Consider the following 57,671-nt stretch of genomic DNA (forward strand, 5'->3'; position numbering starts at 1 on the left):
GCAATCATCAAAAGTGTCGCTTTAGGTGCTAAGTCTGGGTGGGCGATCAATTCGTTAGGGTGTTCACTACCTCTGATGCAAGCCTCGCTGAATGCTTCTTTAGATGAAGATGGTGTTGTTACCATTACAGTAAGAAATATTGGTGATGCTCACTTGAATGTAGAAAAAGTCATTTTCAATGTTGTGATCAATAGGGGGTATTAGTCGTGGTGAGTTCTTTTTTTATGAACTGAAGACACTTAGCCCATTTTACTTTCGCTTTACTTCTCCTTCTCCTTTGGTGTCTATATTTTCCTACATTCCTTCTGCTTGCATTTCTATCTTTATTTCATAGTAATCACTCTTTGTATTCCATGATCTATTGGAATTTCCCGGTTGATTTTTTATGAGCATATTCAGGGGTGCGCGCATATATATCTTGGTAAACCATACCATGCATATTTAGATGTCTTCCGACATACTTATTATATCCCTTGAGGAGTTCACCATGCTTAATCTTCCGATTCGTCGAACACAAGAGCATCGCCGTTTTTTATTCCATCGGAGCTGGTGTTTCTGCACTCAGTTATTACAAGCTGAAAGTTAAGTTCGGCGGTATCGAGTCCTTTGATATCAAAAATATGAAAGATATCTAGGGCGAAAACCGTCGGTTGAAACAGCTGTTTTCGAGCCTGAGTTTCGAGAACCTCATAATGAAAATGTATTATTTGTTAAAAACGTTGAAATAAGTGATAAAGCGTGGATTTTAAAATTTTTCAGGTGATTAGCATGCCGAGGCGTCCCTGGAACCATAGAAGCGTTCATCATATCTACCATCTACCATCTACCATCTACCATCTACCATCTACCATCTACCATCTACCATCTACCATCTACCATCTACCATCTACCATCTACCATCTACCATCTACCATCTACCATCTACCATCTACCATCTACCATCTACCATCTACCATCTACCATCTACCATCTACCATCTACCATCTACCATCTACCATCTACCATCTACCATCTACCATCTACCATCTACCATCTACCATCTACCATCTACCATCTACCATCTACCATCTACCATCTACCATCTACCATCTACCATCTACCATCTACCATCTACCATCTACCATCTACCATCTACCATCTACCATCTACCATCTACCATCTACCATCTACCATCTACCATCTACCATCTACCATCTACCATCTACCATCTACCATCTACCATCTACCATCTACCATCTACCATCTACCATCTACCATCTACCATCTACCATCTACCATCTACCATCTACCATCTGCCATCTGCCATCTGCCATCTGCCATCTGCCATCTACCATCTACCATCTGCCATCTGCCATCTGCTTAAGCTCTATTTTTGCCTCATTGGTAAACAACATCTACCGGTGCGTAATTCCGTACTGCACGCGACCTTTCATCATCGAACCAGACCTGTCCCATCGATTCTATGTCTGATGTGCTGACCGCGGCAGACGATTCCGGACTTTCGACGCGATGGATAGTTTTAACCGTGAAGTACTGGCAATAGAAATTCTCCTGAATGGTCCGAAAACGAGGTAAGTAGCCGTGAATACTCCATTGATCGCTTTAACCTGAAGTATCGTATAGCGATATTTGTTCATGACTCAGAGTGAAGCACGCTAATCACAACGCACTGGTTTACGAAATAATGCACTGAGCAGCCTCATTAATCCCTAAGTAACCCGGCATAGGAAAAATACTGGCTGATGGTGAAAAGTCCGTAAATTCCCAAAAGTTCGTAAAACTAAACCGGTATGTTTACTTACTTGCTTAATGCATTTAACAATAGTTTCGGGTTTTTGTGGGAGCCAACACCATGTTACGTATTTAAACTAAAATCAACAGTGCAAGTGATATCCGTTCAGGTTTCTTACTCGAGACTCAATGATAGCCTTGGCTTCAGAGTGGGTATGTTATGACTTATTTGTATGATGTTTAAGGGGATTCCTATTTTATTTTTTTTGTATTTAATTATATATTTGTTTTTTATGTGATTTTAATTTGGTTCCGACCTTCCCTTTGATTTTATTGTGTGAGTGGCCTGACTTGGTGATTGTGGGTGGTTTTTAATTTTAATTTTTAAAATCCATTAAAATTCAACCTGCTATGATTTTTTTATATTTAAATAAAAAAAATCCTACTCCTTGACAAGGGGGGGTTTATGGCCTTTCTTTAGTATGTGTCGCTATGGTTCTGTACGGTTAGGGGGTAAAGCAATCTTTAAGTTAGTTAGAGTATTAGTAGTTATGAGGTTCTTATAACTTCCTGTTTCCCTCATCTTCTTGATTAATAAAGGGACAGGTTTTGCTTAATCAAAAATCTACCTCGAAGGAGGTTTTTATGGCTTCTCTGGCGTTTCAAAAAGAGGCGGCTGCAGTTATGTATGCCGTTCTGGGGCAAAGTGCGGCAAGTTCAACTTATGATAGTGTCGGCGCACAGTTAGAAACAGGCAGCCTTTCAGCTGGCAGTTATGTAACAAGTTTGCTGACCTCCTCTGCTGGTGTGGCGTTATATGCGGGCAAAACGGATTTAGATATTCTGCAGGCGGTGTACACTAAAGCGTATGGAAGTGCGGCTCCAGTTGCAACACTTCAGGCTTTGCTGGCATCTTCTACGCTTGCCGACTCGATTTCTACAGTAGTTTTAAATATTATTAATTATCATGGATTTGACTCCGCAACAACGACATCACAGCTTAACTTCGATTCACAAATTAATAAAATTTTATATCCAGCAACCAGTCCGGCAGCGGCTGCTGGTCCGGGTGCATCGGATGTTCAGGCCATATATCATGTATTGGGGCTGATATCTCAATCGAGCAATGTTAATTTATTCGGTTCACTTATCAACTCAGGGACCAAAACGCTTGTTCAGGTTGCTGATAAATTCGTAGCTGATCGCTCCTATTTGACGTCTTTGAATAACAATGACTTCTTGGCTCGCGTCTTCGCAGCTAGTTATGAGCGGGCACCATCGTCGACCGAGCTTTCGCACTATTTAGGGGAACTGACTGGTGGAAGTTCTCGAGGTCAAATTGTTGCGGAAATCATCACTGCGCTTCGTGGGACGGTCGCTCCTACAGATTCTGTTGCGCAGCAGCATTTTAATGATGCGACGGTTATCTATGCGCAAGGTCAAATCGGTGGTCTTGCAGCTCAGGAACAGGCTGCAGCAGTATATTTGGCAGTTCCTGAGCGCGGTATTGATGCCGGTGCGTTGGATAATTGGAGTAAATACCTTTCATTAAGCACGACGACATACAAAGGGTTTATAAGTAATCTACTGACGTCTGATGAGTTCCAACGTAAAGGTGCACAACTGACTGGTGATAACTTTATCCAACATGTTTACACCGCTGTTCACGGTACTGCAGCTACGGCGGCTCAGCTGGCGCTTTACAGTGCTTTGGGGACTGATAAATCGGTTATTACCCAGGCCATCATTAATGACCTGCGGACTTCAACGACTACTGACGCGGTTACTGTCACTCAGCAGCACGCATTTGAGTTTGATATCGGTACCAGCCTGTTGTACAAAGCCGCGGCTAGCCTGACGACTACAGCCGCCGGCGGTAACGCAACCGGTACCGTCAACACCGGCACGTCGCATCAAATCAGCAACGCCGAAACAGCGGTACTGACGAATGTCCAACTGAACGCCAATGCCGCCAGCACCGTGAACCTGAAGTTCGCCGACCATCTGGCGAATCTGACCATTAACGGCACCAGCGCAGCAACGGTCAACCTGTCTGACAACGGCGTTAATCCAGGCGTAGATATCACCGTCAATAACGGCAACGTCATCTTGAATGCCAGTTCGGGTGCGGATGACGTAGTCGTCACATCGGCGGCAAACATTGCGGCCGGCACGGCGCAGTTTAACCTTGGCGCCGGCAACGACAGCCTGCACTGGGCAGGGAACGGGGTTTCGGGCGGTGCGAACAGCGTGGCCAACACGGTTAAGGCTGACGGCGGCGCGGGTACGGACTCCATCTCCGCCAACTTCATTACCAAAACTGTGGTGACCAACCAGAACGCCCTGGGCGTTCGCACCAGCACAGTGACCAGCAACGCCAATAACTTCTCGAATTTCGAGAAGATCGACCTGACCGGCTATATCGGCAAGTCCGTTGGTACGCTGATTACGACACCGCTGATTGGTTCTCCGACCACCACCAGCGTGACCACGCCAACCAACACCTTTGACTTTGGGCTGACCAACGGTACATCTACGGTTGAAGGCACTACCGGCGGCACGGTTACGCAGAACGCGGCGGCCACTAATCTGGGCACGCAAGGATTTGTGATCTCCGGTCTGGCTAACGTCAACGTCATCAACGCCGCCGGCGGCAACGCCGCGCAGCTGGAAGTGAAAGGGGACGCGACCTCCGCCAGTACGCTGAATTTCACCTTCGTGCAGAACGCCACCGATCACTTCAACATCAACTTCGATGCGGTGAGTTCTGCCAATGTGAATGCAGGCGCCATCACCCTGAACAGCAGCAGCAGCGCCCTGTTGGGTACCGCGCTGAGCACGGTGAACGTGGCCTCAGGCGGTACTGGCAGCTTTGATAACATTCTGTCATTGGCCGGCACTAATGCGCAGGTTCAGACCATCAACGTGACCGGTGATCACGCGCTGGATCTGACCCTGGGCAGCGGTTTCAGCAACGTGCGTGATATCAATGCGTCCACCAATACCGCTGGTCTGAATCTCGACTCCAGCCATGGCGGTACCGGTGACGGTATCATCGTTCAGTTGCTGAACATTCTGCCGCTGAGCGTCATTACCACCAACCTGTTGGCGCCAGTGTTGACGGCGTTAGGTCTGAACGGTTACCAAATGACCGTGGAAGGTTCCAGTGCTGCCGATACCCTGGGCGTGATTGGCAACACCACGCTGACCGGTGGCGCAGGTGCCAACATCTATGACATCAAGGCGAGTAACACCCAGGCGGGTGTGACCATCAAGGACTTTAGCAGCCTTAAAGACAAGATTGTCGATGTTAACCATGGCGGCCTGACTATCTCCAATGACGCCACCGGCACGGCGGTCGCGGACTACGGCACACGTTCCGCAGACACACTGGATGCGCTGTTGGGGACGCTGGTGGGCGGTTTGACCAACGGCGTTATCGGCCTGCTGGGCGGCATTCTCGGTCTGGACAGCAGCAACTCGCTGACGTCGAAAGTGGGTGTGGCATCCGTAGTATTCAGCGGTGGCGGTAATACTGCCAGCTCTTATGTGATTATCGACAACAACGATAACCATGCGCTGGATCTCAACGATACCGTGGTATACCTGACCGGGCAGAACCACCAGCAATTGGTGGATACGCTGCACTACGCGTAAGTAGGGGTTCCAGTGGGAAATAATTCCCATTGAAACTGTTAGCCAATAAATAATACGGGGTGTGTGAACACCCCGTATTCTTTGAATTTTGTGAACCACGTCATTATCTCTGGTTTATTCCCTTTCGTACTAAACTCGCTTTGCCCTGCCTACTATTTACCCTGCTGTTTTCATTCGTTTTTTTCTGTGGTTCGTGAGGCGTTTTTTTTTGCTTACGGCCTTGCTGATATCCGCTTTCTCTACCTATAGTTAGAAAAAGTATCTGCAGTCTCGAGCATGTCTGGGGTGGGGGTTCTTTAGGATTTATTTTATTTTTTCCCTTTTTAGGATTTTCCTTATAAGAGTCCAATGCGGATTTTGACTGACAGTGCACATGATGTAAGGGCAGAAAGTGAATCAATTTATACCGCGCAATGAAATTGCGGATGTTATACGGACTCGCAGTAAGGTTTTTTGGACCGTTGGCATATTTACCGCATTTATTAATTTATTAATGCTAGTTCCTTCTATCTATATGCTCCAGGTTTACGACCGGGTGCTTCCTTCGCGTAATGAAATCACGCTGTTGATGCTGACGCTGATCATGTTGGGCATGTTCGGCATGATGTCGCTGTTGGAATACGTGCGCAGCATGGTGGTGATCCGTATCGGCAGTCAGCTGGATATGCGTCTCAACACACGAGTCTACACTGCGGCCTACGAGGCGAATCTGAAAAACGGTTCTTCCGACGCCGGCCAGATGCTGAGTGACTTGACCAATCTGCGCCAATTCCTCACCGGCAGCGCGCTGTTCGCCTTCTTTGATGCGCCGTGGTTTCCGATCTATCTGTTGGTGATATTCCTGTTTAATCCTTGGTTGGGGCTTTTCGCCCTGGTCGGTGCACTGTTGCTGATCGCATTGGCGGTGATCAACGAAATGGTGTCGAAAAAGCCGCTGGCGGAGGCCAGCAAGCTGTCGATTATGTCCGGTACGCTGGCCAGCACCAATCTGCGAAATGCCGAAGTGATCGAGGCTTTGGGGATGTTGCCTAACCTGAAACGCCGGTGGTTCGGTCTCCACCAGCGGTTTTTGAACAGTCAGCGCATCGCCAGCGAACGGGCATCGCGGGTCACATCGATCACCAAGTTTGTGCGCATGTCGCTGCAATCGCTGGTGCTGGGGCTGGGGGGCTGGCTGGCGATCGATGGGCACATCACGCCCGGTATGATGATCGCCGGCTCCATTCTGATGGGGCGAACGCTGGCGCCGATTGAGCAGGTTATTAACGTCTGGAAGAGCTACAGCGCGGCAAAGCTTTCTTATGGCCGGTTGGTCAAGCTGCTGGAAACGCACCCGCAACGTGGCACCGGTATGTCCTTGCCGCGTCCGGAAGGGGTACTCGCTGTAGAAGGCGTCACCGCCACGCCGCCGGGCTCCAAAGGCGATGCGGTATTGCATAACGTGACTTTTGCCATCCAGCCCGGTGACGTGCTGGGGATCATTGGCCCGAGCGCGTCGGGGAAATCGACGCTGGCGCGTTTGCTGGTCGGCATTTGGCCGGTCAGTGAAGGGATTGTTCGGTTGGATAATGCCGACATCTATCAATGGAACAAGGATGAATTGGGGCCGTATATCGGCTATCTGCCGCAGGACATTGAGCTGTTTGCCGGGACTATCGCCGAGAATATCGCTCGCTTTAACGATATCGATTCAGAGAAAGTCATTGAAGCCGCTAAGCTGGCCGGTGTGCACGAACTGATCCTGCGTTTCCCTAACGGCTACGATTCGGTGCTCGGCAACGGTGGCGCTGGGTTGTCCGGTGGACAGAAACAGCGTATCGGCCTGGCGCGCGCATTGTACGGCGACCCTTCGCTGGTGGTATTGGATGAGCCTAACTCCAATCTGGATGATGCGGGCGAGAAAGCGTTGAACCAGGCCATTATGTTCCTCAAGCAACGTAATAAAACGGTGGTTCTGATTACCCATCGCACCAATTTGCTGTCGATGACCAGCAAGTTGTTACTGTTGGTGAATGGCAACGTCAACGCGTTCGGCCCGACTCAACAAGTGCTTCAGGCGTTGGCCAATGCGCAAAAAGCGCAGACGCAACAGCCTCAGCAAGCGGTGAGGGCGGTAAATTCTGAGCCGGATGAAGGCAACATCCCAAAAACGCAAATTAATTAAGCCGTGAATTGCCTGATGGCTTCATTGCCGTCCGCAGTGTAAAGGAGTTGGTATGTCGACGCATATTGGCGAGCCGCAAGACTCGTATATTGAAGAGATCCCGCAGGATGAACGGCGGTTTACCCGGATGGGCTGGCTGGTAGTGGGAATTGGTCTGTTCGGATTTTTGGCCTGGGCAGCGTTCGCGCCTCTGGATAAAGGGGTGGCATCACCGGGATCGGTAACCGTTTCCGGCAACCGCAAAACGGTGCAGGCCCCGGCCAGCGGCATCATCAAGAATATCGCGGTGAAAGACGGCGACAAGGTGAAAGCCGGTGAGGTTCTGGTGCAATTGAGCCAGGTGCAGGCGCAGGCTCAGGTTGATTCGCTGCGCGATCAGTACTACACCACGCTGGCCACCGAAGGGCGTTTACTGGCTGAACGCGATGGTCTGAGCAAGGTCACTTTTTCCCCTGTTTTCACCCAGGTTAAGGATCAGCCGCGCGTGGCCGAAATCATCGCGTTGCAAACGCAGCTGTTCGCCTCTCGCCGCCAGGGGCTGCAAAGTGAAATTGACGGTTATAAGCAGTCGATGGATGGGATCCGCTTCCAGTTGAAAGGCCTGCAGGATTCGCGCGCCAACAAGCAGATCCAACTTTCCAGCCTGCGTGAGCAGATGAACAGCATGAAGCAACTGGCGGCGGACGGTTATTTGCCGCGCAATCGTTATCTGGAAGTCCAGCGCCAGTTCGCTGAGGTGAACAGCAGCATCGATGAAACCATCGGGCGGATTGGTCAATTGCAAAAGCAGCTGCAGGAATCTCAGCAGCGCATCGATCAACGCTTCGCCGACTATCAGCGCGAGGTCAGGACGCAACTGGCGCAAACCCAAATGGACGCCAGCGAGTTCCGCAACAAGCTGCAAATGGCCGACTTCGATCTGGGCAACACCGCCATCATCTCACCGGTGGATGGCACCGTGGTCGGATTGAATATTTTCACTCAGGGGGGCGTCGTGGGAGCGGGTGACCACCTGATGGACGTTGTGCCCAGCCAGGCGACGCTGGTGGTGGATTCTCGCCTGAAAGTCGATTTGATCGACAAGGTGTACAACGGGTTGCCGGTGGATCTGATGTTTACCGCCTTCAACCAAAACAAAACCCCGAAAATTCCGGGGACGGTCACGTTGGTTTCCGCCGACCGCCTGGTCGACAAATCCAATGGAGAACCTTACTACCAGATGCAGGTCACGGTCTCGCCGGAGGGCATGAAGATGCTCAGTGGCGAGGACATCAAGCCGGGGATGCCGGTCGAGGTGTTCGTGAAAACGGGCTCGCGCTCGCTGCTGAGCTATCTGTTTAAACCTATTTTGGATCGCGCTCATACTTCATTAACCGAGGAATAATTTTGATTCAATCAAAACGACAGGCTGCCGGTCTGGTTATCGGCACCCTTTTGTTTGCGATATCTGCGCCGGTTTATTCGATAGGGATTTTAGACGCATATTCGCTGGCATTAGAAAAGGACCCGACCTTCCGGGCGGCTATAAAAGAGAAAGAAGCGGGAGATGAGAACGAAAACATCGGTAGGGCGGGGCTGCTGCCGAAGGTGTCGTTGAACTATCAGAATTCACCGCGCAATTGGCAGACGCAAAAATATCCGCAGAGCGACTTTTTCGGCAATGTTTCGGAGGTCACCCGGCGGCAGCAATATCGCAGTTATTCCAGTTCGATCACGCTGACGCAGCCGCTGTTCGACTATGAAGCGTACGCGCGCTACAAAGCAGGCGTGGCGCAGACGATGATGTCGGACGAGCGCTATCGCGGCAAGTTGCTGGATCTTGCGGTTAGGGTGATTAACGCCTATGTCGAAGTGGCCTATTCCAAGGATCAAATCGCGTTGGCCGAAGCGCAAAAGGCGGCTTACAAGGAACAGTTGACCTTGAACGATCGCCTGATGAGCGCCGGAGAAGGCACCATTACCGACGTATCGGAAACCCAGGCGCGCTACAGCCTGGCCGAAGCGCAGGTAATCGAAGCGCGCGATGCGCTGGACGCCGCCCAGCGCGAATTGGAAGTGATTATCGGCATGCCGCTGAACCAACTGGATGAATTGCAGGTTTTGCGTCCGGGCAAGTTTAAGGTGGCGCCGCTGATCCCGTCCAAGTTCGAAGAGTGGCAAAAGATCGCGCTGGAGAACAACCCGGTGTTGGCCGCGTCACGTCATGGCGTGGACGCCGCCAAGTATGATGTCGAAAGGAATCGTGCGGGCTTTATGCCTCAGGTTCAGCTGTATGCTTCGCATTCGGAAAACGACTCCAGCAGCGATAATACGGTTAACCAGAAATACCGTACCGACAGCATCGGCGTGCAGGTCAGCATGCCTATTTATTCCGGCGGCGGCGTTTCGGCGTCGACCCGGCAGGCGGCGGCGCGCTATGGCCAGGCGATGTATGAAATGGATGCACAGACGGGCACCACGCTCAACGATCTGCGCAAGCAATACAATTTGTGCATCAGCAGCCGCGCCAAGGTGGCGGCCTACGAGTTGGCGGTACAATCGGCTACTACACAGGTGACGGCGACTCGGCAGAGCGTACTGGCCGGGCAACGCGTCAACGTCGATGTGCTCAACGCCGAACAGCAGCTCTATAGCGCCCAGCGCGATCTGGCTTCCGCCAAATACGCCTACATCAAATCATGGATCACCTTGCTGAGCGATTCAGGTACGTTGGATGAAAAAGATGTTATGCGGGTCGCGCAGTATTTTGCCCGCAGTCGCTAGCAACATATTCACTATGAGCATTAATCTGAAAGAGCAGCGCTATGCTGCTCTTTTTTACGTTAATGCGTTATGTTATCGGTTGGTAGTTCCTCCTGTGTTTTTACTCGCCTGGTTTATTTCTAAACATAATTCCTGACAAAGGGCGGTAGGTTAGGGGAATTTATACTTTTAGCAAAATGTAGCGATTGGTCGACGATCGTACGAATTTTAGAATGATGCTGCTGATGAGTGGCGTCGTCCTTATAAGAACGATGACTGAGTAAAGGGTAGATAATGTCCAAACTAATTCCTGTGGTGATGGCCGGCGGTACTGGGAGCCGTCTGTGGCCGATGTCGCGAGAATCGTTCCCTAAACAGTTTCTTTCTATTGATGACAGTGGGATGAGCCTGCTGCAACAGACGTTACAGCGATTGTCGGGGCTGGCTGGTATTGAAATTGCCGCTCCTTTGGTCATTTGCAATGAGGAACACCGTTTTTTGGTTGCTGAGCAATTGCGTGAAATCGGACAATTAGCGACCAATATTATTTTAGAGCCTGTAGGGCGCAATACCGCGCCGGCAGTGGCGTTAGCCGCTCATCTTGCTGCTGAAGAAGACGAAGGCAGCATGCTCTTGGTGCTGGCTGCGGATCATCTGATCACGAAGGTCGATAATTTCCACGCGGCTATCCAGACGGCTATCTCGTTTGCAGGCAATAACCATCTGGTCACATTTGGCATTATTCCGGAACATCCGGAAACCGGGTACGGCTACATCAAACGCGGCAGTCACCTGTCCAATGATTGTTTCAAAGTTGATTCGTTCGTTGAAAAGCCTCGTTTGGAGAAAGCGATCGAATACCTCGCCTGTGGTGATTATAGCTGGAACAGCGGTATGTTCATGTTCAAGACCGCCAAGTTCCTGCAGGAACTGCGGCAGTTTAGTCCTGAAATTTTCAGCGCAACGCAGCAGTCTGTGATTAACAGTCAGCGCGACATGAATTTTATCCGGGTTGAGCAAGACATCTTCAAACACTGTCCAAGTGATTCCATCGACTATGCGGTGATGGAAAAAACGCGTGATGCCGTAGTGATTCCCATTGATGCCGGCTGGAGCGACGTCGGCTCCTGGTCTTCATTGTGGGAGGTTTCCGAAAAAGATCCGTTGGGCAATGTCAATGTGGGCGACATTATCTCGATCGATTCCAATGACAACTACATTTCCTCTGAGTCCGCGCTGGTGGCGACCATTGGGTTGGAAAACCTGATCGTGGTCAACACCAATGATGCCTTGCTGATCGCTCACAAGGACAGAGTGCAGGATGTGAAGAAAGTGGTTGATGAGCTTAAAAAGCGCAATCTTCATCATTTTCGCCAGCATTCCACCGCCTACCGGCCTTGGGGCAAGATTTGCGACATCGACAGCGGCACGCACTTCCAGGTGAAGAAAATTATTGTGCGGCCAGGGGAGGGGTTGTCGGTGCAACGCCATCTCCACCGTGCCGAGCATTGGATCGTCGTGAGTGGGACAGCAAGAGTTAACGTTGATGATCAAGAGTTTTTCTTGTCGGAAAATCAGTCTACCTTCATTCCCGCGGGCAGTGTCCATACGCTAGAAAACCCGGGAAAAATCGATTTGGAAATGATCGAGGTCAGGTCGGGGCGCTATCTGGAAGAAGATGATATTGAGCGTTTGCAAGATCGCTATGGCAGAGTTTAATAGGGTTTGGTAATGCAAAAATTGACGTGTTTTAAAGCTTATGACATCCGGGGAAAGCTGGGCGAAGAGCTGAACGAGGACATCGCGTATCGTATTGGGCGCGCCTACGGCGAGTTTTTGCAGCCTAAAACCATCGTATTGGGCAGCGATGTGCGGCTGACCAGTGAAAGCCTGAAACTGGCGCTGGCGAAAGGTTTACAGGATTCAGGCACTGATGTGATAGACATCGGTTTAACCGGTACCGAAGAAATCTATTTCGCCACAACCTATTTAAAAACCGATGGTGGCGTGGAAGTGACCGCCAGCCATAATCCTATCGATTACAACGGCATGAAGTTGGTGCGCGAAGGCTCTCGCCCAATCAGCGGCGATACCGGGCTACGAGCGATTCAAGAACTGGCGGAGAAAAATCACTTTCAGGCGCCGGCAGCAACGCGCGGTAGCTATGTCCGCCAGGACGTATTGGGGGCTTATGTAGAGCACATACTGTCTTACGTTGACGTGAAAAACTTCAAGCCGTTGAAGCTGGTGCTCAACTCGGGCAACGGTGCGGCAGGGCATGTGATTGATGCCATCGAGGCGCAACTCAAGGTGCGGGGCGTGCCGTTGGAGTTTATCAAGGTGCATCACCAGCCGGACGGGGCTTTCCCTAACGGTATTCCCAACCCTTTGCTGCCTGAGTGTCGCGCGGATACCGCCGATGCGGTGCGTGAGCATGGCGCTGATATGGGGATCGCGTTCGACGGCGATTTCGATCGCTGCTTCCTGTTCGATGAAAAAGGCGATTTCATTGAGGGTTATTACATCGTCGGCTTGCTGGCGGAGGCCTTCCTGCAGAAACAGCCTGGAGCGAAGATCATCCACGATCCGCGTCTGAGTTGGAATACCGTCGATGTGGTCACCGATGCGGGGGGCGTGCCCGTGATGTCGAAAACCGGCCATGCCTTCATTAAGGAACGCATGCGTGCGGAAGACGCCATTTATGGCGGCGAGATGAGCGCCCACCACTATTTCCGCGATTTTGCTTATTGTGACAGCGGCATGATCCCGTGGCTGTTGGTTGCTGAACTGGTCAGTGTGAAGGGACAAACTCTGGGGCAACTGGTACAAGATCGCATTGCCGCCTACCCGTCTTCCGGTGAGATCAATATCAAACTGGCACAGCCGGCCGTGTCCATTGAAAGCGTCAAGCAATACTATTTGGCGCAAGCGGATGAGGTAAACTATACCGATGGCATCAGCATGTCGTTCGCAAACTGGCGTTTCAACCTGCGTTCCTCCAATACGGAACCTGTGGTGCGTCTTAATGTCGAATCGCGCGCCGATGTTGCGCTGATGCAAGCGAAGACCGACGAGATTTTAGCGTTGCTCGGTGCACAAGTTTAACGCTTAATACATTGAATAGTCTTGGATGAGAGCGGTTTACCGCTCTCTCTTCATGGAATGCTCAGAAGGTTGTATGATGCGCTCGGTATCGATGAGGGCATTTTTGTCGAATCAAGAATGTTGCCGAAGTATAAGGGGAGTGATATGGCAATTTTAGTTACCGGTGGTGCTGGTTACATCGGATCACACACCGTGCTATCGCTCCTGGAGCGTGGTTAGGACGTTGTGGTGTTGGATAATTTGTCCAACTCATCTGCGGAGTCATTGCAGCGGGTGGAGAAACTGTCGGGGAAAGCCGCAGAGTTTCATCAGGGAGACGTTCAGGATGTCGAATGCCTGCATCGCATCTTTGGCGCTCATGAGATCACTGCCGTGATCCATTTTGCCGGTCTTAAGGCGGTAGGGGAGTCAACGCGCAAGCCGCTGGAGTATTATCAGAATAACGTTACCGGCACGCTGGTTTTGTTGGATGCTATGCGTCGTGCCGGCGTGCACGACTTTATCTTTAGCTCTTCTGCCACTGTCTATGGTGCCAATTCGCCGGTGCCTTATGTGGAGACGACACCGATCGGTGGGACAACCAGCCCTTATGGGACATCAAAGTTGATGGTGGAGCAGATCCTGCAAGATTTTGCTAAAGCAGAGCCTCAGTTCTCGATTATCGCCTTGCGTTATTTTAATCCGGTAGGTGCTCACGAGTCCGGTTTGATTGGTGAAGATCCCAATGGCATTCCCAATAACCTGCTGCCGTACATCTCACAAGTGGCTATCGGCAAGCTGGAGAGGCTGGGTATTTTCGGTGGGGATTATCCGACAAACGATGGAACGGGAGAACGCGATTACATCCATGTCATGGATCTGGCCGAAGGCCACCTGAAGGCGATGGATCATCTGCCAAAGATCAATGGATTTAAGGCCTACAACCTTGGGGCTGGCGTAGGGCATTCGGTGCTGGCGATGGTTCAGGCGTTTGAGAAAGCGTCCGGGGTAACGATCCCTTACCAAATCTTGCCGCGTCGCGACGGTGATCTGCCCGCCTTCTGGGCGAATGCCGATCTGGCTTATCAGGAGCTGGGATGGAAAGTCAGTCGAGGCATTGATGATATGATGCGCGATACTTGGAATTGGCAGAAGAAAAATCCTCAAGGGTATAAGTAAGAAAACTGATATAAAGTTAAGCAACGAAAAGCCCACATCTTGATGTGGGCTTTTCGTTGTTGGCCATGGAGATATCGAGTAACATAGATTTTGTAATTAATAATCATTCTCAATAATCCGGTGTTTTTTATTAGCGTGCTTATTATATTTTGTTTTTTGGTCGCTCCCACCTTACTCAGGCAAAAACAGTGCCAGGCATCAGAAGACTTTTAGGGCAAGCTCGAAAGTGTCTATGATTTTTTTTATTATTATTCAATGTGTTGTTTTTTTTCTTGGTGGCTGGTGGTTACTGCATAGACAAATGAAGTTTTGTCTATGTGGCGTTAATGTATTAACTTCCTACATGAGTGTATAATTCGGCCCGAAGAAAATAGAGATCCCTTGGTCGCATAATCGAGGGCGGTGATAGCGCCGAAGCGTTATCGCGATAATTTTTACATGTTGCATTAATGAAACTGAAGTCGTTGGGAGCCCCCACAGATATGCTGAAAGCTGTCATTCCCGTTGCCGGTCTTGGTACCCGCATGTTACCGGCCACGAAGGCGATTCCTAAGGAAATGCTGCCGGTAGTAGATAAACCTCTTATCCAATACATCGTAAATGAATGCGTCGCTGCCGGTATTAAAGAGATTATTCTGGTCACGCATTCGTCAAAAAATGCCATTGAAAACCATTTCGACACCTCATTTGAATTGGAAAGCATGCTGGAATCACGCGTCAAGCGCCAGCTGCTGGAAGAAGTTCAGTCTATCAGCCCGAAAGGCGTGACCTTGATGCATGTGCGGCAAGGGCAATCTAAAGGATTGGGCCATGCAGTACTCTGTGCCAGACCTCTGATCGGTGATGCGCCGTTTGCCGTGTTGCTACCGGACGTGCTGATGGACGATATCGCCTCTGATCTGACGAAAGATAACCTCGCCAGCATGATTGCTGAATTCGAAGCGCGTGGTCGCAGTCAGATTATGGTTGAACCTGTGCCAGAAAAAGACGTATCTAAATACGGCGTGGTCGATTGCCGCGGCGCGGCCGTGGCGCCAGGCCAAAGCGTGCCGATGCATGCTATCGTCGAAAAACCCTCTCAGGAAGAGGCTCCTTCGAATTTGGCCGTCGTCGGCCGTTATGTTTTGACGGCTGATATCTGGCCGCTGCTGGAAAAAACGCCTTATGGTGCTGGCGGTGAGATCCAGCTTACCGATGCTATCGCCATGTTGATGGAGCAACAACCGGTTGAGGCTTTCGCCATGGTTGGGCGCTCTCATGATTGTGGTGATAAATTAGGTTATATGAAGGCCTTTGTTGAGTATGGTCTTCGCCATCCGACGCAGGGTGAAGCATTTTCTGAGTGGTTGAAGGGGGATGCTGCAGGCTTAAGCGTCTGCTGTACCTGACGAATACAGCCGATTCCTAAAGTAAAATGGATTGGCTGGATGTAACTTGAGGGCAGGCTACACGCGCTCATCGTGGTGTGTAGCGAACCGGGTGCAGGAAGTTTTCCCGGTTATGAAGTAAAATCAACAGGTTGTTTTAAGTGTGCTCTGGTTGCCACAACGCCAGGGGCGGTAGCGTGGCTGCGATGAGCTCAGAAAGGCATGCTGCCCGTCATGCCACCCAGGCTACGCTGGACCTGAAGACGTACGGCCATGTTTCATCTGTCAGGGAATTTCAATCTTAAATCGAGTTTTTATATGAAGTATAGCTTAGGTTATCTTTGGGATTTGGCTTCGGTCATCACAGAGAAAGAATTAAAAGTAAGATATAAAAGCAGCTTCTTTGGCTATTTATGGTCAATTGCTAATCCATTACTCTTTGCTATGATCTACTATTTTATTTTTAAATTGGTCATGCGGGTTCAAATACCAAACTATACCGTTTTTATTATTACAGGTCTGTTCCCTTGGCAGTGGTTTGCCAGTTCAACGACTAACTCTTTATATTCGTTTATTGCTAACGCGCAGATTATCAAAAAAACCGTATTTCCACGCTCGGTCATTCCTTTTAGTAATGTTCTGATGGAGTGCCTGCATTTCCTTTGTACGATTCCGGTTATTATTGTTTTCCTCTATGTTTATGATATGCGTCCATCGATTGATTGGCTGTGGGGAGTCCCACTTATCGGTATTGCGCAGATGATGATGACTTTCGGGATCGCGATGATGCTGTCAACGCTGAACCTTTTCTTCCGCGATCTGGAGCGTTTCATTACGCTGGGTATCATGTTGATGTTTTATTGCACGCCAATTCTGTACTCCGGTGATATGATTCCCCAAGAATATCGCTTTATGGTTGATTACAATCCGTTGGCTAACATGATACTGAGTTGGCGCGATCTGTTTATGAATGGGGTTATTGATTATCACCAAATCGGTATGCTCTACGGATATGCGCTGCTGTTCATTATCGTTGGTGTCAGCATTTTCAATAAGTTGAAGTACAGATTTGCAGAGATATTATAATGAGCGTAGCTATAGAATTTAAAAATGTCACTAAGCGCTATCCATTATACCATCATATTGGATCTGGCATTAAGGAGCTGATTTTTAATCCTCGTCGGGCGCTGAGTTTGCTCAGTGGGCGCAGTTATTTGGCGATCGAGGATATCTGTTTCCAGGTGCAAAAAGGAGAGTCCGTTGCTCTCATTGGCCGAAACGGCGCGGGGAAAAGTACGTCGCTTGGTTTGGTCGCTGGCGTGATGAAACCGTCTTCCGGTTCTGTTCATGTCGTTGGCCGGGTGGCTTCCATGCTGGAATTGGGCGGTGGGTTCCATCCGGAACTGACCGGCAGAGAGAATATCCGATTGAATGCCACGCTGTTGGGCCTTCGTCGTAAAGAATTAAAACAACGCCTGGATAAGATTATCGAGTTCTCCGAGTTGGGGGAATTTATCGATGAACCAATCCGAGTATACTCCAGCGGTATGCTGGCGAAGCTGGGGTTCTCAGTCATTACGCAAGTTGATCCGGATATCCTGATTATTGATGAAGTGTTGGCTGTAGGGGATATTGCGTTTCAACGCAAATGTATAAAAACGATCAACGAATTTAAGAGCAAGGGCGTTACTATTCTTTTTGTTAGCCACAATCTTGAAGATGTCGAGAAAATTTGTGATAAGGTCATTTGGATTGAAAACCATAAAATGAAAGCCATGGGTGATGCTCACTCTATTATCTCTCAGTATAAGACAGCAATGGCCTAAATTTATAAATATGACTACTAGGTAATTCAAATGAAAAGTATTAAGATATACACTTGTCACCATAAACCAAGTGCTTTTCTTGACTCCACGTTGGTTCAGCCCATCCATGTTGGAAAAGCGAATAGTCTCAATGAAATTGGCTGTCCAGGTGACGATACTGGCGATAACATCTCGTTCAAGAATCCATTTTATTGCGAACTGACTGCACATTATTGGGCGTGGAAAAATGCAGAACCGGCTGATTATGTTGGGTTTATGCATTATCGACGCCATTTTAATTTCTCAAAAGATCAAAACCTCCAAGAAGATAATTGGGGGGTTATCAACTATGAGAAAATTGACGAAACTTATCATAAACAGTTTGGTCTGAATGATGAGGATATCGCTCAGTGTTTAACTGATGTTGATATTATCTTGCCAAAAAAATGGGATGTCAGTGCGGCAGGTAGCAAAAATAACTATCAGCATTACAAAGTATCTAATTATTTGCATATTGAAGATTACGATGCAGCTTTAAAAATTATTGATGAATTCTATCCAGAGTATAAAACTGCAGCTGATAAATTTAATAATGCATCGGATGGTTATTATACAAATATGTTCGTGATGAAAAAGGACATGTTTGATGACTACTCCTCTTGGTTGTTTTCTATTTTAGATAAGCTTGAGTCGAAACTTAGGTTCAAAAACTACAATGCTCAAGAGAAACGGGTGGTTGGGCATATTTCCGAACGCTTACTGAACATTTATGTTGAATATCAAGCTAGTAAACGCAACTTCAAAATAAAAGAATTACAGCGAACCTTCATTCAACAAGAAACTTTTACCGCCACACTGAAACCGGCCTTTGCCGAGAACAATGTGCCGGTAGTCATCTGCTTTGATGATAACTACGCAATTAGTGGCGCAGCATTGATTAACTCTATTATCAAGCATGCCAATCCAGAGCTGAATTATGACGTGGTAGTGTTAGAGAACGGCGTTTCGCTGGCGAGCAAAAAGCGCTTCTTCTCGATGGTATCTGAGCATAATAATATTAAGCTTCGCTTCTTTGATGTTAATGCGTTTTCCGAGATAAAAAGCGTCTTTACACGAGCACATTTCAGTGCAGCGACCTATGCACGCCTGTTTATTCCTAAGCTTTTTGCCGAGTTTGACAAAGTTATTTTTATCGACTCGGATACCGTAGTGGAAAGTGATCTCTCCGAATTGCTGGCTGTACCGCTAGGCGATAACCTGGTCGCGGCGGTTAAAGACATCGTGATGGAAGGATTTGTCTTGTTTGGCGCAATGTCGCAGTCCAGCGATGGCGTGATGCCGGCGAAGGAATATCTGTCAACTTCATTGGGAATGACGGATCCGAACGGTTATTTCCAGGCGGGCATCTTAGTGTTTAACATTAAGCAGATGAACCAGGAGAAGACGTTCTCCAGCCTGATGGATGCAATGAAAAGCAAAACCTATTGGTTCCTCGACCAAGACATAATGAATAAAGTTTTCCATGGTCGTGTCCATTATTTGCCACTGGAGTGGAATGTTTATCATGGCAATGGAAATACAGATGATTTCTTCCCGAACTTGCCATTTTCGACCTATATGCGTTTTCTCGATGCGCGCAGCAAGCCTAAAATGATCCATTTCGCAGGTGAGAACAAACCATGGAACACGCGTCATGTGGATTTCTTCGATAATTACCACAAAAATGTCGTAGAAACACCTTGGGCTCTGGAGGCTTATGAGCGTTTGGTTGGTTCGAGCATCTCCTCGCGTACTGTGCCGCAAGTTGTAAGTGCACCGGTCGTGCTGTTTCAAACCAAAGTGAAACGAGCCTTGATGCCCATGGTTAACAAGATGGCACCTAAAGGCACTTCACGTCGCAATTTTATGACTAAGTATTATTACAAAGTTAGACGTGCAATTATTGGATGATTTGATGATGAAAAGTAGAAAAATTTTAATTGTAGGTGCAGGTTTTTCCGGTGCGGTCATCGGGCGGAAATTGGCTGAGCAAGGTCATCAAATTCATATCATCGATCGTCGTACTCATATCGCAGGCAACTGCTACGACGCTCGGGACGAAAAGACAGACGTGATGGTGCATACCTATGGTCCGCATATTTTCCACACAGACAACGAGCAAGTATGGAACTTTGTGAATCAGTACGCCACGATGATGCCATATGTTAACCGTGTAAAAGCGACGGTGAATGGCCAGGTTTTCTCGCTGCCGATTAATCTGCACACCATTAACCAGTTCTTCAAAAAGACCTGCTCGCCAACGGAGGCGAAAGCCTTGATCGCCGAGAAAGGCGATTCCAGTATTACTGACCCGCAATCGTTCGAAGAGCAGGCGCTACGCTTTGTCGGCAAAGAGCTGTATGAAGCCTTCTTCAAAGGCTATACTATCAAGCAGTGGGGAATGTCCCCGGCACAGTTGCCGGCTTCTATTCTCAAACGCCTGCCTATCCGCTTTAATTATGATGATAACTATTTCAATCATAAGTTCCAGGGGATGCCGAAAGACGGGTATACCAAAATGGTGGAAGGTATTTTAGATCACCCGAATATCTCGGTGGCGTTGGATACCCAATTCCAAATGCAGGATCGTGAGGGCTACGATCATGTGTTTTACAGTGGTCCATTGGATGCGTTTTATGATTTCCAGTATGGGCGCCTGGGATACCGCACTCTGGACTTTGAAAAATTCACCGTGGAAGGGGATTATCAAGGTTGCGCGGTGATGAACTATTGTGAACAGTCGGTACCATATACCCGTATCACCGAACATAAGTACTTCTCCCCGTGGGAGCAACACGAAGGGTCGGTTTGTTATAAAGAGTACAGTCGCGCCTGTGAAGAAAACGATATTCCTTATTACCCGATTCGCCAGGTCGGCGAAATGGCGTTGTTGGAGAAGTATGTCGATTTGGCTGAAAAAGAGCATGACATTACTTTCATCGGCCGCTTAGGAACGTATCGCTACCTGGATATGGATGTGACCATCGCCGAAGCGCTGAAAACGGCTGAAACCTACCTGGCAGGCCTGGAACAAGAAAACGCCATGCCGGTATTTACGGTCAGCATCAGATGAAAAGCTCGGCGTTAATTGTTACATTCAATCGCCTGGAAAAATTGAAACAATGTTGGGCGACAACCTCTGCGTTGCCGTTTGAAGAGATTATCATTGTTGATAATGCATCGACCGACGAAACTCAGCCGTGGCTGAATAGCATCGAAGATAGCCGTTTGCACGTCATACGCGCTACGCAAAACGATGGTGGTGCAGGTGGTTTCAGGCTCGGTGCAGAGTATATTGCGAGCAAGATAGATACCGACTGGGTGTTTATGTTCGATGACGATGCCTATCCTGATAGCGCATTGCTGACGCGTTTTTGCGATTTGGCGCAACGGTTCGACTATGCGGCCTACTGTAGTCGGGTACTGGACAAGCAAGGGGCGTTATGCAAAATGAACGTGCCTTTCAGCAAGATGCCAACGTCGCTGTTACAAACATTGGACTACATAACTGAGCCCGGACGTTACACCCCCGCGGAGCATAAACCCGCGGATGTTGTTACTCTCTCATTTGTTGGCGCAATAATACGCAAAGACGTTTTAGCCGCTAACATCGAGTACATCTGGCCAGAACTTTTTATTTATTATGATGATCTTTACTTCTCTTACAGGTTGAGTCAACAAGGGTATCGGTTCCGATACTCACCGGAGCTGATGTTTCTGCATGATGTACCTGCTAGCCAGGGTGGGATAACGCCGCCCTGGAAAGTGTACTATCTGGTCAGAAACTTGCTCCTTTCAAGGATGCTTTTCGAAAAACATGAAAGACCCTACTCACTCGGAGCTATCGTGTTACGTATTGCTAAATATTTACTTTCTTTTACCTCTCAAGGCAGAAAAGGCGAATATATTAAATACGTAGTGCGCGGTATTGTTGACGGTATATCACGTAAAAATGGTAAACAACATTAGCCGGTAAGAGTTAAATGAAAAAGATTTGTTATTTTATCAACTCAGATTGGTACTTTGAACTGCACTGGGTTGAAAGAGCGCTGGCGGCTCAGGCCGCAGGCTATGAGATCCACGTTGTTAGTCACTTTGTGGGCGACGACATTCAGCAAAAGCTGGCGGATAAGGGTTTTATCTGCCATGACTCATCTGTATCTGAATTGTCTATCAATCCGATTAACTTCTTTGGTTCGCTGGCCAAAGTTTGGACGTTACTCAAAAAAATCAACCCTGACGTACTGCATTGCATCACTATCAAACCTTGCTTGATGGGCGGGTTCTTTGCGCGTTTTTACAACAAGCCGATTATTCTCGGCTTTGTCGGGCTTGGGCGCGTCTTTATGGAGGATAAATTGTCAATGAACGTCATTCGTTATCTGACGTTACATTCGTACAATCATATCTTTAAGAACAAAAAATGCTTGCTGGCCTTTGAGCATGAACACGACCGCGATCGACTTCTGGCACTGACTGAAGCGAAAAAAAGCCAAACGGTTGTGATCGATGGTGCTGGCATTAACCCCGATATTTATCACTACTCGCTAGAAATCAACCGCGAAAAACCGGTCGTCTTGTTCGCCAGCCGTTTGCTGTGGAGCAAAGGATTGGGCGATCTGGTTGAGGTGAAAAAACGGTTGGCGAGTAAAGGTGTGGATTTTGTGCTTAATGTGGCTGGGATTTCGATTGTTGACGATCCAGATGCCATCCCGCTGTCGCAAATAGAAGAATGGCACCAGCAAGGGCTTATTAACTGGCTGGGCCGCTGCAGCGATGTTTACAGTCTGATTGAGGCCTCTAACGTTGTCGCTCTGCCTTCTACGTATTCGGAAGGCATCCCGCGTATTTTGCTTGAAGCGTCCTCGGTTGGGCGTGCTTGCATCGCTTACGACGTGGGCGGGTGCCAAAGTCTGATTATTGATGAATATACCGGCAGCTTGGTTGAGATGCGCAATATCGAAGTCTTGGCAGAGAAGTTGGAACAGCTGCTCACCAGCCCTACCAAGCGTGTCGAGATGGGTGTGCGCAGCCGAGAGCGCATCGAAAGCAAATTCGCCTCATCATTAGTTATCGATGACACGTTGAAACTCTATCAACGCGCCATTGCTAATGGAACGTATTGATTTTAGGGGGTATTTTGACTTTCTTCGCGAAGCTATGGACGAGAAAATGTGAAAAGGACGTTCCGGTTCCGCCAGTGAAAGTATTCTATTTAGTGTCGGCTGCAGGTATGCCTAATTTTGGCGATGATATGCTGACGCGATTTTGGGTCACTGAATTGCAACGGCGGTTCCCGGGCTGCACCATTTATCTGGATGCAGTTGACGCCGTCGTTGCTTCACGGTTATTTCCCGGAGTGCGATGCGTGGATTATCTGTGGCGATTGGTTCAAGCATTGGGCAATGATGGCTCTTTGGAAGAAAAGCTTGCCGATCCTTACACGCTACCGTTTCGTGAGCGTTTGATGTCCAAGGCATTTATCTCCGCCGAAAGTATTCATCTACTGGGTGGGGGATACATCAATGAGCTCTGGGGTGCCAACTCGCGGCTAATTGAAGTGGTTGCCTATTTTGCCCAAAAATACCAGCTCGCTTGTTATGCTACAGGGCTGGGATTGCAGCCGCTCTCTTCTGAAAAGGCCGAGCAACTAGCACCTTATATTCGCCAGTTTGACCAGTTTGATGTCCGGGATCAGGCGAGCTACGACGTTTTAGCGCCGTTTGAACTGCCAGCGCTCGGTTTTACAGGAGACGATTATTTTGCTTTTTCGTCTTATCCTGTAGGATACATTGCTGAGAATGAGCAGTTCACTTTACACCTGTGCATTCATACCGAGTTATCGGAAGATGATGTTCTCACTGAGAGTTTATTGGGGTTGTTGGGGCAAACAACAGCGCTATTCCTGGAAAAGCATCCGAACGCGATAATCAAGTTTTATGAGTTTCGCCCTGGCTCAGATGGTGTTTTCTTCCGTCAAATCCTCGAGTTTTTCCCCCAGGCTGAGTTTGTGTCATTTGAGCAGGTTTGGCATGATGGCTTGAAATTTGCGTCACATGATTTTTGTATCAGCTCGCGTTTCCATTTTCAGGTTATCGCAGCCAGCCTTGGCATTCCAGGGGTCGCGCTTTCGTGGTCCGATTACTACGACAACAAGTTCTCCAGTCTGCAACGCATGTCAGACTGGCCAATGATTCGACCGGATATCAACCAGGAAGAGTTACGGGCTATCTTATTGTCATTTTCGCGTGGCGACCGCCAACAGGGTCTGGAACAAATTCAACAGGCTAAGCAGCTGTTATTGGCGCAGCTGTACAATTTTTAACGCTTTGTAATCTGTTGCAAAGCCTATCGCACCAATCACTACCCACCCGGCTCAATCCTGAGTTAACATGTGTGCCACATCACAAAACCTGCTGGCCGACGTTGCTGGCAGGGTCATCCTCAGACAGGAGTTCCTAAATGTCCAAGCAACAAATCGGCGTTGTCGGCATGGCGGTAATGGGCCGCAACCTCGCGCTGAACATCGAGAGCCGTGGTTACACCGTTTCCATTTTCAATCGTTCTGGCGACAAAACTGACGAAGTGATCGCTGAGAACCCGGGCAAGAATCTGGCGCCGTATTACACCGTTGAAGAGTTTGTCGAATCGCTGGAAAAACCGCGCCGCATCCTGCTGATGGTGAAAGCGGGCGAAGCAACGGATAAAACCATTGCCTCGTTGACTCCGCACCTGGACAAGGGCGATATTCTGATCGACGGTGGCAACACCTACTATCAGGACACCATTCGTCGTAATCGTGAACTGTCCGACCAGGGCTTCAACTTCATCGGCACTGGCGTTTCCGGCGGTGAAGAGGGCGCGCTTAAAGGGCCTTCCATCATGCCTGGTGGCCAGAAAGAAGCTTACGAGCTGGTGGCGCCAATCTTGGAGAAAATCGCTGCGGTTGCGGAAGGCGAGCCTTGCGTGACCTATATCGGTGCTGACGGTGCCGGCCACTATGTGAAGATGGTGCACAACGGCATCGAATACGGCGACATGCAGCTGATTGCCGAAGCCTATTCTCTGCTGAAGCAGGCGCTGAACCTGAGCAACGAGCAGTTGGCCGAAACCTTCGCCGAGTGGAACAAGGGCGAACTGAACAGCTACCTGATCGACATCACCAAAGATATCTTCACCAAGAAAGACGAAGAGGGTAAATACCTGGTCGATGTGATCCTGGACGAAGCCGCCAACAAAGGCACCGGCAAGTGGACCAGCCAGAGCTCGCTGGATCTGGGCGAACCGCTGTCGCTGATCACCGAGTCGGTGTTCGCACGCTACCTGTCCTCGCTGAAAGACCAGCGCGTTGCCGCGTCTAAAGTGCTGACCGGCCCGAAAGTGGCGCCGTTCACCGGCGACAAAGCTGAGTTCATCGAGAAAGTGCGTCGCGCGCTGTATTTGGGCAAGATCGTGTCATACGCGCAGGGCTTCTCTCAGCTGAAAGCCGCGTCTAAAGAAAACAACTGGGATCTGCACTACGGCGAAATCGCCAAGATCTTCCGCGCCGGCTGCATCATCCGCGCCCAGTTCCTGCAGAAGATCACCGACGCTTACGCGGCGGACGCCGATATCGCCAACCTGCTGTTGGCGCCATACTTCAAGCAAATCGCCGACGAGTACCAGCAGGCGCTGCGTGACGTGGTGGCTTACGCCGTGCAGAACGGTATTCCTACGCCGACCTTCTCTGCTGCGATCGCCTACTACGACAGCTACCGCTCCGCGGTGCTGCCGGCGAACCTGATCCAGGCGCAGCGCGACTACTTCGGTGCGCACACCTATAAACGTATCGACAAGGAAGGCGTGTTCCATACCGAATGGATGGAATAAATTCATTACACTAAATAGCCGGACTATGTCCGGCTTTACTGTCATAAGTTTTGATTTCTGATTTCTATATTTTTCAGAAAATAAAAAATTATTATAGTAGTTAATATAAGTCAATATTGATTCATTTGCCTGAATAGTATTCATAGAGGAAATATGAAAGGCTCAGTTGCTATTATTTTGAGACACCACGAGACTAGGAAGCGCTTGCTTTTACGAGCCCTTGAGTCCGTGAAGAATCAATCATATAAAAAATATGAAGTTTTTGTCATGATGAGTAAATTTAACATATCGTCTGACATTGAGGACTTGGTTTTAATTTCTGGGTGTGACAATGTTAATGTTGTAGCCTCCCAGGATGAACTTATTAATAAACTACACAGCATCCAATTTGAGTATGTATGTTTTCTTGACGATGATGATACTTGGGCTCCTGAATATTTAACACGCTGCCTTTCTATTTTTGAAAAAAGTAAAGATAAATACCCATCCATTGGTGCTGTGGCATGCCATGTAAATAGGGTTTCTGAAATAGCTGAAGGCAATAGAATAAAAATAGATAAAACAGAGCCGTGGAATCATTATTTTTCTGCGGGGCCAGTTTGCATCGATGCATTGTATTATAGGAACAGTATTCCTATATCATCATGCATCTTTGAATATAGTGCATTTATGCATGATGTTAAGTCCTATAATATTCTAGAACCGGCATTTTTCTGGGTGTTCTTAATATCATTTATGAGCAGAAATGATGTTTGGTTCATTCCTGAATCGTTATCTTTCTATCACTTTCGTAGGGAAGATGATTTCAATCTGGGTAACTATAGTATTATTCATGCAGAAGACTATGCTTTTTCATCTAAAATTATTCTAAATAGCATGGCTAGAAATGCTTCCGATGACTACACATGTCGGTTTATTTCTAGTTTCATCTTTAATGAGGCTATTTTTCATCGAGTAACCTCGATTGATAACAAAATTTCACGCCTCGTAGATCAATAAATGATTCCTGCTCAGTAGAGGGAACTATGAATTTTAATAATTACGATTTTGTTAGTTTCGACATTTTTGATACGCTTTTAAGTCGAAAAATTGCACGGCCTAAGGATTTGTTTTCGCTGATTCAGGCTAATTTGTCGTATGATAATAAATATGTTGCATGGCCTGAACTAGTCGATAATTTTTCTGTTATCCGAGAAAAAGCAGAGGAAAAAGCTAGAAAAAATAAGGTTGAACTGTACGGCGGTGAGCCTGAGATTTTGATTTCGGATATCTATGATCAAGTAAGAGAGAGGGTTCCCGCATTACCCAGTAATATAATTGACATATTGATTGCTTTAGAAATAGAGATGGAGAAAGCCGTCCTTTTTAAAAGTTCTGCTGCGGAAACCATTTTTGATCAAGCTAGGGCAGCAGGGTGTAAGATTATCGTTATAAGCGATATGTATTTACCATCTAAAGTGTTGCGCGAACTGCTGGAAAACTCTGGTTATAAAGATCTTGATGATGTGGCTATTTTCTCATCAGGCGAGGAGGGCGTATCTAAACACTCGGGGAAATTATACCCTAGGGTTAGAGAAAAACTTGGGCTAACAGGAAAACGTTGGTTGCATATTGGTGATAATAAGCATTCTGATATTGAAATGGCGAAGTGTCATTCGATTGATGGATTACATGCTGATTGGTCACAATATGATGGTGGTGTTTCGCGGCATTGGCAGATTAAGGATGTTATCGGCGAGTCTATTAATCTCTCTGTAACGAATATCCAAGCAAAGCAATTTTTCGCTGATGACCCGCTTACTGAGATTGGTTTCAAAATTTTTGGCCCATTGATGTTGGGCTATACATCTTGGATCTACGCTACGGCAAAAAAACTAAATGTTGAAAAACTCTTGTTTTTAGCTCGTGATGCACATTTAATTCGCGATATTTTCCTGAATTTCTACAATAAAGATCGTCAATTTGACTATCAATATGTTTATCTTTCCCGTGCCTCGACTTACAAAATGGGAATGACTGACTGGCCCATGCATCGTATTTGGCATCTTTTTGGGGGTAAGAATAGGAAAAGTATAAAAAGCATTCTTTCTGTTATTGGATTAAATGCTGAAAACCATCTTTCTGATATTCACGATGTTGGTTTCCCAGACGAAAATTATGTTCCGAGTCATCACGAGCGCGATAGAGTTCACTGGCTGATTAATAAGTTGTTCACGCATGCATTATTGCAAAATAAGAAGTGTCGAGATGAATTCTCAGATTACTTCAGAGAAGCAGTGGGTGACTATAAGTCAGTTGCGTTAGTTGATATTGGTTGGATGGGCAACATTCAATCTGTATTTAGTCGTGCTCTAGGTGACGTATGGGCAGATAAGAAAATAAGTGGGCTATATCTAGCGACTTTTGAAGGGGCTAAGGATAACAAATCATATTATAATGATATGAAAGGTTGGTTGACCAATTATGGCGAACCAAGAAGTCATCATGACTTGATTCTCTCTGGTGGGGTAGAACTGTTGGAGTTTGCTATGGCAGACAACACGGGTTCGACTAAGGGCTATGAGAAAATTAATGGTAAAACGCAGCCTGTAAAAGAAATTGTCGGTGACGAAGAATTGGAATACCTAAAAAAGGCGCAGCTTTTACAAAAGGGTATTTTGTCCTTCTTTGAATATGTCTCTTCCATTCTTGCGGTCGTACCGGCAGAGGCTATGAGCAGTCGTTTGTTGTCTGAACCTTTCTTTACGCTTGTTTCTGAACCAAGCAGTCACCAGTTGGACGTCTTAGTTGGTATCACTCACTCTGAGGCTGCAGGGGCTAATAGTGGGCGTATTGCTTTGGCGAAAAAGTTAAATCTGAAAGATCGTTTGCTTCAGGGAAATAAGTATTACGAAATGTTTGAACAGAGCTATTGGAAAGAAGGTTATCGGCGCATAAATAGGAAGAAATTCTGGAAGAAATACATCTAATCATATTAATTTAGGGTTCAATTTGCCGGCAATAAATGTCAAGTCATGATATTTATTGCCGGTTTTTTTATGGCAAAAAATGTTAAGTGAGTGATGTTATGGCATTATATCGCGATTTTATTTCCTATGCCGCTCGCGCAGCCGGCCGATCACCGCGCTCATATCCAAATCCTGGTCCTGCAGCAGCACCAGCAGGTGATAGATCAGGTCCGAAGCTTCGTTGGTCAGCTCTTCGCGATCGTTGACCGTGGCGGCCAGCGCGGTTTCCACGCCTTCCTCCCCGACCTTCTGCGCGATGCGCTTGGTGCCGCTGGCGTACAGGCTGGCGGTGTACGAGCTGTCCGGGCTGGCGTGCTTGCGCTCCGCCAACAGCTGTTCCAACTGATAGAGGAACGTCCAGTCGCTGGCGGCCGGGTGGAAGCAACTGCTGTTGCCGAGGTGGCAGGTCGGGCCGATCGGGGTGGCCAATATCAGCAGCGTGTCGTTATCGCAGTCCGGCGTGATGCTGACCACCTTGAGGAAGTGGCCGGAGCTTTCACCCTTGGTCCACAGGCGCTGCTTGGTGCGCGAGAAGAAGGTGACGTTGCCGCTCTGCTCGGTGGTCGCCAGCGCTTCCGGCGTCATGTAACCCAGCATCAGCACTTCGCCGGAAACGGCGTGCTGTACGATGGCCGGCATCAGGCCGTCGGTTTTTTCCCAGTCCAGCTGGTTTCTCTGTTGTTCTGTCAGCACACGCGAATCTCCACGCCTTGTTCAACCAGGAACCTTTTCAGTTCGCCGATATTGATGATTTGTTTGTGGAACACCGATGCCGCCAGCGCGCCGTCGACGTCCGCATCGCGGAACGCTTCCAGGAAGTGCGCCATGGTGCCCGCGCCGCCGGAGGCGATCAGCGGCACCTTGCAGGCCTCGCGCACCCGGCGCAGCTGCTGCAGATCGTAACCGTTGCGCACGCCGTCCTGGTTCATCATGTTCAGCACGATCTCACCGGCGCCGCGGCGCTGCACTTCCTGCACCCAGTCGAGGGTTTCCCACTGGGTGATTCGGGTGCGGCTCTCGTCGCCGGTATATTGGTTGACGTGATACTTGCCGGTTTCACTGTCGAACCAGGTGTCGATGCCCACCACGATGCACTGCACGCCAAAGCGTTCAGCCAGGCGGCTAATCAGCTCAGGATCGGCCAGCGCCGGCGAGTTGATCGAAATCTTATCGGCGCCGAAAGACAGGATCTGGCTGGCGTCCTCGGCGCTTTTAATGCCGCCGGCGACGCAGAACGGAATATCAATCACCTCCGCCACGCGCGACACCCAGCTTTTGTCCACCACCCGGCCATCGCTCGAGGCGGTGATATCGTAAAACACCAGCTCGTCCGCGCCTTCTTGCGCATAGCGCTGCGCCAGCGGCACGATGTCGCCGATGATTTCGTGGTTGCGGAACTGCACGCCTTTCACCACTTGCCCGTCTTTAACATCCAGGCACGGGATTATCCGTTTTGCCAGCATGCGATCGCCTCCTCAACGCTAAATTTACCTTCCAGCAGGGCGCGCCCCACGATCACGCCGGCAACGCCGCTGCCGCGCAGCTGGGCGATGTCGTCCAGATTGCCGATGCCGCCCGAGGCCTGGAAGGCCACCTGCGGATAACGGCGGCAGATCGCCTGATACAGCGCCACGTTGGAACCGGCCAGCGTGCCGTCGCGCGAAATATCGGTGCACAGCACGTGCTTGAGCCCGTAGGGCAGGAACTGCTCCACCACCTGTTCCAGCGTGGCGTCGGAATCTTCCTGCCAGCCGCTGATGGCCACGCGTTTTACGCCCTGTGCGTCGATGCGCACGTCCAGCGCCAGCACCAGCGCGTCGGCGCCGTAGCGCTCGAACCAACTCTGCACCAACTGCGGCTGTTTCACCGCGGTGGAGCCGATCACCACGCGCGTGGCGCCGGCCTCCAGCAGGGCGCTGACGTCTTGTTCGTTGCGGATGCCGCCGCCGACCTGCACCGGCACGTCAACCCCCGCCAGCAGCTTGCGCAGCAGCGGGATCTGGCGCGCCGCCGGATCCTTGGCGCCGGTCAGATCGACCAGATGCAGCACCTGCGCGCCCTGTTGTTGATAGTCCTGCAGACGCAGCAGCGGATCGTTGCCGTAGTCGCGCTGCTGGCCGTAATCGCCCTGATGCAAACGCACCACGTTGCCGTCGATCAAATCCAAAGCCGGAATAATCATGCTGCCTACATCTCCAGAAAGTTTTTCAACAGTTGCGCGCCGGCCGCTCCAGATCGTTCTGGATGAAACTGCACGCCGAAGAAATTGTCTTTTTGCACGGCGGCGGTGAAGGGCTCGCCGTAGTTCGCCTGGGCGATGGTGCTGGGGCATATCGGCATCGCATAGCTGTGTACGAAATAGAAGTAGGCGCCGTCATCGATGCCGCGGAACAGATGGTGGCCCGCCTGCGCGGACACCTGGTTCCAGCCCATGTGCGGCAGCGGCAGGCCGAAGTCGGTCATCTGCTTCACCGGCGTATCGATGAGGCCGAGCGTGGTCACACCGCCGTTCTCTTCGCTGCTGGCCGCCAGCAGCTGCATGCCGAGGCAAATGCCCAGCACCGGCTGCGTGCAGGCCCTGATCAGTTCGATCAAATCGCGCTCGCGCAGCTGATCCATCGCCGCCTGCGCGGTGCCGACGCCCGGCAGGAACAGCTTGTCGGCGCGCAGCACGATCTCCGGATCGCGGCTCACCTCCGGCTGATAGCCCAGGCGCCGCACCGCGTAGGTGACGGAGGCCAGGTTGGCGCAGCCGGTATCCAAAATCACCACGTTCATCACAGCACTCCTTTCGAACTCGGCAGGGTATTGCCCTCGACGCGGATCGCCTGGCGCAGCGTGCGGCCAAACACTTTGAACAGGCTCTCGACCCGGTGGTGGTCGTTTTTGCCCTTGGTCTTCAGGTGCAGCGTGCAGCCCATGGTGTAAGAGAGCGAACGGAAGAAGTGCTCGACCATTTCGGTGCTGAGATCGCCGACGCGCTGATAGTTGAACTCGGCCTTGTACTCCAGGTGCGGGCGGCCGGAGATATCCAGCGCACAGCGCGCCAGACATTCGTCCATCGGCAGCACGAAGCCGAAGCGGGCGATGCCGCGTTTGTCGCCCAACGCCTTGTTCAGGGCTTCACCCAACGCCAGGCCGGTGTCCTCTACCGTGTGGTGATCGTCGATATACAGGTCGCCTTTGACGTCGATCTCCATGCGGAAACCGCCGTGGGTGGCGATCTGATCCAGCATGTGGTCGAAGAAGCCGACGCCGGTTTTGATTTTGCTGCCGCCTTCGCGATCCAGCCACACGTTGACGTCGATCTGCGTCTCTTTGGTCACGCGGTTAACCCGCGCGTGACGGTCACGCAGGGTCAGCTGGCGCACGATCTCTTTCCAACCCAGCACGCCGCGCCGGTAACGCAGCCCCTGGATGCCCATGTTTTCCGCCAGCTGCACATCGGTCGGCCGATCGCCGATCACGTAGCTGTGTGCGGTATCGAGCACGCCGGGTTCCAGGTAGCCCTTCACCAGCGCGGTTTTCGGCTTGCGGCAGTCGCAGTTGTCCGCCGGCAGGTGCGGGCAGATCAGCACATCGGTGAACTGAATGCCCTGGGAGCTGAGGATCTGCATCATCAGGTTGTGCGGCGGATCGAAGGTTTCCTGCGGGAAACTGGCGGTGCCGAGCCCATCCTGATTGGTGATCATCACCAGCTGATACCCCGCCTGTTGCAGCGCCAGCAGGGAAGGGATCACGTCTGGCTCGAGCGCCAGCTTGTCCAGGCGGTCAACCTGGAAATCTTCCGGTGGCTCGGCGATCAGCGTGCCGTCACGATCGATAAAGAGGATTTTTTGGCTCACATTGGCTCCTGGCGAGTCTGGTTGGCGCCGGGCAGGGCGGACAAGGCGTCCACCACGCGTTGACATTCGTCGCGGGTGCCTATGGTGATGCGCAGGCAGCCGGACAACCCGGGCTGTTTGTTTTGGTCTCGTAAGATAATGCCCTGATCCCACAAGCTTTTAAACACATTACTTGAGGCGGTGAAGCGGGCCAGCAGGTAATTGCTGTCGCTGGCGAAAACCTGCTCGACGCAGGCGCATTTCTCCAACTGTTGCTGCAGCCAGCTGCGGGTGGCTGCGATGTCGGTGACGCGCTGGCGCATGGTGCGGATACCTTCTTCGCTCAGCGCCTGCGCGGCGATATCCGCCACCGGCGTCGAGAGCGGGTAAGGCGCGATCACCTTCAGCAGCAGGGCAATCAGATCTTCATTGGCGAGCGTAAAGCCGCAGCGCAGGCCGGCCAGCGCAAAGGCCTTCGACAGCGTGCGCAGAATAGCCAGGTGCGGGTAGTCACTCAGCCAGCCGGCCACCGAAGCCTGCGGGCAAAACTCGATATAGGCTTCGTCCACCGCGACGATCGCCTTGCCTTTGGCCAGCTCCAGCAGGCTGCGTAGATCGTCCGGATCGATCAGGTTGCCGGTTGGGTTGTTCGGGCTGCAGACGTAGATCAGCTTTACGTTGTCCAGGCTGTCCGCGATGGCCGGCAGATCCAGCTGCCAGTCTTCTTTGGCGGCCACGGTGCGGCGCTCCACGCCGAAGGTTTCGGCGCTGACGGCGTACATGCCGTAGGTCGGCGGGCAGAACAGAATGGCGTCTTTGCCCGGCTCGCAGAAGGCGCGGATCAGCAGCTCGATGCCTTCATCGGCGCCGCGGCTGACCAGCACCTGCTCTTTCTTCACCCCGGCGTAGGCGGCGTAGCGTTCGATCACCTGCGCCGGCTGGCATTCCGGATAGCGGTTGAAGGTTTGCGCGGTCAGCTGGAACTCGGGCGCGATCGGGTATTCGTTGGCGTTCAACCACACGTCGCCCTTGCCGCCGAGACGGCGCGCCGATTGATAAGGGGTCAGCTCGCGAACGTTGGCGCGCGCCAGTTTTTCGATGCTCATGCTTGCTCCTTCAGGGCGGCGACGCGCAGGGTCACGGCATTCTTGTGGGCGATCAACTGCTCGGCGGCAGCCAGCGTCTCGATGGTGGCGGCCAGGTTGCTGAAGCCCTGCGGCGTCAGTTCCTGCACCGTCATGCGTTTTTGAAAATCGGCCAGTCCCAGGCTGGAGCAGGTGGCGGTGTAGCCGTAGGTCGGCAGCACGTGGTTGGTGCCGGAGGCGTAATCGCCGGCGGACTCCGGCGACCAGTCGCCGAGGAACACCGAACCGGCGCTGGTGATGCCGTCCACCAGTTCACGCGCATTGCGGGTCTGAATAATCAGGTGCTCCGGGCCGTAGCGGTTGCTGATCGCCACGCACTCGGACAGATCGCGCGCTACGATCAGGCGGCTGCTCGCCAGCGCCTGACGGGCGGTCTCGGCGCGCGGCAGCTCGGCCAGCTGGCTTTCCACCGCGTCGGCCACCGCCTGCGCCATCGCCGCGTCCGGCGTCAGCAGGATCACCTGCGAATCCGGGCCGTGTTCGGCCTGCGACAGCAGATCGGAAGCGACGAATGCCGGGGTGGCGCCGGCGTCGGCGATCACCAGCACCTCCGAAGGGCCGGCAGGCATGTCGATGGCCGCGCCGTCGAGGCGCTGGCTGACCTGCCGCTTGGCTTCGGTCACGAAGGCGTTGCCCGGTCCGAAGATCTTCGCCACGCGCGGCACGCTCTCGGTGCCGAACGCCAGGGCGGCGATCGCCTGCGCGCCCCCGACCTGAAACACTTCCTGCACGCCGCACAGCTGTGCCGCATACAGGATCTCATCGGCGATCGGCGGCGGCGAGCACAGCACCACCCGGCGGCAGCCGGCGATGCGCGCCGGCGTCGCCAGCATCAGCACGGTGGAGAACAGCGGCGCCGATCCGCCGGGAATATACAGACCCACCGAGTCGATAGGGCGGGTCACCTGTTGACAGCGCACGCCCGGTTGCGTTTCGACGTCCACCGGCGGCAGTCGCTGCGCGTTGTGGAAGGTTTCCACGTTGGCGACGGCCACCGCCATCGCCTGTTTGATGTCGTCGCCCAACCGCGCGGCGGCGGCGGCGATCTGCTCGGCGCTGACGCGCAGCGCCGAGACTTCCGCCTTGTCGAAACGGGCGCTGTAGTCGCGCAGCGCCCGATCGCCGTTGGCCTTCACGTTGTCGAGGATCTCGCTCACCGTGCGGGTGATGCTGTCGGAGGCGGCGATTGCCGGGCGCATCAGCAGCTCGGTCTGGCGTTCGGCGCTGCTGGTCGCCCAATCGATCGGCGTGTTGAAGGTCGACATGGCGTTACTCCATCATCTTTTCAATCGGCAGCACCAGAATCGAGCTGGCGCCGAGCGCTTTCAGTTTTTCCATGGTTTCCCAGAACAGGGTTTCGCTGCTCACCATGTGCATCGCCACGCGGTTCTGCGCGCCGGCCAGCGGCAGAATGGTCGGGCGCTCGGCGCCCGGCAGCAGCGCGACGATCTCGTCCAGTTTCTCGCTCGGCGCGTGCAGCATGATGTATTTGGATTCACGCGCCTGGATCACGCCCTGAATGCGGGTCATCAGGCGATCGATCAGCTGCTGTTTGGCTTCCGGCATTTCGCCGTCGCGCTGGATCAGGCAGGCCTTGGAGCGGTAGATCACCTCCACTTCGCGCAGGCCGTTGGCCTCCAGCGTGGCGCCGGTAGAGACCAGATCGCAGATGGCGTCGGCCAGGCCGGCGCGCGGCGCCACTTCCACCGAGCCGTTCAGCAGGCAAGATTTGAAGCGCACGCCCTGCTTGTCGAGGTATTGCTTCAGCAGGTGCGGGTAAGAGGTGGCGATGCGGGCGTCCTGCAGGCTTTGCGGGCCGGTGTATTCGGCGTCGAGCGGGGTGGCCAGCGACAGGCGGCAGCCGCCGAAATCGAGGCGGCGCAGGGTGAAGTAACGCGGGTCTTCGCCCTGGGCGCGGCGGCTGAGCAGCTCTTCTTCCAGCACGTTTTCGCCGATGATGCCGAGATCGACCACGCCGTCCATCACCAGGCCCGGAATATCGTCGTCGCGCACGCGCAGGATATCGATCGGCATGTTTTCCGCGAAGGCGATCAGACGCTGTTGCTGCAGGTTGATCTTGATGCCGCAGCGCGCCAGCAGTTCCTGGGATTCATCGCTCAGGCGGCCCGACTTCTGCATTGCGATCCGTAAACGTGTCTTGTCCAGCATGGTAACCTCTGTTTAATCTGTAATTTTATGAATTTATTGTAAAAACTATTCTTTTCTGTCTGTCCGGAGCCAAAAAAAAACCCTCGGAAGAAATCTTCCGAGGGCTCTCTCTTGCGTTCTGCGCGCCACTGGAAGATTAACAAACCGTCTTCCAGCACTCATCGCCTGAAAGACTAGTCAGGGTGATGGTGATGATGGTGGTTGAACTGAACGCGTGTCATGGTGTTTTTCTCTAATCAAAAGCTGGTAAAAACCGTATGCCAATTAAGCTAAACTATCCGCTGTCCACCGCGCAACCCTTTTTTAACGTCATAAATTTAATTTATTGAAACAGGTTAGGTTATTAGCCACAGACGGCTTTACCTGACCTTAAGCCGTGCAGATTGTATCGCCGTGCGCAGTGGCGTAGCCTTAGGGGTAGGGCGCTGCGATCTTCAGGAGAGGAAGAGGATGAAAAAGGTAGCCATTATTGGTTTGGGTTGGCTGGGCATGCCGTTGGCGCTGTCGCTGATGGGGCGCGGGTATGACGTGGTCGGCAGCAAAACCACGCCGGACGGCGTCGAGGCCGCGCGCATGAGCGGCATCGAATGCTACCAACTGGAGCTGACGCCGGAGCTGGTGTGCGATCCGGACGATCTGGAATCGCTGCTGCGTGTGGATGCGCTGGTGGTGACACTGCCCGCTCGCCGCACCGTCGAAGGCAGCGAAAACTATTTCAATGCGGTGCGCATGCTGGTGGACAGCGCGATGGCCTTTGGCGTGCCGCGGGTGATCTTCACCAGTTCCACCTCGGTGTACGGCGAAACCGCCGGCACGCTGCGCGAAGAGTCGCCGCTGCGGCCGGTCTCGCCGTCGGGCCGGGTGTTGGCCGAGCTCGAACGTTGGCTGCATGAATTGCCGAATACCTCGGTGGACATTCTGCGCCTGGCGGGGCTGGTGGGCGCCGATCGTCACCCCGGCCGCTTCCTGGCGGGAAAACTCGACGTGAAGGGCGGTTCGCAGGGGGTAAATCTGGTGCACCAGGACGACGTCATCGCCGCCATCCAACTGTTGCTGAAGCTGCCGAAGGGAGGCCACGTGTACAACCTGTGCGCGCCGCGTCATCCGGCCAAACGCGAATTTTATCCGGCGCTGGCCGAGCAGTTGCACCTGGAGCCGCCGCAGTTCGCCGACGAGGCGGAGCAGGATGAGCGACTGGTGGACGGCAACCGCATCTGCAACGAGCTGGGTTTCGAGTACCAGCATCCCGATCCGGCGCGCATGCCGGTCAGTTAAGACGGTATATGTCGTTTAAAGCGGGAACAGATGGCTCGTCACAAAGTCGACGAACAGCCTGATTTTGACTGACAGGTGGCGGCCCGACGGCCAGAGGACATGAAAGACCATGTTCTCGCGGTGGTATTCATCCAAAACCGTCACCAGGCTGCCCTGTTCCAGCTGTCTGCGCACGGCGATCTCCGGCAAATAAGCGATGCCCAGCCCTTGTTCGGCGAAGCATACCTGCGGATCGAGGGTATTTGTCACCATGCTGGCCGGCCGTTCGGGGAGCATCTCCGTCTTGTCCCCCAGCGGCCAGATATCCAGTTTGCCGGTGCTGGGAAAGCGATAATGCAAACGGGCATGGCTTGTCAGATCTTCTGGCTTGCGCGGCATACCCGCTTTGCTGAAATAACCCGGCGCGCCAACGAAAACCTTGCGGCAGGTACCCAGCCGGCGGGCAACCAGCCGTGAGTCACTCGGGGTTCCGCTGCGGATAACGGCATCGAAACCTTCCTCAATCACGTCAACCAGCCGATCCGAATAATCAATATCCAGCTCGATCTCAGGATAGCGGCGCTTGAAGTCTCCCAGTTTTGGCATGAAGAGCGTGCCCAGCGACGGGAGGCTGATGCGCAGCTTGCCCTGAGGCGTTCCCCGCGTTTGCAACAGCTCGGCTTCCGCCTCTTTCACCTCACTCAAAATGCGCCGACACCTTTCCAGGAACAAGGCCCCTTCCGGCGTCAGGTTGACCGTGCGGGTGGAACGGTGAAACAGGCGCACGCTGAGCCGTTCCTCCAGCCGGGCGATGGTTTTGCTGACCGCCGAGGCGGAGATCCCCAGCTGTTGCCCGGCCGCCGTGAAACTGCGGCTTTCACTGACCCGGACGAAAACGTCGAGAGAACCCAAGCTTTCCATAGGCTTCCATTCTATTGATGACTTTTGAGTCATGAGTGTTGTTCACTTTAGCCTATTTTTCTTTTATCGGCGAGTGGGCAGCATGATGCAACCGTCATCCGCGATGGGCGGAAACATCTTTGAATGGGGAGTGATTGATGAATCAAACGACGATATCTGCGCCTGCCGGGAGCATCGAGCGGTTGCCGCTGGGCGGCCTGCTGGCATTGGCGATGGCCGCTTTCATCACGCTGCTGACCGAGATCATGCCGGCGGGCGTGCTTTCTTCGATCGCGGGCGATTTGAACGTGTCTGAAAGCCTGGCGGGGCAATTCATCACCGCCTATGCGGTGGGCGCGTTGGTCGCCGCCATTCCGCTGACCGCATTAACGCAAGGCATGCGGCGCCGCCCCTTGCTGTTGAGCGCGATCTGCGGTTTTGCCATCGTCAACCTCGTCACGGCGCTGTCGCATGATTACCATGTCTCATTGGCGACGCGTTTTTTCGCCGGCGTTTTCGGCGGCATCGTTTGGTCTTTGCTGGCCGGTTACGCCGTGCGCATGTCACCGGCTCATCTTGGCGGCCGCGCTATTGCGATCTCCGGCGCCGGCGCCACCCTGGCGTTGGTGCTCGGCGTACCGCTTGGCACGTTGCTTGGGCGAGCCATCGGTTGGCAGGGCGCCTTTGGCCTGATGACGTTGATGGCGCTCGCGCTCGTGGCGTGGATCATCGCCATTGTGCCGGATTTCCCCGGCCAGGCTAAGGCGCATCGCCCGTCTCTGAGCGGCGTCTTCTTGCAGTGCGGGATCCGCGCCGTGCTGTTCGTGGTGTTCACCTTCATCGTTGCCCACAACATTCTGTATATCTACCTGGAGCCTTTCCTCAAGCCGTCGGGGTTATCCGAGCGGGTCGATATCGTTCTGTTTATCTTCGGGCTGGGCGCGATTGCCGGATTAGGCATTGCCGGGATGCTGGTCGATCGGCGAGTCCAATCTCTTACGGTGATGAGTATCGTCATCTTTGCTCTCGCCGCCGTGCTGCTGGGGAGTGGGGGACGGGCGGCCCCGATTGTCTATCTCTCCGTCGCATTGTGGGGCGTGGCTTTCGGCGGTTTCGCCACCCTCACGCAGACGGCATTGTCACGGCTTTCCGGCCGCGCGGCCGACGTGGCGCAGTCCATGTATACGACGGGCTGGAATACCGCCGTGGCCGCCGGTGGCGCGGTCGGCGGCATGGTGCTCGACAGGGGCGGGACGGCCTCTTTCGCCTGGGCCATCATCGGGTTCCTCGTCCTGTCTTTAACCGGCACGCTGTTTGCCATGAATCGGGCGCTGGCCTCTCAGCGATGAGGTGATGGGCGTGCGGCGCGCGCCAAATCCTCCAGCAGCGCGTTCAACGCCTCGTCGGGCTGCACGGGGCGGCTGACCAGGCTGAGCGTGGCGCGGTAAGAGAGCGCCGCGCCGCCCAACTGCCGCAGCAGCCCCTGTTCCACCCAGCGCGCCGCGTAGTGGGTGGGCAGATAGCCAAGACAGGTGCCGCTCAGCACCAGATGGGCGACGCTTTCCATATGGTGAGCCACCGCCGCCAGATGCGGCGGCGCGATCGGGCACAGCTGCTGCGCCAGCAGGTAGCCGCGCTTGACCCAGCGCGCGTTTTCAATCTGCTCGCGCTCCGGTTCTTCCACCGCGAACAGCGGGTGATCCTCACTGCAATAGATCGCCTGCGTCTCCTCCAGCCACGGCTGATAACGCAACGCTTCCAGCTGTTGGCCGAAGTAGCCGATGCCCAGATCGAGCTGCCGGTGCAGCAGCCCTTGCTCAATCTCGTTCGGCGAACAGATGCGGCACTGCAATTGCACGTCCTGATGTCGGCGCTGGAAGTGTTTGATGGCCTGGCTGAACGGATTGCCCGGCAGCGAAACCAGGTTATCCACCAGACCGATTTGCAGATCGCCGGTCAGCAGGCCGTTCAGCGACTGGCTGACCCGGGTGAAGTCGCGGGCGGCGTTGAACAGCGAGCGGCAGGCGATCAGCATGCGTTCGCCCTTGGGCGTCAGCCGGAAGCCGGAGCGCCCGCGCTGACACAGGCGAAAACCCAGCCGGGTTTCCAACGAGGCCAGATGGGTGCTGATGGTGGATTGGTTCATCAGCAGCGCTTCCTGCGCGGCGCTGACGCCCTGGGCTTCCGCCACTGCGACGAACACCCGCAGCAGTTTCAGATCGATATCGCTTAGGTTGGTGAGCATCGCCCCCTCCGCAGAACGTCGGCCGGTTAACCCATTTTTAACATCGAAGAAATAGGTGCGGCGCTGAAGATATGGCCTTCCTTATGGCATGAATTTTAAATAAAAATCAATACTTCAATAAGTTAGTTGCATCGCGTTTTTCGATGTTTACATGCAAAAGCGGGAATGGTAGCCGAGGTGGCCAACGGGGTAGCCTGCGAATGTTGCTCAAATGTTTCAATCCATCGCAGATAAAGACAAGGAAACGCCATGCTGAACCAACCCCAAAGCGGTAACGATATGCCGCGTTTTGCCGGCCTCCCCACCATGATGCGCCTGCCCGCGGCCGAACAGGCGCGCGGTCTGGACGCCGCCTTCGTCGGCGTTCCGCTCGATATCGGCACCTCCAACCGCAGCGGCACTCGCTATGGCCCGCGCCAGATCCGCCAGGAATCGGTGATGATCCGCCCCTACAACATGGGCACCGGCTCTGCGCCGTTCGAACGGCTGCAGGTGGCCGATCTGGGGGATGTCGCCATCAACCCCTACAGCCTGGCGGACAGCGTGCAGCGCATCGAGGCGGCTTACCACGAGATCCTGGCGCACGGTTGCACGCCGTTGACGCTCGGCGGCGATCACACCCTGACGCTGCCGGTGCTGCGCGCCATTGCCCGTCGTCATGGTCCGGTCGGGCTGATCCACGTCGATGCGCATTCCGATACCAACGAGGAGATGTTCGGCGAACAACTGGCGCACGGCACCACTTTCCGCCGCGCGTTCGAGGAGGGGCTGCTGACGCCGGAAAAGGTGGTGCAGATTGGCCTGCGCGGCAGTGGCTATGCGGCGGACGACTTCGACTGGTCACGCCGTCAGGGCTTTCGTGTGGTGCCGGCCGAGGCCTGCTGGCACCGGTCGCTGACGCCGCTGATGGCGGAGATCCGAGAGCAGATGGGCGAAGCGCCGGTTTATCTCAGTTTCGATATCGACGGGCTGGATCCGGCCTTCGCACCGGGCACCGGCACGCCGGAGGTCGGCGGGCTGTCGGTTTGGCAAGGTCTGGAGATCGTGCGCGGCTGCCGTGGGCTGAACCTGGTCGGTGGCGACGTGGTGGAAGTGTCGCCGCCTTACGATCGCTCCGGCAACACCGCGCTGCTGGCCGCCAACCTGCTGTTTGAAATGTTGTGCGTGCTGCCGGCCCGTTGAGGCCGGCGCACTGACTCTACCGGCGGAGCGGTTGCGTCGGGGCCCCTGATAACAATAACTACGGAGTGGAGGTACCCATGAATCTCGATCTGCTGGTCGTGGTGTTTTACTTTCTGGTGATAGGCGCGGTGGGATGGATGGGCATTCGCCGCGCCAATTCCAAAGAGGCGTATCTGGTGGCCGGGCGCAACCTGGGGCCGGGGCTGTATCTGGGCACGCTGTCGGCGGTGGTGCTCGGCGGCGCGTCGACCATCGGCAGCGTCAAACTCGGTTACACCTACGGTATCTCCGGCGTCTGGCTGTGCGGCGCGTTGGGGATGGGCATCGTGGTGCTGAGCCTGGTGCTGGCCAAGCCGCTGCTCAAGCTGAAGCTGTATACCGTCAGCCAGGTGCTGTCGCGGCGCTATCACCCGGCGGCGCGGGTCACCAGCGGCGCGATCATGCTGGCGTATGACCTGATGGTGGCGGTGACCTCGATCATCGCCATCGGCAGCGTGATGCAGGTGATGTTCGGCCTGTCGTTCAGCGCATCCATCCTGCTCGGCGGCGGGCTGGTGGTGCTGTATTCGACGCTGGGCGGCATGTGGTCGCTGACGCTGACCGACATCATTCAGTTCATCATCATGACCGTCGGCATGATGCTGGTGCTGATGCCGATGAGCATCGTCAAGGCCGGCGGCTGGGAGGCGTTCACCAGCCTGCTGCCCGCCGGTTACTACCAACTGTCGTCGATCGGGCTGGACACCATTCTGGTGTTCTTCCTGATCTACTTCTTCGGCATTCTGATCGGCCAGGACATCTGGCAGCGGGTGTTCACCGCCCGCAGCGCCAACGTGGCGCGCTTCGCCGGGCTGGGGGCGGGCGTCTATTGCGTGCTGTACGGCGTGACGGGCGCGCTGATCGGCATGGCCGGCAAGATCGTGCTGCCGTCGCTCAGCAACACCGACGGCGCCTTCGCCGCCATCGCGCAGGCGGTGTTGCCGGTCGGCGTCAGCGGGCTGGTGGCCGCCGCGGCCCTGGCGGCGCTGATGTCCACCGCCAGCGCTTGTTTGCTGGCGTCTTCGACCATCGCGCTGGAGGACGTGCTGCCGGCCATCCGCCGTAAACCTTCCGGCGGGCTGGCCGCCGGGCGCTTCACCACGCTTTTCATGGGCGCGGTCATGCTGGGGCTGGCGTTTGTGGTGCGCGACGTGCTGGCGGCGCTGACGCTGGCTTACAACCTGTTGGTGGGCGGCATGCTGATCCCGCTGGTGGGGGCGATCTTCTGGCCGCGCGCGACCAGCGCCGGGGCCATCGCCAGCATGCTGACCGGCAGCCTGTGCGTGGTGGGGCTGATGATCTGGCACGGCATCGACGCCAACAGCCCGATCTACGGCGGTCTGCTGGGCGGCGGCGTCGCCTTCGTGTTGGGCAGCTTGCTGAGCCGCCCGGCAGCGCAGCTGCAGCCGCAAACCGAGCGTTGAAAGGACGAGGTGGGACATGAACAATCGCAATGTGGCGCCACGCCCCAAAATTGAAGTGCGCTCGATAGACTATGTGCCCCGTCACGAGCGGCATGGCAAGGTTTGGCATCAGGCGCCGTTTTGGTTTACCGGTAATTTCGTTTTGACGACGATGGTGGTCGGTTTCACCGGCCCGGCGTTGGGGTTGGGCGCGCTTTATTCGATGCTGGCCATTGCCGTCGGCGTGGGGTTCGGCACGTTCTTCATGGCGTGTCATGCCAATCAGGGGCCGCGCATGGGGCTGCCGCAGATGATCCAGTCGCGGGCCCAATTCGGCCTGCGTGGCGCCATCGTCCCCTTTGCCGCCGTGGTGTTTGTTTACATCGGTTTCAACGTGTTCAACGTTATTCTCGCGACCGATGCGATCAACACGGTGTTGCCGGGGCACCGTCTGCCTTGGTATGCGTTGCTGATCGCGGTGGCCGTGCTGTTGGCGATCGTCGGCCACGATATGCTGCATGCGGTGCAGCGCTGGCTGACCTATGTGATGATGGCGGTGTTCGGTGTGCTGACGGTCGGCGCCGTGTTGTCGCTGCGGATGGACGCCGTTGTCGGCGCCGGGCATTTCTCGTGGGCGGCCTTTTTGATTCAGCTGTCGGCCGCCGCCGGCTATCAAATCAGCTACGCAGTGTACGTTTCCGACTACTCGCGTTATTTACCGCATGAAACGCCGTCTGCCAACGTGATCTTTTGGACCTACCTGGGGGCGGCCGGATCGGCGCTTTGGCTGATGTCGCTGGGCGCGTTTCTGGCTTCAACCTTACCGGCCCCCGATGCGATCGGCAGCGTACAGGCGGTGGGGAATGCCGTCTATCCTGGGTTTGGCACGTTGGCTGTGCTGATCGCCGTGCCCTCGCTGGTCGGTATCATGGCGGTCAACTGTTATGGCGCGATGCTGACCAGCCTCAGCGCGATTGACGCATTCCGTAAAGTGACGCCGACGTTAAAATTACGCATGACCGGCATTGGCGTCGTCGCTATGACGGTGTTTGCGGTGGCGTTGGCCATCCCGGCGAGCTATCTCGCCAGCTTCAATACCTTCGTGCTGCTGATGCTGTATTTCCTGGTGCCTTGGACGGCGGTGAACCTGATGGACTTTTACGTGGTGCGCGGCGGGCATTACGCGATTGGTGAAATCTTCAACCCGGCGGGGATCTACGGCCGCTGGGGCGGCTCCGGTCTGACGGCCTACGCGATCGGCCTGCTGGCGATGGTGCCGTTCATGACGTTGGGCTTTTACACCGGTCCCTTTGCTGTTTTACTGGGCGGCGCGGATATCGCTTTTCTGATCGGCCTGCTGGTGGCCGGGAGCGTTTATGTCGTAATGTGCCGGAAGCTCGATCTCGAAGCCGAACGGCGGGTGGCGTTGCGCTGCGAGGGGTTATTGGAAGGAGAACAGGAGTGAAGGAAAAAATCAGCGTCGCATGCTGCCAGTTAGCGTTGCGGGTAGGGGAAGCGGATCACAATCGGGCGCTGTCCGCCCAGGCTATTCGCCGGGCGGCGCAGCGCGGCGCCAACGTCATCGTGTTGCCGGAGTTGGTGAACAGCGGCTACGTGCTGCGCGATAAGGCGGAGGCGCTGGCGTTGGCCGAAGCCGAGGACGGGCCTAGCCTCAGCTTGTGGGGGGCCCTGGCGCGCGAGTTGGATGTGGCGATCGTCGCCGGTTTCTGCGAGCGGCTGCCCGATGGCGGGGTGGCCAACAGCGCGGCGTTGATCGATGCGCAGGGCGTGAGGGCGATTTACCGCAAGGCCCACCTGTGGCATGAGGAGAGCACGATCTTTACCCCTGGCGATCGGCCGCCGCCGGTCGTCGAGACGCGCTTTGGTCGGTTGGCGGTGATGATCTGCTACGATCTTGAATTCCCCGAATGGGTGCGGCTGCCGGCGCTGGCCGGCGCTCAGCTGCTGTGCGCACCGGTCAACTGGCCGCTGGCGCCGCGCCCACAGGGCGAACGGCCGGCGGAGATGGTGAAGGCGCAGGCCAACGCCGCCGTCAATCGGCTGTTCATCGCGGTGTGCGATCGTTGCGAAACGGAACGCGGCGTTGCGTGGATCGGCGGATCGGTGATCGTCGACGCCGATGGCTATCCGTTGACGCAGAGCCTGACAGGCGAAGGCATGGTGCTGGCATCGATGGATATCGGCGAGGCCGATGACAAACACATCGGCCGCCACAATCACGTGCATCGCGATCGGCGGCCGATGCTGTATTGAAGCGGCGGGTCTGTCGGCGGATCCGGCTGCCCCGCCGATCGTTTCTCCGGCGGGAAAATCCGCCGTTTTGGCGCTTACAGCCAGCCCGATTTCTTCAGCTTCTGATACAGGAAAATACAGCCGACGGCGGTCGCCCCCAGCGTGGCGTGATAGGCCCATGGGAATTTCAACTCCGGCATGTCGGCGAAGTTCATGCCGTACAGGCTGAAGATCACCGTCGGGATGGCCAAAATCGCCCCCCAACCCGCCAGCCGTTTCACCACTTCGTTTTGTTTGACCGTCACCAGCGCCAGGTTGACGTGCATGGCGTTGGTCAGCATTTCGCGCATGTCGTCGATGTTGCTGACCACCTGATGCGCGTGATCCTGCACGTCGCGCACGTAGGCGCGCAGCTCTTTCGGGATCACCTCTTCGTGCAGGCGGATCAGCTGGTTGCAGATTTCATCCATCGGCAGCGCGGCGTTGCGCAGCGCCAACAGGTGGCGGCGCAGGGTATAGACGTTCTCGATCGCCGCCTGATCGAACTCCGACTGAAACATGTTGGCTTCGATGTTCTCGATGGTGCTCTCGAAGCGCGTCACCACGCTGCGGTAGTTATCCACCACGAAGTCCAACACCGAATAGAGGGCGAAGCCCGGCCCGCGGCACATCTGCTTGTGGTTCTCTTCCGCTTTGGCGCGGATCGGCGCGTAACTGGGCGAGGCGCCGTGGCGCACCGTCACCAGAAAGTTTTTGCCGACGAAGAAGTGGGTTTCTCCGTATTCGATTTCGTCGTGCTCGCCCCACTGGGCGGTTTTCACCACGATGAACAGCGAGTCGCCGTAGGTCTCCAGCTTCGGCCGCTGGTGCGCGCACAGCGCGTCTTCGATCGCCAAATCGTGCAGGCCGAACTCCTCCTGCACCTTGCGCATAAACGCCGGCTCCGGCTGCCGCAACCCCAGCCAGACGAAGGTGTCCGGCTGTTTGACCACCTCGCTGATATCGTCGATGGTCACTTCGCCCAGCCGTTGGCCGGCTTTGTACGCCACACAGTTCACCACCATGCTTTTGTTGTCCATCTGTCCATCCATCAATCAGTCAGGGTTTTGGTAAGAAAATAGCACTCGTGTTCCACCGGATACTCTTTCAGCGTCATTTGCAACTGATAGCCGAGCTTTTCGTAGAACGGCCGCGCCTGGAAGCTGAAGGTGTCGAGACGGGCGTAGCGGCAGCCGCGCGCCTGCGCCTCGTGCTCGGCGGCGCGCATCAGCCGGCCGCCGAGGCCGCTGCCGCGCTGGGTATCCGCCACCCACAGCCACTCGACGCTCAGCCAGTTGCCCCAGGTTTCGGCGGTCAGGCCGCCGATCACCGTGCCGGCTTCGTCGCGCGCATAGACGCTGAGCGGCTTGCGGTGGCTGGCGTCGATATGCGGCAGGTTGTAAGCGCGCAGGCCTTGCCTGATCGCATCGAGGGTATGTTCGTCAATCGCGTCGGTAACGGTAATGTCCATTTTTCCTCCTGGGTTATGGATTAACTTAAGCACACTGCGGCTAAAAGGCAACCCGTTGAAATGTAATGTAAACACCCATTCCGATGGGCTGGACTACACTAAACGGGTCATTTCATCTTCAGGAGGACGCCATGCCCCGATTGACTCTGCTGGCCGGTTTGCTGCTGTGCAGCGGCCTGCTGCACGCCGCGCCGACGGTCAGCCAATTGCAGGACGGCCTGGAACACCCGTGGTCGCTGGCCTTCTTGCCGGCGGAACAAGGCCTGCTTATCACCGAACGGCCCGGCCGGCTGCGGCTGTGGCAGCAAGGCAAAGGCCTGTCGCCGCCGATCGCCGGCGTGCCGCAGGTCTACGCCGAAGGACAGGGCGGCCTGCTGGAGGTGTTGCCGGCGCCCGACTTCGTCGCCAGCCGCCGGGTGTACCTGAGCTTCGCCGAATCGGGCGAGGGCGGCAAAGCCGGTACGGCGGTCGGCTATGGCCGCCTGAGTGACGACGGCGCGCGGCTGGAAAACTTTAAGGTGATCTTCCGTCAGCAGCCCAAGCTGTCGGTCGGCAATCACTTTGGCGGCAAGCTGGCGTTCGATCGGCAGGGCTACCTGTTTATCGCGCTGGGCGAAAACAACCAGCGGCCGACGGCGCAGGAGACCGACAAGCTGCAGGGCAAGCTGGTGCGGCTGACCGCCGAGGGCACGATACCACCTGATAATCCCTGGGTCGGCCAGGCAGGTAAACGCCCGGAGGTCTGGTCTTACGGCCACCGTAATCCCCAGGGGCTGGCGCTGAACCCGTGGAGCGGCGCGATCTGGGAACACGAGCACGGCCCGCGCGGCGGCGATGAACTCAATATCCCGCTGCCGGGTAAAAACTACGGCTGGCCGCTGGCCACCTACGGCATCAACTATTCCGGCCAGCCGATCCCGGAGGCCAAAGGGGAGCGGGTGCCCGGCACCGAACAACCGCTGCACTATTGGCGAGTCTCACCTGGCCTCAGCGGCATGGCGTTCTATGATGGGCAGCGCTTCCCCGCCTGGCGGCATTCGCTGTTCATCGGCGCGCTGGCGCAAAAGGCACTGATTCGCCTGACGCTGGAGGGTGACAAAGTGGTGGCGGAAGAGCGGCTGCTGGGCGATCGCGGCGAACGCATCCGCGAGGTGCGCAGCGGGCCGGATGGCTATTTGTATCTGCTGACGGACGAACGGGACGGCAAGCTGCTGAAGGTCGGGGCGTCGTAACGCCCCGCACGCGTCAGGTGAGCTCGCTCATCACGCCGCGTTGATAGGCCGGGCGAGCGCGCAGCTGCTGATACCAGCGCTCCATGTTCGGCCGCGGGCGGCGGGCGATCGGCATCTCGAACCAGCCGTAGGCGAAGCTGCCGAGCGGGATATCGCCGAAGCCGAATGCGTCGCCGGAGAGGTAAGGCTGGTGCGCCAGCGTCTGTTCAATGACGTCGAAGTGTTTTTCCAGCGTGGCGATCGCCGCTTCGATTTTCGCCATGTCGCGCTGCTCCGGCGCGGTGCGGATCAGGCCCCAAAAGACGATGGTGAAGGCCGGAACGATAGTCGAGGTGGTCCAGTCCATCCATTTCTCGGCGGCGGCGCGCGCCTGCAGATCTTGCGGATAGAACGCCGCGTCGCCGAATTTCGCCGCCAGGTAGCGCACGATGGTGTTGGACTCCCACAGCACGAAGTCATCGTCCTGCAGCAGCGGCACCAGGCCGTTCGGGTTCAACGCGCGGTAACTCTCTTCGTTGACCTTGCCGAACGCGCCGCCGGCGTTGATGTGGGTATAGCTCAGCCCCAGTTCGGCGGCGCACCACAGCACCTTCCTGACGTTGTTCGAATTCTCACGACCCCAAATGGTCAGCATGGGATAACTCCGTTAGCGGATTAAAGACCCTTAATACCTACGCCACAATGCGCTTTTTGTCACACCGCAGGGCATTTTTTGTCTGCCGATCAACGCTCCCAGCGGCACACTTCCCAGCCGCGCTCCGCCGCCAGCGCGCTCAACTCGCTGTCGGGGTTGATCACCGTGGCGCTGTCGACGAATTGCAGCATCGCCTTGTCGTTGAGGGAGTCGCTGTAGCCGTGGCTGTGCTCGAATTTCAGGTGCGGATGCTGCGCCAGCCAGTGCTGCAGGCGGATCACCTTGCCCTGTTGGTAGGTCATGGTGCCGTAGGTGTGGCCGGTGAAGCGGCCGTCGCTGATTTCCACGCCGATCGCCAGCGCATCGTCGGCGCCGAGCTGTTCGGCGATCGGCGCCACCAGGTGTTCGCCGGTGGCGGAGATCACCAGGATGCAGTCGCCGCGTTCGCGGTGCCACTGCAGGCGTTCACGGGCGGCGGGATAGACGCGCGGCAGGATGTCGCGCCGGATGTAGCGTTGCACCCAGCCGGCCACGGTTTGCACGCTCAGGCCGGTCAGCGGCGCCAGCGTGGCCTGCATGTAGTCCTCCATCGACAGCTTGCCCTGATAATAGAGCTGCATCAGCTGCTGCTCCTGCAGTTCCAGCTCCGCCGGCGCGAAGCCCTGGCCGACCAGCCAGCGGATCCACAGGCTGGCGCTGTCATCGTCAATCAGGGTTTCATCCAGGTCGAATAAGGCTAAATCCATCAGTATTTCTCCGGCAGGCAGGGTATGAGGTTGTTTACAGGATAGCGGATAGCGCACGTCGCCAGCCAGCGGCGTCGGCGAAATTGCGCAGAGCATAAGAAACATTGATGACGGTTTTGCGACAGTTTGTTGAACGTTTGCATAACTTAGAACGCAACAATATTGGCCGTCCCGGCGAGCGCGATGGTAACTATGGGGCAAATGCAGCTACCCGCCAGGGAGTGACAATGTTGATTATTCGCCTGTACGGCAGCCCGATCGTGATCGGGGAAGAAGAGGAACCGCATGATGACGCACCTGACGACGCTGAAGACGTTGCCGCTGCTGGATCTTTCGCAGCTTGACGGCGATGCGCGCCAGCGGCGCGCCTTTCTCGACGATTTGCGCGCGGCGGCCCGCGACGTCGGTTTTTTCTATCTGCGCGGGCACGGCGTAGGCGGCGCGTTGAATGCGCGACTGCAGCACGCCGCGCGGCAATTTTTCGCCCTGCCGGAAGCCGACAAACTGGCGGTGCAGATGGTGCATTCGCCGCACTTTCGCGGTTACAACCGGGCGGCGGCGGAGCTCACGCGCGGGCAGCCTGACTGGCGCGAACAGTTCGATATCGGCGCCGAACGCCCGGCGCTGACGCTGGCTGATGACACGCCGCGCTGGGCGCGTCTGCAGGGGCCAAATCAGTGGCCGGCGGCGCTGCCGGCGCTGAAACCGCTGCTGCTGGAGTGGCAACAGGCGATGACCGCCATGTCGCTGCGACTGCTGCGCGCTTTCGCTTTGGCGCTGTCGCTGCCGGAGCAGGCGTTCGATCGCTTGTACGGCGAGAAGCCCAACGAGCACATCAAACTGATCCGCTATCCGGGGCGGGACGCCACCGGCAGCGCACAGGGCGTCGGCGCGCACAAGGACTCCGGGTTTCTCAGCTTCCTGCTGCAGGACGCGCAAAAAGGGCTGCAGGTGGAGGTGAGCGAAGGGCGGTGGATCGACGCCCAACCGCGTGAAGACACTTTCGTGGTGAACATCGGCGAGCTGCTGGAACTGGCGACCAACGGCTATCTGCGCGCCACGGTGCACCGGGTGGAAACGCCGCCGGCGGGGCGCGACAGGCTGTCGATCGCGTTCTTCCTCGGCGCACGGCTGGACGCGGTGGTGCCGCTGTATCAATTGCCGCCGCAGTTGGCGGCGCAGGCGCGCGGCCCGGCCAGCGATCCGCTCAACCCGCTGCTGCGCGACGTGGGGTATAACTACCTGAAAGGCCGCATCCGCTCCCATCCCGATGTGGCGCACCGTTTTTATCAGGACGTCATCGGCGTCTGAACGCCGGGCGTAAAAAAGCCCGGCGCGTCGGCCGGGCTGATCGTGCGCTGATGCGGCGATTATTCCGCCAGCGCCTGCTGCAGATCGGCGATCAGATCTTCCACATCCTCTATCCCTACCGACAGGCGCACCAGCTGCGGCGTGATGCCGGTTGCCAGGCGCTGTTCCAGCGGAATGGAGGCGTGCGTCATGCTGAACGGCTGGCTGATCAGGCTTTCCACGCCGCCCAGGCTTTCCGCCAGGGTGAACAGGCGCGAACGCTGGATGACCCGGCGCGCATAGGCGTCGTCGCCTTTCAACCGTACCGAGATCATACCGCCGAAGCGCGTCATCTGGCGTGCCGCCAGCGCATGCTGCGGATGGCTCGGCAGGCCGGGGTAGTAGACGTTTTCCACCTGCGGCTGGCTCTCCAGCCACTGGGCGATGCGCAGCGCGCTGTCGCTGTGGCGCTGCATGCGCAGGGCCAGAGTGCGAATGCCGCGCAGCGTCAGGAAGCTGCTGAACGGATCGAGAATGCCGCCGACCGCGTTTTGCAGGAAACCGAGCTGTTCCGCCAGCGCCGGGTTATCCCCCACTGCCGCGACGCCGGCCACCACATCGGAGTGGCCGTTAAGGTATTTGGTGGCGGAGTGCACCACCACGTCAAAACCCAGTTCCAGGGGACGTTGCAGATACGGCGAGGCGAAGGTGTTGTCCGCCACGCTGATGAGCTGATGCTTTTTGGCGATCGCGGCGATGGCGCTCAGATCCGCCAGCTTGAGCAGCGGGTTGGTCGGCGTTTCGACCCAGATCATTTTGGTATCCGGCTCGATCGCCTGTTCCAGCCCGGCGAGATCCGCCGGCGCCACGTAGGTGACGCGCAGGCCGGCGGTGCGGCTGCGCACTTTTTCCAGCAGGCGATAGGTGCCGCCGTACAGGTCGTCCACCGCGATCAGGTGGCTGTCTTTATCGAGCAGCTCCAGCACCGTGGAGCAGGCCGCCAGGCCGGAGGCGAAGGCGTAGCCGCGGCTGCCGCCTTCCAGTTCGGCGATGGCGCTTTCCAGCGCGGTGCGCGTCGGGTTGGCGCTGCGGGAATATTCATAGCCGGTATGTTCGCCCGGCGCCGGTTGGGCGTAGGTGGAGGTGGCGTAAATCGCCGGCATCACTGCGCCGGTCGCGTCCGGGGTGTAACCGGCGTGAACGGTCAACGTATCAAACTTGGCCATAATGGGTCCTTATTAACGTAATTTTTGGCGCCAGGCGTTAAGCACGTCTGTGCGGGTAATCAGGCCGAGGAAGCGCTCGCCGTCGAGCACCACCGCGACGTGGCCATGGTTGAAGGTGGCCTGTAATTCCTCGTAGCCGGCTTCCTTTTGCAGCGTATGGACCTGTTTGGTCATCGCGCTGCCGGCCGTCAGGCTGAAGTGGGTGGCATCGGCCTGGACGGCGTTCAGCAGATCCCACTCATCGATCAGACCGACCACCCGATCGCCTTCCAGCACCGGCAGCTGAGAGATGTCGTACAGCCGCATGCGGGCGTGTACGATCGCCAACGTATCGTCCGGCGCGGCGGAAACGGCGGCGCCTTCGTCGTGGCGGTAGGCGATCAGATCGCGCAGATCGCCGTGCTGCGGTTTGCTCAGCAGACCCTGTTCCAGCATCCAGTGGTCGTTATACATTTTAGACAGGTATTTGTTGCCGCTGTCGCAGACGAAGGTCACCACCCGCTTGGGTTCGGTTTGCGCGCGGCAATAACGCAATGCGGCGGCCAGCAGGGTGCCGGTGGAGGAGCCCGCCAGCACGCCTTCCTTGCGCAGCAGCTCGCGCGCGGTGGTGAAGGCTTCGGCGTCGCCGATGCGGTAAGCATTGCGGACCTGGTCAAAGTCGCTGAGCGGCGGGACGAAGTCTTCGCCGATGCCTTCCACCAGCCAACTGCCCGCTTCGCCGATGTGGCCGTTGTCGAGATAGTCCGCCAGGATAGAGCCGGCAGGGTCGGCCAGCACGAATTCCGTCTGCGGCGAAACCTCGGCGAAATAGTGGCTCAGCCCGCCCAGCGTGCCGCCGGAGCCGACGCCGACCACGATGGCGTCCACGTCATGCTCCATTTGCCGCCACAGTTCGGGCGCGGTGGTGGTGGTATGGGCCGCCGGGTTGGCCGGGTTGTTGAACTGATCGATATAAAAGGCACCGGGGATCTCCCCGGCCAGGCGTTTAGCGTAATCCTGATAGTAAGCCGGGTGCCCTTTGCCGACGTCCGAGCGGGTCAGCAGCACTTCCACGCCCAGCGCGCGCAGGTGGAAGATCTTCTCGCGGCTCATCTTGTCCGGCACCACCAACAGCAGCTTATAGCCTTTCAGCGCCGCCACCAGCGCCAACCCCAGGCCGGTATTGCCGGCGGTGGCTTCGATGATAGTGCCGCCCGGCTGCAGTTTGCCGTCGCGCTCGGCCTGTTCGATCATCGACAGCGCCACGCGGTCTTTGATCGAACCGCCGGGGTTTTGGTTCTCCAGCTTGACGAACAGCCGGCATGGGCCGGTATCGAACTGGGTCAGTTCCAGCATCGGGGTATTGCCAATCATCTCGATGACGGAATGGGGGATCGCCATGACTCATCTCCAGGATTATTCGGTATAAAAGTCTTTGTGCGGATGATAGCGCTGAGGATAAGCGCTTTAAAAAGAACAAATAACGGTTCTATATGCCATTATGGAATATATTAATCTTTTTTAGACGTATGGATGCGCAGATGTTTAGCGGTGCAGATGCTTGGCCGTGTAGCCGTGGGCGGATGCAAAAATGCGCGTCGCGATGCTTTTTTGAACGATAAGCGGGGGGCTGCGTACAGTTATGTAAAAATGCTGAAAATTCATGCTAAACCCTGCAAAAATAAGATAAATCACATAAACTCACAGCAAGGGCATTTTCGGTGCGTTGTGTTACCCGCTACGGGCGCCGCAAGGGGTTGCGGCCGGCACGCGCGCACCGGGCCACTCTCGCTGGTTGGCTTAAAACGTGAACATGTTTGAAAGTTAACGCTATTTCAATGGTTTTGAATGGACACTCTGGCGACGTCATGATGAAAAAAAACTTATCCACTTCCCTGAAAAAACTGACCTTCAGCGTAGGCATCCTGTTGCTGGCCGCCCCGGCCGTGCACGCGGCTGAGCCGCCGGCGCCGCCGCAGGTAGACGCCAAGGCCTTCATTCTGATGGACTACAACAGCGGCAAGGTGCTGACCGAAGGCAATGCCGACACCCGTCTCGATCCCGCCAGCCTGACCAAGATCATGTCCAGCTACGTGATCGGCCAGGCGATCAAGGCCGGCAAGATCAAGCCGGAAGACATGGTCACCGTCGGCAAAGACGCCTGGGCGCCGGGTAACCCGGCGCTGCGCGGTTCTTCGCTGATGTTTATCAAGCCCGGCGATCAGGTGCCGGTGCTGGAACTGAATAAAGGCATCGTGATCCAGTCTGGCAACGACGCCAGCATCGCGCTGGCGGACTACGTGGCGGGCAGCCAGGATTCGTTCGTCGGCCTGATGAACAACTACGCCAAATCTCTGGGGCTGCAGAATACCCACTTTCTGACGGTGCATGGTCTGGATGCGGAAGGGCAGTACAGCACCGCGCGCGACATGGCGCTGTTGAGTCAGGCGCTGATCCGCGACGTGCCGGACGAATACGCGCTGCATAAAGAGAAAGAGTTCACCTTCAACAAGATCCGCCAGATTAACCGCAACCGTCTGCTATGGAGCAGCAACCTGAACGTCGACGGCATCAAGACCGGCTACACCAGCGGCGCCGGTCACAACCTGGTGGCGTCCGCCACCGACGGCCCGATGCGTCTGATCTCGGTGGTGCTGGGCGCGCCGAGCGATCGCGTGCGCTTTAGCGAAAGCGAGAAGCTGTTGACCTGGGGCTTCCGCTTCTATGAAACCGCGACGCCGATCAAGGCCGATAAACCGTTCGTCACCCAGAAAGTGTGGTTCGGCGACGTCAGCGAAGTGCCGCTCGGCGTGGCGAAAGACGCCTCGGTCACCATTCCGAAAGGGCAGATGAAAAACCTGAAGGCCAGCTACAAGCTGACCCAACCGACGCTGGAAGCGCCGCTGGCGAAAAACCAGGTGGTCGGCACCATCGATTTCCAACTGGACGGCAAGACCATCGAGCAGCACCCGCTGGTGGCGATGCAAGAGGTGAAAGAGGGCAACTTCTTCAGCCGCATCTGGGATATGGTGATGATGAAGCTGAGCCAGTGGTTCGGCGGGATCTTCGGCTGAATGCTCTGACACCGCTGCCGCATCGTCGCGTGCGGCTCCTGAAAAAGCCGCAACCTTCCGTTGCGGCTTTTTCATTTTCAGCATCCGTGGCGTTTCAGAAATAGTCCACCAGCATGGTGGCTCCGCTGGAGAAGTCACCTTCCGCCAGGGTGACGGCGCTGTTTTTCACCGGCACCGCATCAAGCGTCGGCAGATTGGTATAGTCGATGTTCAGCGGCGTATTGATGGCGAAAGCCTTGCCGTTGGCCAGCAGTTTGATGCCCAGCCCATTGACGCTGCTGTTCAACACGCTGCTGTCAAAGGCCGCCGCGCTGCCCATGATCTTCATTTTCAACTGGCGGCTGTTATCCAGAAACTCACACTTGATGCTGTAATCGATGCGTTGCATATAGCGATTGCCGTCGATACGTTTGATGCCGACCTTGCCGAAGTCGATATCGATGGTGCGCCCGTCGTTGATCACGCAAGGCGGAGGCGCCACCACGGTGGCGGTGATACTGACCTTGGTGCCCTGGTCGGCGGCCTGGGGGGCGGCGCTGATCACACCCAGCGTAAACAGCAGAGCGCAGCGCGTTTTCCTCATCATGTTCATTCGGGTTCCCGTCTCAAGGTGCGCTGAAGATCAGCGTGGCCGAGCCTGACATCGGACCGGTGGCGATACTGGTGTAAGGCACATTGTTCTTCACTGGCACAAAGGTGACGGTGTCGTTGCCCAGCCCGTTGACGATGCGCGTTCTGAACGTATTGTTGGGTTTCACCACCGCGCCATTGTGCACCATGGCTACGCCGACATTAGGATTGGAGGTCTTGATGAAATCGCTGGAAAAGCCGCTGGCATCGCTGACCATGCGAACCAAAATGTCTTGTGTCGCGCTCTGATCGTCACACCGGTAGCTGAGCGCCTTGTCCTGTTTGAGTTGGGCGTCGCTGGCGCTCTGCGTGAGGAAGTCCTGGCGGATCTGCCCAAAGTCGACGTTAATCTGCTGGCCGTTGTTGATAGTGCAACTGGTGGTGACGAAGTAGGCGTCGTTGTCGGCGATCAGGCGCCACCGGTAAGGCCCACACTTTGGGCAACCTGACTGGTCATTTTTTTGTTCAAAGTTGATTTGGCCGATGACGTCGCCCTTGTTCACCTTGATATCCTGCGTCGGCGAACGGTTGAGCACGATGTAAACCCTGATGGAAATGCTGGCACTGTTTAGGCCGGTAATCGTCATCACCTGGATACCTGATTGGATCGGGGATAAGTAGTCGGTGCCGTTGATTGTCATGCCGTTGGCAAGCGTACCGAAAATGGCGGTGTTCATCGTCAACGCCGGGCTGCCGGTGAGTAAAATATCTTTCCAGCTGGCGACGTCGTTTTTACAGGTCACCTGGCTGACGTTGACGATTTCATTTTTCCCGATGGACAATTCAGGGCCTATCTTTACCCTGACGTCGACCGGCGTCATTGACCCCCCCTGACCAATGCTCCCGCCGTCGGAGGTTTTACAGGTAAATGCATTGGCGTTACCAATGAGTACGAAAAAAGATAATGCCAGGCAGTGTTGTAAAAATAGGATGGTTGTTTTTCTCACATTAATATCCCGATTATATAGTGTCATTTGGTTAGGTGCCGCCATGAAATAGGGCTAATTAGGCTGACTGTGCCGGCGTTATTCCGTTAAACGAGAATAAGGCGCATCTATTCCTGGTATTTCCTTGTTGCCAGCTGGCAGTAGGGCAGTGGGGTACCACCTCAACGAGTTGTTGATGGAGCCGTCTGTTACGAGCACTTCTTGTTTGGCGACGAGTTCCAACAGCAGTAGCCGGGCGCGGTAAACACCGACGTTGACGGCGTTGGCCAGTTGCCGGGTAGACAACCACAGATGCTGAGGTGGCAGTCCGGTGTCGGGACATTGACGGGGCGACTGCGCGAATAGTGTTTGCAGCAGATCGTGCTGCAATTGCCGTATTTCCTTTTGTTTTGGAGATAACGCTTCCATAGCACTTCCTCTGTATTCCGATTGCTGTATTCCTAAGAAAAAACAAAGTTTCACTGCCTACCAATAACGAGGTAAATCGCGAATCAAGAAAAATCCTATCTATTTATCAGGATTGAAAAAAAGGGGTTTCCCACTCCGTTCTTACCTGTTTGCAGGCTGGGGGAGTGTCACGCAGAAACCTAAAGTTTTGGTTTATTATATTCACAAAGAGCTGCTTTGCGATCTGATTAATTGTGAAACAGAGAAAAACAGGATATTGCACTATAAAAGTATTTTTTACGATCTATGAGCCTAAAAATAACACTAAATTAACTTTAATTAGGAAATAAATTGCGAATGTTCGTCTTGATCAAAAAAAGACTTTTTTTGCTGGTGGGCATTTGCCAGAATATTAATCGCCAGACAAGAAGGGCGAGTTAGAAAGTATTGGTCTCTGCTTGTTGTGATTTCGTTTATTTTTATATGACGAGTTCATTAATGGGCGGGCCGCTGCAGACTTGCCATTATCGACGTGTTTATTGTCGGTATTTTTGGGTTTTGGCAGTTAACCAACCAGCAAGATGCTAAAGAATCAGGGCTGCGCATATATAAGCGCGAGCAGATTTCCTGTTGCTCTTTTTCTTGATTGGAATATGCATTTTTTCTTATAAGGAATATAGGTTCTATGAAACTTAACAAAATCATGATGGCTGCAGTGATTGCATTTGGCGCAAGTTCTTTTGCACAGGCAGCCGATCAGGGACACGGTAAAGTGACCTTCACGGGTTCTATTATTGATGCGCCATGCTCTATTGCACCCGAGTCTATCGATCAGACCGTAGATCTGGGCCAGGTTTCTAACGTGGCGTTGAAAAACGGCGGCAAATCCAACCCGCGTCCGTTTGAAATCAAGCTGGAGCAGTGTGATACCACTACGCTGAAAACCGTTAAAACCAC

51 protein-coding genes, 1 pseudogene and 1 other annotated feature (2 of these 53 only partly in view) are annotated in these 57,671 nt (G+C 54.7%); of the genes and pseudogenes, 31 read left to right on the forward strand and 21 right to left on the reverse strand.

Features of this window, described 5'->3' with window-relative positions; all coding sequences use genetic code 11:
- Window positions 1–204, forward strand: the 3' end of a protein-coding gene (locus J0F90_RS07830) for a right-handed parallel beta-helix repeat-containing protein (RefSeq protein ID WP_080286927.1). The gene continues 1,812 nt to the left of window position 1, outside the view; 204 of the gene's 2,016 nt are visible here — the last part of the coding sequence; its start codon lies off the left edge, out of view; the stop codon is at window positions 202–204.
- Between the two features lie 1,067 nt (window positions 205–1,271).
- Here J0F90_RS07830 and J0F90_RS24875 read toward each other — a convergent pair.
- Complete coding sequence (locus tag J0F90_RS24875; RefSeq protein ID WP_151251012.1) at window positions 1,272–1,334, reverse strand: YXWGXW repeat-containing protein; 63 nt, start codon at window positions 1,332–1,334, stop codon at window positions 1,272–1,274.
- Between the two features lie 95 nt (window positions 1,335–1,429).
- Here J0F90_RS24875 and J0F90_RS24880 point away from each other — a divergent pair.
- From J0F90_RS24880 to J0F90_RS07920, 19 genes and pseudogenes are all read left to right on the forward strand, one after another.
- Window positions 1,430–1,572: pseudogene (locus tag J0F90_RS24880) on the forward strand (IS3 family transposase); the annotation flags it as partial.
- An 804-nt stretch (window positions 1,573–2,376) separates the two neighbouring features.
- Window positions 2,377–5,388: a beta strand repeat-containing protein gene (locus tag J0F90_RS07835; protein ID WP_033640869.1), complete on the forward strand. Its 3,012-nt coding sequence runs from the start codon at window positions 2,377–2,379 to the stop codon at window positions 5,386–5,388.
- Between the two features lie 391 nt (window positions 5,389–5,779).
- On the forward strand, window positions 5,780–7,552 hold the full coding sequence (locus tag J0F90_RS07840; RefSeq protein WP_028127960.1) for a type I secretion system permease/ATPase: 1,773 nt from the start codon (window positions 5,780–5,782) through the stop codon (window positions 7,550–7,552).
- 52 nt (window positions 7,553–7,604) lie between these two features.
- On the forward strand, window positions 7,605–8,936 hold the full coding sequence (locus J0F90_RS07845) for an HlyD family type I secretion periplasmic adaptor subunit (RefSeq protein ID WP_016928416.1): 1,332 nt from the start codon (window positions 7,605–7,607) through the stop codon (window positions 8,934–8,936).
- A 2-nt stretch (window positions 8,937–8,938) separates the two neighbouring features.
- Window positions 8,939–10,315 (forward strand): TolC family outer membrane protein, encoded by a 1,377-nt coding sequence (locus tag J0F90_RS07850; RefSeq protein WP_016928415.1) that lies wholly within the window; start codon window positions 8,939–8,941, stop codon window positions 10,313–10,315.
- Window positions 10,316–10,588: 273 nt separating this feature from the next.
- A complete protein-coding gene (locus J0F90_RS07855) occupies window positions 10,589–12,013 on the forward strand; it encodes a mannose-1-phosphate guanylyltransferase/mannose-6-phosphate isomerase (RefSeq protein WP_033640868.1) in 1,425 nt (474 codons plus the stop codon).
- Between the two features lie 12 nt (window positions 12,014–12,025).
- A complete protein-coding gene (gene cpsG, locus J0F90_RS07860; RefSeq protein WP_033640867.1) occupies window positions 12,026–13,399 on the forward strand; it encodes a phosphomannomutase CpsG in 1,374 nt (457 codons plus the stop codon).
- A gap of 225 nt (window positions 13,400–13,624) precedes the next feature.
- Window positions 13,625–14,557 (forward strand): UDP-glucose 4-epimerase GalE, encoded by a 933-nt coding sequence (gene galE, locus J0F90_RS07865; protein ID WP_227944625.1) that lies wholly within the window; start codon window positions 13,625–13,627, stop codon window positions 14,555–14,557.
- 482 nt (window positions 14,558–15,039) lie between these two features.
- Entirely contained in the window at window positions 15,040–15,945 is a 906-nt protein-coding gene (galU, locus tag J0F90_RS07870) for a UTP--glucose-1-phosphate uridylyltransferase GalU (RefSeq protein WP_033640866.1), read from the forward strand.
- A gap of 297 nt (window positions 15,946–16,242) precedes the next feature.
- Window positions 16,243–17,010, forward strand: a complete 768-nt coding sequence (locus tag J0F90_RS07875; protein ID WP_033640865.1) for an ABC transporter permease — start codon at window positions 16,243–16,245, stop codon at window positions 17,008–17,010.
- Window positions 17,010–17,750 (forward strand): ABC transporter ATP-binding protein, encoded by a 741-nt coding sequence (locus tag J0F90_RS07880; protein WP_033640864.1) that lies wholly within the window; start codon window positions 17,010–17,012, stop codon window positions 17,748–17,750. Before J0F90_RS07875 ends, J0F90_RS07880 begins: the two co-directional genes overlap by 1 nt.
- Window positions 17,751–17,780: 30 nt before the next feature.
- Complete coding sequence (locus J0F90_RS07885) at window positions 17,781–19,679, forward strand: DUF4422 domain-containing protein (protein WP_033640863.1); 1,899 nt, start codon at window positions 17,781–17,783, stop codon at window positions 19,677–19,679.
- 7 nt (window positions 19,680–19,686) lie between these two features.
- Window positions 19,687–20,841, forward strand: coding sequence for a UDP-galactopyranose mutase (gene glf, locus J0F90_RS07890; RefSeq protein WP_033640862.1), 1,155 nt, complete (start codon window positions 19,687–19,689; stop codon window positions 20,839–20,841).
- Window positions 20,838–21,737, forward strand: coding sequence for a glycosyltransferase (locus J0F90_RS07895; protein WP_033640861.1), 900 nt, complete (start codon window positions 20,838–20,840; stop codon window positions 21,735–21,737). Before glf ends, J0F90_RS07895 begins: the two co-directional genes overlap by 4 nt.
- A 14-nt stretch (window positions 21,738–21,751) precedes the next feature.
- Window positions 21,752–22,894 (forward strand): glycosyltransferase family 4 protein, encoded by a 1,143-nt coding sequence (locus J0F90_RS07900; protein ID WP_033640860.1) that lies wholly within the window; start codon window positions 21,752–21,754, stop codon window positions 22,892–22,894.
- A 74-nt stretch (window positions 22,895–22,968) separates the two neighbouring features.
- Complete coding sequence (locus tag J0F90_RS07905) at window positions 22,969–24,093, forward strand: polysaccharide pyruvyl transferase family protein (RefSeq protein ID WP_126186425.1); 1,125 nt, start codon at window positions 22,969–22,971, stop codon at window positions 24,091–24,093.
- Window positions 24,094–24,230: 137 nt separating this feature from the next.
- Window positions 24,231–25,637, forward strand: a complete 1,407-nt coding sequence (gndA, locus tag J0F90_RS07910; protein ID WP_004938815.1) for an NADP-dependent phosphogluconate dehydrogenase — start codon at window positions 24,231–24,233, stop codon at window positions 25,635–25,637.
- A gap of 153 nt (window positions 25,638–25,790) precedes the next feature.
- On the forward strand, window positions 25,791–26,636 hold the full coding sequence (locus J0F90_RS07915) for a glycosyltransferase family 2 protein (protein ID WP_072009678.1): 846 nt from the start codon (window positions 25,791–25,793) through the stop codon (window positions 26,634–26,636).
- Window positions 26,637–26,662: 26 nt separating this feature from the next.
- A complete protein-coding gene (locus J0F90_RS07920; protein ID WP_033640858.1) occupies window positions 26,663–28,606 on the forward strand; it encodes an HAD-IA family hydrolase in 1,944 nt (647 codons plus the stop codon).
- A 117-nt stretch (window positions 28,607–28,723) separates the two neighbouring features.
- Here the strand turns inward: J0F90_RS07920 and hisIE are convergent, their stop codons facing one another.
- The 9 genes from hisIE to hisL form a co-directional block, all read right to left on the reverse strand.
- Window positions 28,724–29,338, reverse strand: coding sequence for a bifunctional phosphoribosyl-AMP cyclohydrolase/phosphoribosyl-ATP diphosphatase HisIE (gene hisIE, locus J0F90_RS07925; protein WP_033640857.1), 615 nt, complete (start codon window positions 29,336–29,338; stop codon window positions 28,724–28,726).
- Window positions 29,332–30,108 carry an imidazole glycerol phosphate synthase subunit HisF gene (gene hisF, locus J0F90_RS07930; protein WP_016928406.1) on the reverse strand — a complete coding sequence of 259 codons (777 nt, stop codon included), beginning with the start codon at window positions 30,106–30,108 and terminating at the stop codon, window positions 29,332–29,334. Before hisF ends, hisIE begins: the two co-directional genes overlap by 7 nt.
- Window positions 30,090–30,827: a 1-(5-phosphoribosyl)-5-[(5-phosphoribosylamino)methylideneamino]imidazole-4-carboxamide isomerase gene (gene hisA / locus J0F90_RS07935; RefSeq protein ID WP_033640856.1), complete on the reverse strand. Its 738-nt coding sequence runs from the start codon at window positions 30,825–30,827 to the stop codon at window positions 30,090–30,092. The genes hisF and hisA overlap by 19 nt, the downstream gene beginning before the upstream one ends.
- Window positions 30,828–30,832: 5 nt before the next feature.
- Window positions 30,833–31,423: an imidazole glycerol phosphate synthase subunit HisH gene (gene hisH, locus J0F90_RS07940; protein ID WP_004938803.1), complete on the reverse strand. Its 591-nt coding sequence runs from the start codon at window positions 31,421–31,423 to the stop codon at window positions 30,833–30,835.
- Window positions 31,423–32,490, reverse strand: coding sequence for a bifunctional histidinol-phosphatase/imidazoleglycerol-phosphate dehydratase HisB (gene hisB / locus J0F90_RS07945; RefSeq protein ID WP_033640855.1), 1,068 nt, complete (start codon window positions 32,488–32,490; stop codon window positions 31,423–31,425). The genes hisH and hisB overlap by 1 nt, the downstream gene beginning before the upstream one ends.
- Window positions 32,487–33,575, reverse strand: coding sequence for a histidinol-phosphate transaminase (gene hisC / locus J0F90_RS07950; protein WP_033640854.1), 1,089 nt, complete (start codon window positions 33,573–33,575; stop codon window positions 32,487–32,489). The genes hisB and hisC overlap by 4 nt, the downstream gene beginning before the upstream one ends.
- Window positions 33,572–34,879 (reverse strand): histidinol dehydrogenase, encoded by a 1,308-nt coding sequence (gene hisD / locus J0F90_RS07955; RefSeq protein WP_033640853.1) that lies wholly within the window; start codon window positions 34,877–34,879, stop codon window positions 33,572–33,574. Before hisD ends, hisC begins: the two co-directional genes overlap by 4 nt.
- A 4-nt stretch (window positions 34,880–34,883) precedes the next feature.
- Entirely contained in the window at window positions 34,884–35,783 is a 900-nt protein-coding gene (gene hisG, locus J0F90_RS07960) for an ATP phosphoribosyltransferase (protein WP_004938793.1), read from the reverse strand.
- Window positions 35,784–35,854: 71 nt separating this feature from the next.
- Window positions 35,855–35,981, reverse strand: a sequence feature (His leader region).
- Complete coding sequence (gene hisL / locus J0F90_RS07965) at window positions 35,957–36,004, reverse strand: his operon leader peptide (protein WP_100396937.1); 48 nt, start codon at window positions 36,002–36,004, stop codon at window positions 35,957–35,959. (Overlaps the previous feature by 25 nt.)
- 229 nt (window positions 36,005–36,233) lie before the next feature.
- Between hisL and J0F90_RS07970 the strand changes: the two genes are divergently transcribed.
- The gene (locus J0F90_RS07970; protein ID WP_016928401.1) at window positions 36,234–37,058 is read left to right on the forward strand and encodes an SDR family oxidoreductase; all 825 of its coding nucleotides are present in this window, start codon (window positions 36,234–36,236) and stop codon (window positions 37,056–37,058) included.
- A 15-nt stretch (window positions 37,059–37,073) separates the two neighbouring features.
- On the opposite strand, the gene J0F90_RS07975 is transcribed toward J0F90_RS07970, so the two are convergent.
- The gene (locus J0F90_RS07975; RefSeq protein ID WP_016928400.1) at window positions 37,074–37,958 is read right to left on the reverse strand and encodes a LysR family transcriptional regulator; all 885 of its coding nucleotides are present in this window, start codon (window positions 37,956–37,958) and stop codon (window positions 37,074–37,076) included.
- A gap of 137 nt (window positions 37,959–38,095) precedes the next feature.
- On the opposite strand from J0F90_RS07975, the gene J0F90_RS07980 reads away from it, so the two are divergent.
- Entirely contained in the window at window positions 38,096–39,286 is a 1,191-nt protein-coding gene (locus J0F90_RS07980) for an MFS transporter (protein WP_033640852.1), read from the forward strand.
- Here the strand turns inward: J0F90_RS07980 and J0F90_RS07985 are convergent.
- Window positions 39,277–40,182, reverse strand: coding sequence for a LysR family transcriptional regulator (locus J0F90_RS07985; protein ID WP_016928398.1), 906 nt, complete (start codon window positions 40,180–40,182; stop codon window positions 39,277–39,279). The two genes, J0F90_RS07980 and J0F90_RS07985, sit on opposite strands and share 10 nt — an antisense overlap.
- A gap of 249 nt (window positions 40,183–40,431) precedes the next feature.
- Here J0F90_RS07985 and speB point away from each other — a divergent pair, with 249 nt between their 5' ends.
- The 4 genes from speB to J0F90_RS08005 all read left to right on the forward strand — a co-directional run bounded on the left by speB (window position 40,432) and on the right by J0F90_RS08005 (window position 45,080).
- Entirely contained in the window at window positions 40,432–41,364 is a 933-nt protein-coding gene (gene speB / locus J0F90_RS07990) for an agmatinase (RefSeq protein WP_033640851.1), read from the forward strand.
- 77 nt (window positions 41,365–41,441) lie between these two features.
- Window positions 41,442–42,827, forward strand: a complete 1,386-nt coding sequence (locus J0F90_RS07995) for a sodium:solute symporter family protein (RefSeq protein WP_033640850.1) — start codon at window positions 41,442–41,444, stop codon at window positions 42,825–42,827.
- A 16-nt stretch (window positions 42,828–42,843) separates the two neighbouring features.
- On the forward strand, window positions 42,844–44,271 hold the full coding sequence (locus tag J0F90_RS08000) for a purine-cytosine permease family protein (RefSeq protein ID WP_033640849.1): 1,428 nt from the start codon (window positions 42,844–42,846) through the stop codon (window positions 44,269–44,271).
- Window positions 44,268–45,080 (forward strand): nitrilase-related carbon-nitrogen hydrolase, encoded by an 813-nt coding sequence (locus tag J0F90_RS08005; RefSeq protein WP_033640848.1) that lies wholly within the window; start codon window positions 44,268–44,270, stop codon window positions 45,078–45,080. Before J0F90_RS08000 ends, J0F90_RS08005 begins: the two co-directional genes overlap by 4 nt.
- A gap of 74 nt (window positions 45,081–45,154) precedes the next feature.
- On the opposite strand, the gene J0F90_RS08010 is transcribed toward J0F90_RS08005, so the two are convergent.
- Together J0F90_RS08010 and J0F90_RS08015 are read right to left on the reverse strand one after the other, a co-directional pair.
- Complete coding sequence (locus J0F90_RS08010; RefSeq protein ID WP_033640847.1) at window positions 45,155–46,138, reverse strand: magnesium and cobalt transport protein CorA; 984 nt, start codon at window positions 46,136–46,138, stop codon at window positions 45,155–45,157.
- A gap of 11 nt (window positions 46,139–46,149) precedes the next feature.
- Window positions 46,150–46,569 (reverse strand): GNAT family N-acetyltransferase, encoded by a 420-nt coding sequence (locus J0F90_RS08015; RefSeq protein WP_016928392.1) that lies wholly within the window; start codon window positions 46,567–46,569, stop codon window positions 46,150–46,152.
- Between the two features lie 131 nt (window positions 46,570–46,700).
- On the opposite strand from J0F90_RS08015, the gene J0F90_RS08020 reads away from it, so the two are divergent.
- Complete coding sequence (locus tag J0F90_RS08020) at window positions 46,701–47,801, forward strand: PQQ-dependent sugar dehydrogenase (RefSeq protein ID WP_033640846.1); 1,101 nt, start codon at window positions 46,701–46,703, stop codon at window positions 47,799–47,801.
- A 13-nt stretch (window positions 47,802–47,814) separates the two neighbouring features.
- Here the strand turns inward: J0F90_RS08020 and J0F90_RS08025 are convergent, their stop codons facing one another.
- Window positions 47,815–48,435, reverse strand: a complete 621-nt coding sequence (locus tag J0F90_RS08025; protein ID WP_033640845.1) for a glutathione S-transferase family protein — start codon at window positions 48,433–48,435, stop codon at window positions 47,815–47,817.
- 89 nt (window positions 48,436–48,524) lie between these two features.
- Complete coding sequence (locus J0F90_RS08030; RefSeq protein ID WP_016928389.1) at window positions 48,525–49,181, reverse strand: HAD family hydrolase; 657 nt, start codon at window positions 49,179–49,181, stop codon at window positions 48,525–48,527.
- A gap of 107 nt (window positions 49,182–49,288) precedes the next feature.
- Here J0F90_RS08030 and J0F90_RS08035 point away from each other — a divergent pair, with 107 nt between their 5' ends.
- Together J0F90_RS08035 and J0F90_RS08040 are read left to right on the forward strand one after the other, a co-directional pair.
- The gene (locus J0F90_RS08035) at window positions 49,289–49,525 is read left to right on the forward strand and encodes a hypothetical protein (RefSeq protein WP_100225598.1); all 237 of its coding nucleotides are present in this window, start codon (window positions 49,289–49,291) and stop codon (window positions 49,523–49,525) included.
- Window positions 49,470–50,492, forward strand: a complete 1,023-nt coding sequence (locus tag J0F90_RS08040; protein ID WP_033640844.1) for an isopenicillin N synthase family dioxygenase — start codon at window positions 49,470–49,472, stop codon at window positions 50,490–50,492. The genes J0F90_RS08035 and J0F90_RS08040 overlap by 56 nt, the downstream gene beginning before the upstream one ends.
- Before the next feature lie 59 nt (window positions 50,493–50,551).
- On the opposite strand, the gene J0F90_RS08045 is transcribed toward J0F90_RS08040, so the two are convergent.
- Both J0F90_RS08045 and J0F90_RS08050 read right to left on the reverse strand, forming a co-directional pair.
- Window positions 50,552–51,697 carry a trans-sulfuration enzyme family protein gene (locus tag J0F90_RS08045; protein ID WP_033640843.1) on the reverse strand — a complete coding sequence of 382 codons (1,146 nt, stop codon included), beginning with the start codon at window positions 51,695–51,697 and terminating at the stop codon, window positions 50,552–50,554.
- A 12-nt stretch (window positions 51,698–51,709) separates the two neighbouring features.
- Complete coding sequence (locus J0F90_RS08050; RefSeq protein WP_033640842.1) at window positions 51,710–53,077, reverse strand: pyridoxal-phosphate dependent enzyme; 1,368 nt, start codon at window positions 53,075–53,077, stop codon at window positions 51,710–51,712.
- A gap of 467 nt (window positions 53,078–53,544) precedes the next feature.
- Between J0F90_RS08050 and J0F90_RS08055 the strand changes: the two genes are divergently transcribed.
- Window positions 53,545–54,750, forward strand: coding sequence for a serine hydrolase (locus J0F90_RS08055; protein ID WP_015377270.1), 1,206 nt, complete (start codon window positions 53,545–53,547; stop codon window positions 54,748–54,750).
- A 94-nt stretch (window positions 54,751–54,844) separates the two neighbouring features.
- Here J0F90_RS08055 and J0F90_RS08060 read toward each other — a convergent pair whose 3' ends face one another.
- From J0F90_RS08060 to J0F90_RS08070, 3 genes are all read right to left on the reverse strand, one after another.
- Window positions 54,845–55,336 carry a fimbrial protein gene (locus tag J0F90_RS08060; RefSeq protein ID WP_227944624.1) on the reverse strand — a complete coding sequence of 164 codons (492 nt, stop codon included), beginning with the start codon at window positions 55,334–55,336 and terminating at the stop codon, window positions 54,845–54,847.
- Between the two features lie 19 nt (window positions 55,337–55,355).
- Window positions 55,356–56,201 carry a fimbrial protein gene (locus J0F90_RS08065; RefSeq protein WP_151261897.1) on the reverse strand — a complete coding sequence of 282 codons (846 nt, stop codon included), beginning with the start codon at window positions 56,199–56,201 and terminating at the stop codon, window positions 55,356–55,358.
- 204 nt (window positions 56,202–56,405) lie between these two features.
- Complete coding sequence (locus J0F90_RS08070) at window positions 56,406–56,735, reverse strand: hypothetical protein (protein WP_016928383.1); 330 nt, start codon at window positions 56,733–56,735, stop codon at window positions 56,406–56,408.
- A 664-nt stretch (window positions 56,736–57,399) separates the two neighbouring features.
- Between J0F90_RS08070 and J0F90_RS08075 the strand changes: the two genes are divergently transcribed.
- Window positions 57,400–57,671 carry the 5' portion of a fimbrial protein gene (locus J0F90_RS08075; RefSeq protein ID WP_004938731.1) on the forward strand. Its footprint extends 250 nt past the window's final position, so only the first 272 of its 522 coding nucleotides appear in the window; its start codon is at window positions 57,400–57,402; its stop codon lies off the right edge, out of view.

It is taken from the genome of Serratia marcescens subsp. marcescens ATCC 13880 (genome assembly GCF_017299535.1).
Lineage (GTDB): Bacteria > Pseudomonadota > Gammaproteobacteria > Enterobacterales > Enterobacteriaceae > Serratia > Serratia marcescens.

Bases quoted from the DNA above. Each gene is read 5' to 3' on its own strand.
- J0F90_RS07835 (WP_033640869.1), top strand. From the start codon at position 2,377: ATGGCTTCTCTGGCGTTTCAAAAAGAGGCGGCTGCAGTTATGTATGCC.
- J0F90_RS07845 (WP_016928416.1), top strand. From the start codon at position 7,605: ATGTCGACGCATATTGGCGAGCCGCAAGACTCGTATATTGAAGAGATC.
- J0F90_RS07855 (WP_033640868.1), top strand. From the start codon at position 10,589: ATGTCCAAACTAATTCCTGTGGTGATGGCCGGCGGTACTGGGAGCCGT.
- cpsG (WP_033640867.1), top strand. From the start codon at position 12,026: ATGCAAAAATTGACGTGTTTTAAAGCTTATGACATCCGGGGAAAGCTG.
- galU (WP_033640866.1), top strand. From the start codon at position 15,040: ATGCTGAAAGCTGTCATTCCCGTTGCCGGTCTTGGTACCCGCATGTTA.
- J0F90_RS07875 (WP_033640865.1), top strand. From the start codon at position 16,243: ATGAAGTATAGCTTAGGTTATCTTTGGGATTTGGCTTCGGTCATCACA.
- J0F90_RS07880 (WP_033640864.1), top strand. From the start codon at position 17,010: ATGAGCGTAGCTATAGAATTTAAAAATGTCACTAAGCGCTATCCATTA.
- J0F90_RS07885 (WP_033640863.1), top strand. From the start codon at position 17,781: ATGAAAAGTATTAAGATATACACTTGTCACCATAAACCAAGTGCTTTT.
- glf (WP_033640862.1), top strand. From the start codon at position 19,687: ATGAAAAGTAGAAAAATTTTAATTGTAGGTGCAGGTTTTTCCGGTGCG.
- J0F90_RS07895 (WP_033640861.1), top strand. From the start codon at position 20,838: ATGAAAAGCTCGGCGTTAATTGTTACATTCAATCGCCTGGAAAAATTG.
- J0F90_RS07900 (WP_033640860.1), top strand. From the start codon at position 21,752: ATGAAAAAGATTTGTTATTTTATCAACTCAGATTGGTACTTTGAACTG.
- gndA (WP_004938815.1), top strand. From the start codon at position 24,231: ATGTCCAAGCAACAAATCGGCGTTGTCGGCATGGCGGTAATGGGCCGC.
- J0F90_RS07915 (WP_072009678.1), top strand. From the start codon at position 25,791: ATGAAAGGCTCAGTTGCTATTATTTTGAGACACCACGAGACTAGGAAG.
- J0F90_RS07920 (WP_033640858.1), top strand. From the start codon at position 26,663: ATGAATTTTAATAATTACGATTTTGTTAGTTTCGACATTTTTGATACG.
- hisF (WP_016928406.1), bottom strand. From the start codon at position 30,108: ATGCTGGCAAAACGGATAATCCCGTGCCTGGATGTTAAAGACGGGCAA.
- hisA (WP_033640856.1), bottom strand. From the start codon at position 30,827: ATGATTATTCCGGCTTTGGATTTGATCGACGGCAACGTGGTGCGTTTG.
- hisH (WP_004938803.1), bottom strand. From the start codon at position 31,423: ATGAACGTGGTGATTTTGGATACCGGCTGCGCCAACCTGGCCTCCGTC.
- hisC (WP_033640854.1), bottom strand. From the start codon at position 33,575: ATGAGCATCGAAAAACTGGCGCGCGCCAACGTTCGCGAGCTGACCCCT.
- hisD (WP_033640853.1), bottom strand. From the start codon at position 34,879: ATGTCGACCTTCAACACGCCGATCGATTGGGCGACCAGCAGCGCCGAA.
- hisG (WP_004938793.1), bottom strand. From the start codon at position 35,783: ATGCTGGACAAGACACGTTTACGGATCGCAATGCAGAAGTCGGGCCGC.
- J0F90_RS07970 (WP_016928401.1), top strand. From the start codon at position 36,234: ATGAAAAAGGTAGCCATTATTGGTTTGGGTTGGCTGGGCATGCCGTTG.
- J0F90_RS07975 (WP_016928400.1), bottom strand. From the start codon at position 37,958: ATGGAAAGCTTGGGTTCTCTCGACGTTTTCGTCCGGGTCAGTGAAAGC.
- J0F90_RS07980 (WP_033640852.1), top strand. From the start codon at position 38,096: ATGAATCAAACGACGATATCTGCGCCTGCCGGGAGCATCGAGCGGTTG.
- J0F90_RS07985 (WP_016928398.1), bottom strand. From the start codon at position 40,182: ATGCTCACCAACCTAAGCGATATCGATCTGAAACTGCTGCGGGTGTTC.
- speB (WP_033640851.1), top strand. From the start codon at position 40,432: ATGCTGAACCAACCCCAAAGCGGTAACGATATGCCGCGTTTTGCCGGC.
- J0F90_RS07995 (WP_033640850.1), top strand. From the start codon at position 41,442: ATGAATCTCGATCTGCTGGTCGTGGTGTTTTACTTTCTGGTGATAGGC.
- J0F90_RS08000 (WP_033640849.1), top strand. From the start codon at position 42,844: ATGAACAATCGCAATGTGGCGCCACGCCCCAAAATTGAAGTGCGCTCG.
- J0F90_RS08010 (WP_033640847.1), bottom strand. From the start codon at position 46,138: ATGGACAACAAAAGCATGGTGGTGAACTGTGTGGCGTACAAAGCCGGC.
- J0F90_RS08015 (WP_016928392.1), bottom strand. From the start codon at position 46,569: ATGGACATTACCGTTACCGACGCGATTGACGAACATACCCTCGATGCG.
- J0F90_RS08020 (WP_033640846.1), top strand. From the start codon at position 46,701: ATGCCCCGATTGACTCTGCTGGCCGGTTTGCTGCTGTGCAGCGGCCTG.
- J0F90_RS08025 (WP_033640845.1), bottom strand. From the start codon at position 48,435: ATGCTGACCATTTGGGGTCGTGAGAATTCGAACAACGTCAGGAAGGTG.
- J0F90_RS08030 (WP_016928389.1), bottom strand. From the start codon at position 49,181: ATGGATTTAGCCTTATTCGACCTGGATGAAACCCTGATTGACGATGAC.
- J0F90_RS08035 (WP_100225598.1), top strand. From the start codon at position 49,289: ATGACGGTTTTGCGACAGTTTGTTGAACGTTTGCATAACTTAGAACGC.
- J0F90_RS08040 (WP_033640844.1), top strand. From the start codon at position 49,470: ATGACGCACCTGACGACGCTGAAGACGTTGCCGCTGCTGGATCTTTCG.
- J0F90_RS08045 (WP_033640843.1), bottom strand. From the start codon at position 51,697: ATGGCCAAGTTTGATACGTTGACCGTTCACGCCGGTTACACCCCGGAC.
- J0F90_RS08050 (WP_033640842.1), bottom strand. From the start codon at position 53,077: ATGGCGATCCCCCATTCCGTCATCGAGATGATTGGCAATACCCCGATG.
- J0F90_RS08055 (WP_015377270.1), top strand. From the start codon at position 53,545: ATGATGAAAAAAAACTTATCCACTTCCCTGAAAAAACTGACCTTCAGC.
- J0F90_RS08060 (WP_227944624.1), bottom strand. From the start codon at position 55,336: ATGATGAGGAAAACGCGCTGCGCTCTGCTGTTTACGCTGGGTGTGATC.
- J0F90_RS08065 (WP_151261897.1), bottom strand. From the start codon at position 56,201: ATGACGCCGGTCGACGTCAGGGTAAAGATAGGCCCTGAATTGTCCATC.
- J0F90_RS08070 (WP_016928383.1), bottom strand. From the start codon at position 56,735: ATGGAAGCGTTATCTCCAAAACAAAAGGAAATACGGCAATTGCAGCAC.